We start from the raw sequence: 57,671 nt of genomic DNA, 5'->3' as shown, positions 1-57,671 counted from the left end.
GTAAAACTTGTCGATTAAAACGCTATTATCCCCTTTGAGCATGGGGTATAAAGCGTCCGCAAGCGCATCTGAGTTACACTCTTGCTGTAGAAACTCTGGCACTAAACGCTCGTCAGCCAATAAGTTTGGCAAAGAGAAATATTTGATATTGAAGGTGAAAAAGTTCTTGAAAATCCAATAGCTGAGCGGTTTAAATTTATACCCCACCACCATCGGTTTTTTATACAACATGGCTTCTAGTGTCGCCGTTCCCGACGCCAATAACACAGCATTTGCTGCAGACATCGCGGTACTGGATTGACCATCGAGCATCACGACACTCAACTCTGGCGTCGTTTGCTTTAAAATGGCTTCAAACTGCGCGCGACGCTTGGCATTTACCAACGGCACGATGATTTTCAGCGACGGCAAACGCAACTTAAGCTTTTGTGCCGCTTGTAAATATGTTTCGCTCAATAGCCCGACTTCTGAACCTCGGCTACCCGGCAGTAAAGCCAGTACTAAGTCGTTTTCACTTAGCCCAAGCGCCGCACGCGCGGCGCTGCTATCATGATCCAGCTCAATTTCATCCGCTAAAGTATGACCCACAAACCTGCAAGGCACATCATGTTTATCGTAGAATGATTTTTCAAATGGTAACAGGGACAAAACTAAATTGGTCGCTTCGGCAATGCTATAAATACGTTTTTGACGCCATGCCCAGACTGAGGGGCTCACATATTGGACGGTTTTAATTCCCGCTTTTTTAAGTGGCTTTTCAACGCGTAAATTGAAGTCAGGGGCGTCTATGCCAACATAAATATCTGGCGGATTATCAATAAAGTATTGCACAAGTTGTTTACGGATCTTAAGTAACCTAGGCAGTCGACCCAGCACTTCGACAAGCCCCATCACCGCAAGCTCTTCCATGTCAAACAAGGTACGGCATCCTGCGGCCTGCATTTTTGGGCCAGCTATCCCAACAAACTCAGCATTGGGATATATCTTTTTGAGTGCGCCGATTAAGCCCGCGCCCAATATATCACCAGATAATTCACCCGCCACGAGGCCAATAGTTAACTTTTTGTTATTTATCATCACATTAATCTATTTTATAAATAAAAACGCCATACATAAGCTTTGTATGGCGTTTATCAGCATATAGGCCTTGCTATCGCAATATTTCGTTAGCGAATAATACCGCGATCCGAGGTGTCTAAGAAGTCTATCATTTGCTGTACGGCGGCATATTCAGACGCTTCTTGGCGCATCGCTGCAACCGCTTCATCTAAACTTAACCCTTTACGATACAGAGCTTTATATGCTCGACGCACAGCCATGATCTCTTCGCTGCTAAAGCCTCGGCGTTTCATACCTTCGGTATTAATTGCTGCGGGTTTTGCTGGAGTACCTGTCGTTGTTACAAACGGAGGCACATCTTTACTCACCCCTGAATACATACCAATGAAGGCATGCGCACCAACCTTACAAAACTGGTGAACACCTGTATTGCCCGCCAAGATGGCCCAATCACCTACATGTACGTGACCTGCAACGCTGGCACCATTAGAAAAAATGACATTACTGCCAATCACAGCATCATGCGCTACATGGGTATAGGCCATAAACAAGTTATTGCTACCTATTTTAGTGATGCCTTGATCTTGAATCGTACCACGGTGGATTGTGGCACACTCACGGATGATATTATTATCACCCATAATTAATTGTGTTGGTTCATCCTTGTACTTTTTATCTTGGCAAGCTTCTCCCACAGAGGCGAACTGGTAAATATGATTACCAGAGCCAATGGTTGAAGGTCCTTTGATCACTACATGAGATTCAATGGTGCAGTTATCGCCAATCACTACATCATTCCCGATATAGCTATAAGGACCCACAGAGACGTTATCGCCTAGCTGTGCGCCTGATTCAATAATCGCAGTAGGATGGATCACTATTAAAACTCTCTTCTTGCACACATAAGATCGGCGCTACAAACAACTTTACCGTCAACTTTTGCTTCACCGTAAAACTTCCAGATATTGCGACGCTCTTTTACAAATTCAATATGCAGATGCATCACATCACCCGGAAGAACGGGCTGCTTAAAGCGTGCGTTATCAATTGCTGCAAATAAGTATAGCTCGTTCTCGCTGCGATTCTCTACCGTTTTAAAACCCAGTAGACCTGTTGCCTGCGCCATCGCTTCGAGGATCATAACCCCTGGAAAAATAGGTTGATCTGGGAAATGGCCAGTAAAAATTGGCTCGTTTACCGTTACATTCTTAACGGCGTGTAAATACTCGCCAGCTTTATAATCAATAACTTTATCAACCAACAACATTGGGTAGCGGTGTGGTAATAACTTTAAGATTTCTTGGATATCAAAACCGTTCAGTTCGTTTGCCAAAGTAGCATCCTTTTTATTCATCTATCTTTTTTAGCTGTTCTGTTAAAGACTCAAGCGCCTTCAAACGCTGCTTAAAGTCTGTCAGATTGCGTAAATGAGCCATATTGCGTCGCCACTCTTTGTTGGTACTATGAGGCATACCAGAGGAGTAAACACCCGCCGTAGTAATCGATTTGGTGATCATGGTCATACCGGTGATAATAACACCATCGCAAATTTCCATATGGCCATTAATACCCACCAGTCCCGCTATTTGGCAATGCTTACCAATTTTTGTACTGCCAGCAACGACTGATGCACCTGCGATCGCCGTACCTTCACCGATCTCTACATTATGTGCTATTTGAATAAGATTATCTAAAATTACATTATCATGAATAATAGTGTCATCCAGTGCTCCGCGGTCAATCACGGTATTTGCACCTACTTCTACACTGTTACCAATAATAACGCGTCCAACTTGAGGGATTTTTACCCACTTTCCCGCATGATTTGCATAACCAAAACCATCGCTGCCAATAACCGCACCGGATTGAAATAAGCAATTTTTACCTATTTCAACTTCGTGGTACACACTGACATTCGCCCATAGTTTAGTGTTATCACCAATTTTTGCGCTGTTACCTACAAAACATCCTGCGCCAACCTGTACGTTGTCACCCAGTTCTGCGTTTGCTTCAATGACTGCATTCGCAGCGATAGAAACATTTTCCCCTAACTTGACCGACTCATGAACCACCGCACTTGGGTGCACGCCTTGTGCTGAGCGAGGCGTGGTATCCATGAGTTGTGCAAGCTTCGCATAGGCAATATAAGGGTTGTTAACGATTAATTTATTGCCTTTGAAGTGTTCGGCATCAGACTCACAGAGTATTACTGCACCAGCATGGGTGGTCGCCAGTTGAGCACGATACTTACTGTTTGCTAAAAAGCTAATATCTTTGTCTGTTGCCTGCGCGAGTGTCGCTATCTTATCGATTTGACACTCGCCGTCGCCAACTAGCGATGCATCAATTGATGCCGCCAGTTGAGCTAAACTATAACGTTTGGTCATTACTTTTTGCTTACCGCTTCAACAACTTTGTCAGAAAGGTCCGCTACTTTATCAGGGTTGAAGTAAATTGTCGTATCTTTTACTTTAACTTCATCAAACTTACCGCTTTTAGCAACATCTTCAATAGCACCGATGATTAGCTTTTGCACTTTTGCCAACTCTTCGTTTTGACGCTGTTTGATTTCTTGCTCTAAAGGACGGCCTTTCTCAGCAAGCTCTTTTTGCATGCCTTGAATTTTGTCACGTAACGTTGTCTTTTGCTCATCGCTCATCGTCGCGCTTTCACGCTGAAATTTTTCCATTTCAAAGCGAATGTCGCCTTGTAGCTTTTCTAACGCTTGACGACGCTCAGCGAATTCACCCTGTAACTGCTGTTCGATCTTAGCTACCTGAGGAATATTTTTGTAGATCTGTTGCATGTCTACAATGCCTACTTTATGTGCCAATGCACTTGCTGATGTTCCCATCATTAACGTAGCCATCAAACCCATTGCAGTTGTTTTTATAAGTGTTTTCACAATTAACTCCTTAGAATGTATTACTGATATTAAAACTGATCGTCTTGGTTTCGTCATCATCTTCTTTCTTAAGCGGATATGCGAAACTGATCAGCATGGGGCCCATCGGCGAGATCCACTGAACCGATAAACCGGTAGAAACCCTAAAGCGGGTTGGATCCGAGTAGTCCGAAAGCCTCTTGTATTGATCTTCATGTAAGTTTGAATAGCGATCTACATCAAACTCAGTATCCCATACGTTGGCCGCATCAACAAACAGGCTGGTACGTACAGAACTTGTGTTGTCTTCATCTAAAAATGGCGTAGGCACGATAAGCTCAGCACCCAATGTCGCCTTAGCGTTACCACCGATACGACCACCAGGTACAAGTAAATCAAACTCGCTATCTCCGCCAATATTTGCAGTGGCGGTGCCATCTGGTAAAGTCGAACCAGGAATTTCTGTCATCCTACGCTGAATTGCTCGTGGCAATATGGTATTGCGTTCAAAACCACGTAGTTCGTTCTCAGAGATTCTAAAGAACTCTTGGAACGGCAATGTTTGCTCGTAGCCATTTGTTTCACCATAACCGTTTCCGTATGCAAGACCTGCTCTTGCCGAGAAAACCCATTGATGGTCATTACTGATAGGCCAGTAGAAACGCGAGTCATAATCTACTTTGAAGTAGTTAAGATCCGAGTTTGGTGATGTCGCTCTAAACGTTAAACTTTGACGAGAACCCGCTGTTGGGAACATGCCTCGGTTAACTGTCATACGGGACCAACCAGCACTTAACTCGTATTTAGTAAAGTTATATGCGCCATCAGGATCTTCAGGGTCTAAAAATGCCAGACGCAAAATACGTGTTTGCTCATAATCTGCAATGTAATCCAGCTTTTCGTCTATCCAACGTACACCAAAATTGATTCTGTTTATCGCGTTGATTGGGAAGCCAAAGTTTGTACCTATACCATACTGACGAGAGTCATAGCCGATCAAGCCCAATTTACTACCATCAAAGCTGCTGTAATAAATGCTGCTACCTTGTGATACACCGTCAGGGGTGAAGTATGGGTTGGTATACGAGATACTATAGTTGTTCTGGCTTTTAGAGGTATTGATGTTAAATGCAAGCTGGTTACCCGTGCCAAGGAAGTTAGACTCACTCACACCCACGTTAAACTGCAAGCCACCGTAAGAACCGTAAGCAACACCAGCTTGGAAGCTGCCTGCTGGTTGCTCTTTCACCGTGAAGTCAACATCTACCATATCGTCAGCGCCTGGTAGCGGTTTAACTTCAAAGTCTACCTTTTCCATATAAGGCAAGCGTTGGATCTGAAGCTTAGAACGCTCAAGGTTTTGGTTAGACAACCATGCGCCTTCAAGTTGTGTCATTTCACGGCGTACAACCTCGTCAGAGGTCACTTGGTTACCATTAACAAGAATACGACGAACATACACACGCTTACCCGGATTTACCGATAAAGTGAGCTGTACTTCTTTGTTTTCATCGTCAATTTCTGGAATGGTACGTACTTCAGCATTGGCATAACCAAAACGAGCGAGATAACCTTTGATAAATTCTTCAGAAGAAGTCACGATTGAACCGTTATAAAGCTCGCCCGCTTTGAGTGGAATAATACTTTTGACAAGCTCTTCACGACCCAACAAATCACCGATGAAATCATAGCCTTTAACGGTGTATGTATCCCCTTCAGTAATGTTTGCTGTTACATACACAGACTCTCTTTCTGGGCTAACAGATACCTGTGTAGAGTCGATGTTGAAACGCAGATAACCCCTATCTAAATAGAAGCTACGGATCTTTTCTAAATCGCCCTCAATGGTCTGCTTTTGATAGCGGTCGTTTGACATAAACTTCCACCAAGGCAAATCTTGCTGTGATTCAACCAGCGTAAGTAGTTCCTCATCTGAGAATAGCTCGTTGCCCACCAAGTTGATTTGGCGAATAGACGCGGCATCCCCTTCTTTAAATTCCAGCTTTAAACGCACACGGTTACGGGGTAAATCGATAATGCTTACCTCAATCTTGGCATTATATTTACCAATACTGTGGAAGAACTCAATCAACCCTTTTTCAATATTGTCTATCACCGTTTTATCCAACGGCTCACCAACACGAATGTTTTGCTGCTCTAAGCTTTCATTAAGCTGTTCATCTTTGATGTCTTTGTTGCCATCAAAGTCAATTCCCGCAATAGTCGGGCGCTCTTGAACCTTGAAAATGATTTGCTCACCATCACGAAAAGCTACGATATTGTCAAAATGGCCAGACTTATATAACGCTTTAATAGTCTGAGAAATCGTATACTGATCGACAGTATCACCAACATTTATTGGAATATGCGTTAATGCCGCACCAAGTGCAACACGCTGCAAGCCTTCCACTTTCAAATCTTCAACGATAAAGGAGTTTTGCCCTAATGCGGCAAAACTAGCGCCAAGTAAACTCGTTACTGCAAGATGTTTTTTTATAGGCATTTTATTATCTTTATCCTTTACAACAGTTAGCGCCCTTAGCGCTTTGATGGACGTCACTCACGCCATTCGAGCTACAGCCTCGAGACATCGTTAAGTAATGCAAAACAAGTTAAAGCTATAAGTACTAACGCACCTACCTTAAACCCTAACTCTTGTGTCTTTTCAGAGACTGGTTTTTTACGAATTAGTTCAATTATGTAATACATTAAGTGCCCACCATCCAAGACAGGTAGGGGCAATAAATTAAAAACACCAAGATTTACACTAATTAGTGCTAAAAAGCTTAAAAATGCAACAATTCCATAGCTAACGCTGTTGCCTGCACCAACGGCAATGCCAACAGGGCCACTTAGGTTTTTGACCGACACTTGCCCTGTAATAAGATTACCTATCATGTCAAAGCTCAGGCGGATCAACTCAAAAGTTTTCTCAGCGCCAAGCACCATACTATCCCATGGACCATAATGTCTAGTTTCGATATACCCGTCTGGCCATTTTTCAAGCAGTGGAATAACACCAAGAAAGCCCTGAGATGCACCATTTGGCCCAATTCGTTCCTGTGGTGTGACCGGTAAATCAACTACCCTGTCGTCTCGAGACACACTGAGCATCAGCGACGTATTTGCAGAAGCTTGAATGCGCTGTACAAACGCCTGCCAATCCTCTATTGGCTCTCCATCGAGCGCAACTAAGGTATCATTAATTTGCAACCCAGCTTGTTGTGCGGCGGAATCATCCGCAATATGTCCAAGCGTCAACGTTAGCGCGGGTCTAAACGGCACAATGCCAACGGCATTAAGCGGAGCTTCATCCTGCTTGTCTAATTTCCAGCCATTAATATCTAGCGTTCTAATTGCGATTTGCTGATGGGCATCCTGAACTTTCACTTCAAGGCGCTTCTCACCAAGGTGCCGCATTAAAGCAAAGGTGACATCTTGCCAAGAACTGACTTCTTTGCCAGCCATAGTGAGAATATGATCACCGCTTTGCATGTTAGCTTTAGCAGCGATGGAGTTAGGCTGAACGTCGCCAACAAAGGGTTTGGCATGCTGCACACCTATCATATACATGGCAGCCAATACGATAATCGCAAATAAGAAGTTAGCAATCGGCCCCGCAGATACTACAGCGATACGAGATAAAACAGGTTTATTGTTAAAAGCGAGGTGGCTTTTTTCGGCGGGGACATCATCGACACGTTCGTCCAGCATTTTTACGTAACCACCCAATGGGATCATGGCAATCACGTACTCGGTACCCTGTTTATCGTACCAGCGACAAAGCGGTTTACCAAAACCTATGGAAAACCTTTGAACTTCAACACCTGCTCGCCTTGCTACCCAAAAATGACCATACTCATGGACCGTAACAAGAATGCCTAAAGCAACAATAAATGACGTTAAGTTCCACAGAAAATCAACCATAACTTACCTTATTCGACTTACACACTCATGTGCCAGTGCTCTGGCTTGCGCATCTTGCGCCATGATTTCGTGTACCGAGTTTAAAGAATGTAGCGTGGACTTTTCAAGCACTTCGGCATTTACACGGTAGATATCACAAAAGCCGATTTGTCGGCGCAAAAATGCCTCAACAGCAATCTCATTTGCTGCGTTAACGACCGTTGTAGCTGCTTGGCCAGAGCGACATGCATCAATAGCAAGTGCCAAATTCGGGTATCGAGAAAAGTCTGGCTTGGTAAAGGTAAAGTCGGTAAGCGTAGCGAAATCGAGTGGTTTAACACCCGCGTCAATGCGCTCTGGATATGCCAACCCGTAAGCTATGGGCGTGCGCATATCAGGTTGCCCCATTTGCGCGATGATAGAGCCATCCGTGTACTGAACCATAGAATGGATCATACTTTGTGGGTGGATCACCACTTCAATGTCCTCAGCTTGGCACGCAAACAACCATTTGGCCTCAATGAATTCCAAACCTTTGTTCATCATGGTTGCAGAGTCTACTGAGATCTTTTGTCCCATAGACCAGTTTGGGTGAGCTACGGCTTGCTCAACCGTTACGTCTTTTAGCGTCTTCAAATCGCGGGTTAAAAACGGCCCGCCTGAGCCCGTTAACAAGATTTTGCTGACTCCAAACTGGCTGAGCCCTTGCTTTGCATCTTGTTGTAGCGTGTGCGGTAAACACTGATAAATGGCGTTATGTTCGCTATCAATCGGTAGTAAAGTCGCCCCATGTTGAGCAACTTTATCCATAAACAGCTGGCCTGACATAACTAGGGATTCTTTATTCGCCAATAAGACCTTCTTACCCGCCTCAACGGCTGAAAGTGTAGGTATAAGGCCAGCAGCCCCTACAATGGCAGACATAACGGTATCAACGTCGTTATGAGCGGCTATTTGCGCCATCTGTTCACTGCCGTGCAAAACTTCTGTAGATATATGCGCGAGATTTTCACGTAACTTTTTTGCCGCTTGATCACAATCCATGATGGCAAACTTTGGCTGGTGCGTAACACACAGTTGCGTCATCAGCTCAACATTACGGCCCGCAGCCAAAGCATAAATACTATAACGTTCACTGTTACGTGTGATCACATCTATGGTGGATAAACCTATTGAACCCGTTGCTCCTAAGATAACAACTTGTTCTACTCGTTGGCTCATAAGGTTACCGTCCATGCGTAAAACAGAGCAAATATTGGCGCTGCCGCAGTAAGGCTATCAATTCTGTCCAAAATACCACCGTGTCCAGGCAGGCAAGCGCCTGAATCCTTTAAACCCACTTCACGCTTGAACATGCTTTCGAGCAGATCCCCAACAGCAGAAAATAAAGCAATAAAAACAGTCATTATCGCGTATATTGGCCATAGCTTCTGTTCCACCTGCGCAAAGTGGCAAAATATCACCACAAATATAACGGCAGTGATCACGCCACCGATAAGGCCTTCAATGGTTTTATTTGGACTCACATTCGGCATTAGCTTGTTTTTACCAAAGTTTTTTCCAGCAAAATACGCTCCAATATCCGCACTCCAAACAATACCGAGCACCACCATAATCAGCGTTGACCCGTATTGATGAGCCTGTTGATATTCCGCACTGCGCAATACATTAAGCGCAAGCCATAAAGGCACCAGTGTCAACAAGCCTGCCACAGCCCGCATTACGATTCCCTCACTCCAGGCTTTTGCCATTCGGGGGTATTTTATAACCAAGAAGGTAGCGACTAGCCACCACGCAAATGCCAATGTAAAAACATAGTTGGCATCAGCTTGCAAGCGTCCGCCTTGCCACAAGGTAGTGATAGGCCAGTGCCAATGCAGCAATAGCAGCACACCAGACATTAAAATCACAAAGCCACTACGCTGCTTTATCGATGATAGGCCAATAAAAGCGGACCATTCCCAAGCGCCGAGCAGTACAATCGCACCGGCAATAAAACTAAATAACGCAAGCGGTGTATAAAACACCAAAAGCATCGCCAGTGGCGCAAGTACCACTGAGGTTAAAATTCGTTGTTTTAGCAAACTAATTTACCTTTAACTTGTTGTTTTGGACGCAGCGAGTAGTTGTTTTATTTGATCGCCGGTGCAGCCAAAGCGCCTTTCTCTAGATACATAACAGGCAATTGCCTCTGAAAACGCCTCGTCGTTAAAATCTGGCCATAAAGTATCTGTAAAATAAAGCTCAGCGTATGCTGCCTGCCAAAGCAAAAAGTTACTAATGCGGTAATCACCGCCAGTTCGTATCAGTAAATCTAGTTCGCTTTGGTTTGCCATTGTAAGATGTTTTGAAATTTCATCTTCCGTGACTTGTTCTGGTGTTAAGCTTCCTTCCGCCACCTGTGTCGCTAACTTTTGTGCAGCCTGAGTTATATCCCAACGGCCGCCATAGTTAGCAGCAACATTAAGTTGTAGTCCAGTATTCTCACTCGTCAACTGATGTGCGGTATTAATTCGTTCCTGCAAAGATGCGGGAAAACGCGCTAAATCTCCGATTACCGTCAATTTAACGTTGTTTTTATGTAGTTTCTTAACTTCTTTTGTCAGGACTAATAAAAACAGCTCCATCAGTGTACTAACTTCATCTTCTGGACGACGCCAATTCTCGCTGCTAAATGCAAATAGTGTCAAAGATTCAATGCCCAAATTTGTGCAAAACTGCACAGCGTTGCGAACTGAATCAACACCTTTCTTATGCCCATATGTACGAGGTCGATTTCTCGACTGCGCCCAGCGACCATTTCCATCCATAATGATGGCAACATGTTTTGGCAAAGATTGCTGTGAAATTGTTTCAGCGTTTAAAACCATAATCCCGATTTAGATAAAAAAAACGCCGCCTAGTATACCCCAGACGGCGTTGCAAAACTAATAAATTTACAAGGACCTGTTGCCCCTTCAAGATTGAAATTTAGCCAATCCAGAAAGATAAACGGGTCTGCTATTAGATTTCCATCAACTCAGCTTCTTTTGCGCTCAATTGTGTATCCATTTCTTTAACAAACTTATCTGTTAGCTTTTGAATTTCATCTTCTGCTTGACGTGCTTCGTCTTCAGAGATTTCTTTGTCTTTTAGTAAGGCTTTAATGTCGCCATTTGCGTCACGACGAATGTTACGAACCGCAACACGGCCGCCTTCCACTTCGCCGCGTACAATCTTAATTAAATCTTTACGACGTTCTTCCGTTAGTGGAGGAAGAGGTACACGAATAATAGTACCCGCTGACATTGGGTTTAAGCCTAAATCAGACGACATAATCGCCTTTTCAACAGCTTGTGCTAAAGACTTATCAAATACACTGATTGTTAGTGTACGTGCGTCTTCTGTAGATACATTCGCAACTTGGTTTAGCGGTGTATCCGCACCATAGTAAGAAACGGTAATTCCGTCTAAAAGAGCTGGGTGAGCACGGCCAGTACGGATTTTAGATAATTGGCTAGCAAGTGCTGCTACGCTTTTTTGCATGCGCTCCTGCGCATCTTTTTTAATATCGTTAATCACAATTCAATCCTAGTCTTAACTGATTATTCCGAGGCTGCAGAAGAGATCAAAGTACCCTCTTCTTCGCCCATGATTACGCGTTTTAAAGCGCCTGGTTTGTTCATGTTGAATACGCTCAAAGGCATATCGTGGTCACGGGCTAGCGTAAATGCCGCTAAGTCCATCACCTTTAATTCTTGATCAATCACTTCATTATACGTCAAATGACGGTAAAGTGTGGCGTCTGGGTTCTTCACAGGGTCATCACTGAACACACCATCTACCTTAGTGGCCTTAATAACCGTGTCGGCTTCAATTTCAATACCACGTAAGCATGCAGCTGAGTCAGTGGTAAAGAATGGATTACCCGTACCTGCAGAGAAAATAACCACTCGGCCAGACTTTAACAAGCTGATAGCTTCAGCCCAGTTGTAAGCATCACATACCCCGTTTAACGGAATAGCAGACATCAAACGAGCGTTAACAAAAGCACGGTGTAGCGCATCACGCATTGCTAAACCGTTCATCACAGTAGCAAGCATCCCCATGTGGTCACCCACAACTCGGTTCATACCCGCTTCTGCTAACGAGCCACCGCGTAAGAAGTTACCACCACCGATAACTAAACCCACTTCTACGTCGAGCTCTACAAGTTCTTTGATTTCTTGTGCCATGCGATCCAACACTTTTGGATCGATACCAAAGCCTTCATCTCCCATTAAAGCTTCACCGCTTAATTTAAGAAGAACGCGTCTAAAAACAGGTTTTCGATTGATAGTCATATTTTTCGGGCCATTTGTGAAAGTGAGATAAAAAATAACCGCGCTTATGATATTCATAAATGCGCGGCTATTTTAAAGAATTTTCAGCATCGAAGCAAAAGCAAATCGAGGAAACACCATCGGTATTTGCCTTTGCTACTGAACAAAATTATTCGCCTTTTGCAGCAGCGATTTGTGCAGCAACTTCTGCAGCGAAGTCTTCTTCTTTACGCTCGATACCTTCACCAACTTCTAAACGTACGAAGTTAGATACTGTAGCGCCTTTTTCTTTAAGGATTTCGCCAACAGTTTTCTTAGGTTCCATGATGAAAGCTTGACCAGTAAGAGAAACTTCACCAGTGAACTTCTTCATACGGCCAACAACCATTTTCTCAGCGATTTCAGCAGGCTTGCCTTCGTTCATCGCGATGTCGATTTGTACCGCTTTTTCTTTTTCAACTACGTCAGCTGGAACGTCTTCAGGGTTAACGTACTCAGGCTTAGAAGCAGCTACGTGCATCGCAACGTGCTTAAGTGTTTCTTCGTCAGCTTCACCTGCAACAACAACACCGATACGCTCACCGTGACGGTAAGTAGCTAGGTTAGCACCGTCGATGTACTCAACGCGACGAACGTTGATGTTTTCACCGATTTTAGCAACTAGTGCAACACGTGCGTCTTCGAACTGTGCTTGTAGTTCTGCAATCGTAGTTTTAGATGCAGCAGCAACGTCTAGTACAGAGTTAGCGAACGCTAGGAAGTTAGCGTCTTTAGCTACGAAGTCAGTCTGACAGTTAACTTCTAGTAGTGCAGCGAAACCTTCGCCTTCTTTGATAAGGATTGTACCTTCAGCAGCGATGTTACCCGCTTTTTTAGCAGCCTTTGCAGCACCGCTCTTACGCATGTTTTCAATCGCCAGCTCAATGTCACCATTGGTTTCAGTTAGCGCTTTTTTACAATCCATCATGCCAGCGCCAGTACGCTCGCGTAATTCTTTTACTAGGGCAGCAGTTACAGCCATTAGAATATCCTCAAATATGAATTCTGTTTTAGGGAAGCGGAATAACCGCTCTTCAAGAATATCAAGTCTTCACCTCAATTAGATGAAGACTTGATGACAGCTAATTACTCAGCTTCTACGAAATCGTCGCTTTCAGCTTGAGCAACGATGTTGCTTTCACGGCCTTCAGTGATAGCAGCAGCTACTGCGCCAGTGTAAAGCTGGATAGCGCGGATAGCGTCGTCGTTACCTGGGATGATGAAATCAACACCATCTGGGTTCGAGTTAGTATCAACTACAGATACTACTGGAATACCTAGGTTGTTAGCTTCGCGAATTGCGATGTGCTCGTGGTCAGCGTCGATAACGAAGATAGCGTCAGGAAGACCGCCCATATCTTTGATACCGCCAAGGCTCTTCTCAAGCTTTTCCATTTCACGAGTTAGCATTAACGCTTCTTTTTTAGTCAGCTTTTCGAAAGTACCGTCTTGGCTTTGAGTTTCAAGGTCTTTAAGACGCTTGATTGATTGACGAACTGTTTTCCAGTTAGTCAACATACCACCTAACCAACGGTGATTTACGAAGTACTGATCACTTTGAAGAGCTGCTTCTTTAACTGCTTCGCTTGCAGCGCGCTTAGTACCTACGAAAAGAATTTTACCTTTGTTAGACGCAGTGTTCTGTAAGAACTTAAGTGCATCGTTGAACATAGGAACAGTTTTTTCTAGGTTGATGATATGTACACGGTTACGAGCGCCGAAGATGAAAGGCTTCATCTTAGGGTTCCAGTAACGAGCTTGGTGACCGAAGTGAACACCAGCCTGAAGCATATCGCGCATTGAAACGTTTGCCATTTTAATTTCCTCTAATAAGTTAGGGTTAAGCCTCCACATATCCCATAGCACCAACATGCTCAGAAATTACCAAGACATGCACCCAAGTGTATGTGTCGATATGTGTGTGTGTTAATATGAATGTGTTTATCTTAAATACAAACAACCCCGTAAGATTTATTTGTAAAAAGACGGCGCGCTTTATACCATATAAAAGTGCATAACTCAACGATAAGTACAAAATTTGTGCGTTGTTGCTAACTTAAAAATACCGACTTGGAGTGTCAATGAGTGCAGTGATTAAAACCCCTGAAGAAATCGAAAAAATGCGTATTGCTGGGCGCTTAGCCGCAGAAGTACTAGAAATGATTGGGCCATATGTGAAGCCTGGGGTCACTACAGATGAGCTAAATACAATTTGTCACGATTATATTGTTAACGAACAAAATGCGATACCAGCCCCACTGAATTACCATGGCTTTCCGAAGTCAATTTGTACGTCTGTGAATCACGTTATCTGTCATGGTATTCCTAACGATAAACCGCTAAAAGAAGGCGACATTATTAATATCGATGTCACCGTAATTAAAGACGGCTACCACGGCGATACCTCAAAAATGTTCTACGTTGGTACTCCCACCATTCAAGGTAAGCGTTTAAGCGAAATCACTCAAGAGAGCCTTTATCTTGCCATTAAGATGGTTAAGCCTGGGGTGCGTTTAGGTGATATTGGTGCCGCGATTCAAAAGTATGCTGAAGGGTTTAATTACTCTATTGTGCGCGAATATTGTGGCCACGGCATTGGTAAAGAGTTTCATGAAGAGCCACAAGTTATGCACTATGGTAAGCCGGGCACCGGTGAGATGTTAAAAGCAGGCATGTGTTTAACCATCGAACCTATGGTCAATGCTGGTAAGCGCCAATGTAAGTTGCTAAAAGACGACTGGACTGTTGTAACCAAAGACCGTAGTCTATCAGCTCAGTGGGAACATACATTATTGGTCACTGAAAATGGCGTTGAGATCCTTACCCTGCGTAACGACGAGACAATTGATAGAGTGATTGAACACTAGGAGCCTTAGGTGGCACTGCCTAACAGAGTAAAAAAGCTGCTCGACAATGCCGAGCAGCTTAATGATTATAAAGATTGTTCTGCTTATTTTTATAAATGGCTACACAACGAATTTTCTAAGCAACCTGTACGAAACCTGATCAACGCTCGCGCTGAGTTTATTGACCGCCTGTTAATCAAGTTGTTCAACGACACAGGTCTTGCCCAATACCCAGAAATCGCCCTGATCGCAATTGGAGGCTATGGGCGAGGTGAGCTTCACCCTTACTCTGATATCGACTTCTTACTGTTGGTACAATCGCCACCCGATGAGCAACTTACCAATAATCTAGAGGCTTTCGTGACGTTATTGTGGGATCTCAATCTAGAGATTGGTCACAGCGTACGTACACACGAGCAAGTTCTGGAACAAAAAAAGCAAGACGTTCACTTTACTACCAGCCTACTAGAAAGCCGCCTGATCTGTGGCAATCACATTGAATTTGAGCGTTTAAAAAGTCACATCATGGAAACGCCTATTTGGCGCTCTGATGAGTTTTTTCTCGCCAAGCTCGATGAGCAAAAAGTTCGCCACCGAAAGTGTCATGGCACCGCCTACAACCTTGAGCCTAATGTCAAAGAGAACCCCGGTGGCTTGAGGGACCTACAGACTATTTTCTGGGTCGCGAAAAAGCACTTCCACGCTGAAACCCTCGAAGAGTTAATCAGCCACGGCTACCTCACCCATGAAGAGTACCAAGAACTTTTAGAATGCATTGAGAATTTGTGGAACATCCGCTTTGCGCTACATTTAGCGGCTGGTCGCAACGAAAACAGACTGCTGTTTGACCATCAACCTAATGCGGCGGAGCTACTGGGCTTTGGTGCCGAAGGTAAAGCCTCAGTAGAGCGCATGATGAAACGCCTGTTTAGGATCATGAGTCGGGTTCGCGAAATGAACCAAATGCTGTTGTCTTATTTTGAACAAAGTATCCTGCCAGATAGCGCTGAGCAGACCGCAGTACCGCTGGACAGAAACTTCGAACGAGTTGGCAATAAGATCCGCGTTAAAAACCCTTCGGTGTTTTTCAGACGTGAACAATTGTTTGTTCTATTTGAACATATTGCTGACAACCCTGAAATCATTGGCATTGACCCTAACACTATCAGAACCATGCGTCAGGTACGTCGCAGACTGCTTGGCGACTTACAAGATTATGCCGGTTGTCGAGACGCGTTTTTGCGCCTGCTAAAGCACCCCAACGGGATGGGCCGCGCATTTACACTGATGCACAAACACGGATTGATCGCTGCCTATTTGCCACAATGGCGAAATATTTTCGGTCAAATGCAATTTGACCTTTTCCATGCCTACACGGTCGATGAGCACACGCACAAACTCGTAAAAAACATTTATCAGTACTTTGATAAAACCCAGCCAAGTGACTTTCCTATTTGTAGCGAGATAGTCACGCGGATGGATAAACCAGAGTTACTGTACTTAGCGGCAATATTTCATGATATTGCTAAAGGTCGTGGTGGTGACCACTCAGAACTAGGGGCGGTGGATGCCCAAGCGTTTTGTAAAATGCATGGCTTTACCACCTCAGATTCACGTCTTGTCGCTTGGCTGGTCAAAAGTCACCTGTTGATGTCTGTCACGGCACAACGCAAAGATATCAACGATCCGGACGTCATCAATGAATTTGCCTCACAGGTTAAGAACGAGCGTCAGCTCGATTACTTATACTGTCTAACCGTTGCGGATATTCGAGCGACCAACGACAACTTGTGGAACGATTGGAAGAATACCCTGTTGCGTGAGCTGTATTTACATGCTCAGCGAGCATTGCGTCTTGGCCTTGAAAACCCCATGGACATGCGCGATCAAATCCGTGATAAAAAGCGCCAGGCTAAACAACGACTGATTAATAAGGGCTTTGAGGAAGAGTTTATTGATTTGAGCTGGTCACGCTTTAAAGCCAATTATTTTACGGCATTTAGTGAACAGCAAATCTCTTGGCATAGTGAACACTTACTTAAGTCAAAAGACTTGAGCCAAGCAAGCGTAATGGTCAGTGAAAAGCCACTACATGGCGGCACGCAAGTATTTGTATATAGCCCCTATGAGGCCACACTATTTGCCAAACTAGTCAGCGTCATTGGCTCTAAAAAAGCGCAGATCCAGCACGCTCAGGTGATGACCACCAAAGACGGTTACGTGGTATTTAGTTTTGTGATCCTAGAGGTGAACGGCAATCCGGTTGCCAGTACCCGCGCCAACTCTATCCGTAGGGGGATCGAGGCGGTATTACAAGACCCTAAAAAGAAGATACGGCTTAAGAAGAATCGCTCTCAGCGCTTTAAAGATTTTAATATTAAACCAAAAGTTATTGTGCGACCTCATGCGCGCAGTGACAGAAACCTTATTGAAATCCAAGCGATTGATATCCAAGGTTTACTAACTAAGATCGCTGAAGTATTTCAAGCCAATTCACTGCATATTCATGCCGCGCGGATTACAACCGTGGGCGAACGTGCAGAAGATTTCTTTGTGGTATCCGATGAAAATTACAAAGCGCTAAGCGAAGAACACAAAGCCGAATTACATCGTGATTTAATGAAAAAATTAAACGCAGAATCCGAATAAAAGAGGACATTATGTCAGATTTAAAATTAATCATTGAACAAGCGTGGGAGCAACGCGACAGCATTACACCAACGCAAGTATCAGAGCCTGTTAAAAGCGCAATCACCCAAGCGCTCGCACTGCTAGATTCAGGCTCAGCTCGTGTAGCTGAGAAAATCAGTGGCGAGTGGGTCGTACACCAATGGTTAAAAAAGGCGGTATTGCTGTCATTTCGTATTCGTGACAACCAGCCTATGCACGATGGCGTAAGCCAATATTTTGATAAGGTGCCTTTAAAGTTTAGCGACTATACGCCTGAGCAGTTTAAACAAGGTGGTATGCGCGTTGTGCCTAATGCGGTTGCGCGTCAGGGCAGCTATGTAGGTAAGAACGTGGTGTTGATGCCTTCTTACGTTAACATCGGTGCTTATGTGGATGAAGGCACAATGGTGGATACTTGGGCAACCGTTGGTTCATGTGCTCAGATCGGTAAAAACGTACACCTGTCAGGTGGTGTGGGCATCGGTGGCGTACTAGAGCCACTACAAGCGAACCCAACCATCATTGAGGACAACTGCTTCATCGGCGCGCGCTCAGAAATCGTCGAAGGTGTAATTGTTGAACAAGGTGCAGTGATTTCAATGGGTGTGTATATTTCTCAAAGCACACGTATCTATGACCGTGAAACTGGCGAAATTCACTATGGCCGAGTACCAGCCGGTGCTGTTGTGGTGCCGGGTTCATTACCAAGCAAAGACGGCTCACACAGCTTATATGCTGCTATCATCGTGAAAAAAGTAGATCAGCAAACACGTGAAAAAGTAGGCATTAACGCCCTACTTCGTTCAGTGGATGAATAACCACCTAACCGGTTAGTCATAAAAAAAGCGCCAAACGGCGCTTTTTTCAAACTGTTATTTATTATTACAGAGCTGCAAATACATCATCTGTTTTAGCGGCACACACAAAATCGTTTTTGTGTAGGCCCTTGATAGAGTGGCTCCACCAAGTCACAGTCACTTTGCCCCACTCAGTTAATAGCCCTGGGTGATGACCTTCTTCTTCAGCCATCGCGCCTACCATGTTGGTAAACTCAAGCGCTGCTTTGAAGTTCTTAAACTTAAATACACGCTCAAGCTGCATGATGCCATCACGTACTTCAGGAACCCAATCTGGGATCTGTTTAATCAATACCGCTAGTTCTTCATCTGACACTTTAGGCGCATCCGCACGACACGCTTCACATTTTTGTGCACTTAAATCAGACATCTAATAAATCCTTAACTTGCTAACTTTTCTTTAGGTGGAAATTTTGGCTCGAATAAGCCCAACTCTTTTGCTTCTTCAACCAATGACATGATATCCATTTGTGAAATATCAAACAAATCATGGATTGAGTTAATGGTGTAGTACACAGGTTGCATAATATCAATGCGATATGGTGTACGCAGCACGTCCAAGACATTTAAAGGTGAAATCTCTGGTGTGTCAGTGTAAACATACTGAGTTTCGCCAGGGCTTGATAAAACGCCACCACCATAAATACGTAAGCCTTTTTCGGTTTGCATTAAACCAAACTCGACTGTAAACCAGTATAAACGCGCTAAATACACTCGGTCTTTTTTCTGTGCGGCATAACCCAACTGGCCGTACTTGTGCGTAAACTCAGCAAAGTCTGGATTAGTCAGCATAGCGCAATGACCAAAGATCTCGTGGAAAATATCAGGCTCTTGTAAGTAGTCAAACTCTTCTCTGCTGCGTATAAACGTCGCAACTGGGAATTGTTTGTTTGCTAATAAACGGAAAAACTCATCAAAGTCGATAAGCGCCGGAACAGGGGCCACTTGCCAACCAGTTTCTTTACCAAGCACTTCGTTAAGCTCATGTAGCTGTGGAATGCGATCATGCGGTAGGTTGATCTTCTTCAATCCCTCCATATACTCATCGCACGCTTTGCCTTCAATACACTTTAGTTGACGAGCCACAAGCTCTGACCAAATTTTGTTCTCTTCATCACTCCAAGCAATGATGCCATTTGCATCGGGTTGCTTAGAAGTATATTTGCTCGACTTAGCCATTTTAACCTTCTTTTTACATCGGTCGATCTATGATGATCGCGCCTCAACTTGTTACTAGGATACTATGTAAAACTAACGAAAAGTGTAATAGCTGACGCTCACGACGCCATCTGAGCAAACCACAATTTTGTACACCTTAAATTACAAATTTGTATTAAAAAATAAACACCCGCCAAATAGGCGGGTTTTAAAGGTTTTTGTTGTAAACATTATTTTACATTAAAACCCCCTAAAAGCGTTCTCTAAGTCTGCAATGATATCTTCCACATCCTCTAACCCGACAGAAATACGGATCAGACCATCTGAAATACCAGCCGCTTGACGCTCTTCTGGTGTATAAGGAGAGTGTGTCATTGAAGCTGGATGTTGAATCAATGTTTCAGGGTCGCCTAGGCTAACAGCCAGTGTGCAAAGCTCAGTCGCATTGATAAATGCTTCACCATCTTGCAAGCTGCCCACTATCTCAAACGCTATCACCCCACCTGCACCTTTCATCTGTTCACCCAAAAACTTATATCCTGGGTGAGATGCAAGTCCAGGGTAGTAAACCTTACTCACTTTCGGGTGCTTTTCTAAATACTCAGCCACCTTTTGGGCACTTTCACAGTGACGAGCCATACGAACAGCCAAAGTCTTTAAACCACGATTAATGAGCCACGCGTCGTGTGGGCTGATGGTCGCGCCAATATCTTTAAGCACGGTAAGTTTAATCAGTTCGATATGTTCTTTAGTACCACACACGATACCCGCTACAACATCGCCATGCCCGTTGAGATACTTGGTGGCACTGTGAATGACAATATCAATCCCAAAATGTTTAGGCTTTTGTAACAGCGGCGTCATAAACGTATTGTCGATCACGCTTATCAATTGATGTTGTTTTGCAAAGTCGCCCAACATTTTTAAATCCAAAACTGTCATGTTCGGGTTAATCGGTGTCTCCGCGAAGATCATTTTGCTATTTGGTTTTAAAGCCGCTTTAAGCTCCGTTTCATTGGTCATATCCACAAACGTTACCTCGATACCAAACTTAGGTAACATGTGTGCAAACAACGCAAAACTACAACCGTACAACGCACTTGACGCTATTAAGTGGTCTCCTTGTTGTAGGAAACTTAGCACCGAAGCCGATACTGCCCCCATACCGGTTGCAGTGGCAGCCGCATCTTCCATCTCTTCCAGCTGTGCTAACTTTTGCTCTAATTCGCGTGTCGTTGGGTTGCCAAGACGTGTGTAAATGTAACCGGCTTCTTCTCCTGCGAAGCGTGCTGCACCTTGTGCCGCATCTTTAAACGCAAAAGTAGATGTTTGATACAACGGCGCAGTAAGCGCACCATGTGGGTCTTCGAAATGTTCTGGGCCGTGAATACATTGCGTGTTGTCGTGATACTTCTTCATAAATTAACCTGTTAACTTATTATTCTTTAATTGATTTATCTAATAAATAAGTCAGCGAGGTAAAATTCACAAGCAAGCCAGACGCTAAGATGGCTAGCTAGTCCCACTTGCTCATGGGGAGGTGTACATAATTGTTGTCACCTACTCGTTTTAGTTACAGTCTCTGTACGTTTTAATAGCGTTTTAACTAACTGATCGACCGTTGATTTCAGTAAGTTTGGTTTTTGTTCAAGGCGTGGCAATGGCCGACATAGCTCCATCGTCTTATATCCTAAACGTGCAGTAAACACGCCTGCACTTAAGCCCTGACCTGCTCTAGCTGAAAGCTTGCCTAATAATTCTGCGCCTAAGCTCGTCGCAGCGAGATCTGTGACAAGTTCCGTAGCCCCCACAAACACCATTTGCTTGAACAGCAATTTGTACAAGGTGATACGACTGCGATAGGCTAACTTAATGCCGTAATGTTTGGTGATTGCTTCTATCAAATGAATACCACGCCATAGCACCGCGAGCATATCAACCAGTGCTAATGGGCTCATCGCCACCAGCAATGCACTGGTTGTAGCGTGTTGACTGATCATTTCTTTGGCACGCTGGTCTTGTGTCTGTAACAAGCTTGATTCGTACAGTTGTAACACTTCTTTGTCTGTATGATGGGATTTAATAGCTGCTTTAAACTCTTCAACCTGTTGCTTGGGGTGATGTTCAAGCAGCGGGCTCAACCAATCCTGTGCTTCTCCGATTTGGGTGCTATTGAGCAATCTTTGGCCATCTTGGCGATGTTGCTGATGGTGTTTCAGCTTTCGTAATGCGCTTGCTTCTTTAATAATGAATAGCAACGCACTCATGACAGCTAGCCCCAATACGCTAATGTAAAGTATTGCCAATAACCAAGAGTTTTGCAGTGCTTCGACAATGCTATAGACGCTTTCAACCACCACAAGGGTGAGTAGACTAATAACAAAGTAGCCGAACAAACCTAATCTTCTTTTTGGTTTTTGAAATACCAGCTCTAGCTCCACCTCTTGTTCAGCTTCCATCCCCATGCTTTCATCTGCTGCTGTATCTATGTGCTCACCTTCTAGGCGTTTACCCGACTCTAGCCGCGGCTTACCATGATCAGGCTCAACACTGGTCGCAATACGCCTACCAGCGTGTAACTTCTTGACGTCATTCATGCTAATTTATCTCCGATAAGAAATTGTAATGCGTGGTCAAGACGAACATGGCCAAGTTCTCCCTTTGAAGCTTTTAGCGGCGAAAATGATAAGAACTCAAAACCCTGCTCAGGCCACTGCTGAGCAGATAAGCAGTGATTTGGTGGTTGTGGTGGTAAGTAAGTCGTCCAACCATCCTCTGCCAATACTTTGCCATAAACACATTCCAATGACTGGCCATTTTCTTGTACTCGTTTGACTTGCGTACTTTGTACTGAAGAAATTGCCATTGTATCCACCGCGACCCCTGCAAAGCGCAGATCATTACTGTGCGCTCCCAACATATCGTTGAGCAACAAGGCAATATCCGCCTGCTGTGATGGGCTAACATGATCGCATTTATTAGCTGCAAACAGGACCTTGTCTATTTTTGGGTAGAACAGTCGTTTTAGTAGCCCTGACTTGCCGTAATTAAACACTTGCATCACATGCCCAATCGCTTCCTTTTGCTCTGCCAATGTATCTGGCCCATCGTTGAGGGCACTCAGTGCATCAACCAGCACCAATTGCCTGTCAAACTGACAGAAGTGCTGTTTATAAAAAGGTGTAACCACTTGTTGTTTGTAAGCTTCAAAACGCGCTTTTAGCTGCTGATATTGACTGTTATCACCACCTTGAGCCTGAGCATCCACCGGAAAAAATAGTAAAATAGGCGCGCCTGCTAAATCTCCAGGAATAAGCATTCTACCTGGTTGTAGTTGAGCAAGGTGGGTATTTTTCTTCAGGGCAGTGAGTACTTGCTGATAACTCTGTGCCAATGTTTTGAGTGCCTGTTCATCGACTTGCTCGGCACTATCGAAATTCGCCAGCAATGATAAAAACTCTTCGCTGTAAGGCTTATAGGCATCCGCTTTTAGCAAGGCCAACATGGCCTCACTCCAAGTTTGGTAGTCCTGTGACATCATGGGCAGATCAGCCAACCACTCTCCTGGGTAATCAATGAGCTCAAGATATAACGTGCTAATACCAGATAGGTGCTGTTTAAGACCATGTTTTGTTTCAAACTTAATCGCCAATGTTAAGGTATTGATGCGTTCAGTGGATGGTGGCCATCTAGGCTCATCTGCAAGTAAACATGAGATAGCACTTTGATAATCAAAGGTAGGAATATCCAGCGCTCTTTGCGGAACTTGCTTAGCTGCAATAAGGCGCTGTTCACGGACCACATCAAAAAAGGGGAGATTTTGCTTATTCGCCTGACTGGTTAGGTGCTTAACTAAGGCCGTGATGAATGCGGTTTTTCCACTGCCACTAAACCCCGTCACCGCCAGTTTTACATGTCTGTCTAGGCTGCGGTTAATGGCTTTTTGGGTGTTAGATTTGATTTTTTCGAGGGCTTTTTGAGTAATAAACTTAGCTTTCATGTTTGTTCAGGTTCCCTCTTATTTGGTTTTAAGCGCTGTGGCGCACACACGCCACATTAGCTTTTCAGTCCAAGACTACAACTTGTTGATCTCTCTGCTCACTGTAAATTCGCTAGAGGTCACGTACTTTTCCATATTCTGAATACGGTCATCTAAACGAGTCAGGCGCTCTTTTAAGTCAAATAATGCACGTCTTGGCGGCTCACCCTTTTGCCAAACTTTAAATTTAACAGAGATAGGGTCTTCATTGTTTTTATCACTCTTAAGAGACTCTGAGTATGGTTTAGTATCTAAGATAAACCAACATGCAATGTAAGCTACAACAAACAAAGGCCCACCAGAGAGTAATACTGCGGTAATGACCAAAATACGTACTAACCACAACTCCATATTAAAGTAATCGCTTAGTCCCGCGCATACCCCAGCGATTTTGCCGCGTTTCGGGTCTCGATATAGCTCGCGCTTTAAACTACTCATACTTGCGTCTCCACTGTGGTGCTTCTTGATCAAGCAATGCTTCAAGTGTCTCAACACGTTCAGCCATTTTCTCGGCTTTGTTAGCAAGCTCGATAAGCTGACGATGTTCGTGTTCGCTCAACCCCTGACTTACCTGCTTTTTACTGCGATAGTGTAAAATCAACCAAAGTGGTGCAACTACCGCCATAAAAATAATAATTGGTGCTACTAAAATGTCTAAGTCCATAATTTATTACTCCACAAAAGAAGGCATAACCTTGCAGTTGGTACCTACTGAATTAGTTCAGCAGATACCACTTAAGTTCATTTGTCATTAGCTAGCTTTTTCTTTAGCTCAGCCAGTTCATCATCAATTTTTTCATTTTTCTGCAAGTCTGCAATTTCATCAGCCAGCGACTTCTTACCTAAGTCGTATGACTCAATTTGCGACTCTAAACCATCAATCTTACTTTCATAGCGTTCAAAGCGGTTAAGCGCATCTTCTACTTTTGAGCTATCAAGTGCTTTTTTAACTTCAAGACGCGACTCAGCAGAGCGTTGACGCAATACAATCGCTTTTTGTCTTGCTTTGGCATCTGCCAGCTTTTCTTGCAAAGTTGTTACTTCTTGCTGCAATTTTTCGATGTGTGTTTCAACATGTTCAAGTTCAGACTTAACACTTTGTGCCGCCTCTTCAGACTTTTGTCTTTCAAGCAATGCTGCTCGAGCTAAGTCTTCACGGTCTTTGCTCAGTGCTAACTCGGCTTTTTCCTGCCATTGGTGAGTTTGTGCATTAAGCTGCTCAACACGACGCGTCAACTCTTTCTTTTCAGCTAGTGTTTTAGCAGATGTAGAGCGAACTTCAACTAATGTATCTTCCATTTCCTGAATGATAAGGCGAACCATTTTTTCTGGATCTTCGGCTTTATCTAAAATGGCATTGATATTAGAATTAACGATGTCTGCAAAACGAGAGAAAATTCCCATAATCTTTACCTCTTTGGTTTATAAATTTGAATTGCTGACTGGTTATGTATCAAATTACTTGCCAACTTTTCGAAACCATAAAAGAACAACAATATCATAAGGTTAACTGATTTTAAAAATAACTTTAGTTCAACCCATTTTTGAAATACACTAACAGTTAGCAAAAATAACTAAGAGTTAGGCAATATGAGCCAATTTCGCCAACAGGATAATTTACTCGGCCAATCTGATAGCTTTTTAACTGTGTTGGACCAAGTGTCACAACTGGCACCACTTGAGAAACCCGTTCTCATCATTGGTGAGCGTGGTACAGGTAAAGAGCTTATCGCAGCAAGATTACATTATTTGTCTGAGCGATGGGAACAGAACTATATCAAACTTAATTGCGCCGCGCTCAATGAAAACTTACTCGAAAGTGAACTCTTTGGCCATGAAAGTGGTGCATTTACCGGTGCTAGCAAGCGTCACGAAGGTCGCTTTGAGCGCGCCAACGGTGGCACTTTATTTTTAGATGAATTAGCAAACACCTCAGCAATGGTGCAAGAAAAGCTGCTTCGCGTTATTGAATATGGCGAATTTGAACGCGTAGGTGGCAAGAGCACGGTAAAAGTTGATACTCGTTTAGTTTGTGCAACCAATGAAGATTTACCGACCTTAGCTGACAATGGTGAATTTCGTCACGATTTACTCGATAGACTGGCCTTTGACGTAATTACTTTACCCCCACTTAGAGCACGTCAGGACGACATCATGTTATTGGCCGAGCAGTTTGCCATCAACATGGCCCGTGATCTCAATTGGTCTCTGTTTAGCGGCTTTACCCGTAAGGCCACTGAGAAATTGTTAGAATATGACTGGCCCGGCAACATTCGTGAGCTCAAAAACGTCATTGAGCGTAGTTTATATCGCCACGGCAGTGAAAGTTTACCTGTACACAATATCGTTTTAGACCCGTTTGAAAGCCCCCATCGCCCTACCCAGCGCGTAAAAGCTACAGTGATGCCACAAACAAGTGCCCCCTCAACTACAACGCCAGTTCAAGCAGATACAACGCAGACTCCAGAGCCGCAAAGTGCTGCGTCAACAACAAGCTTTCCATGTGATTTAAAATCGCTTTCTAATGAATTTGAAATCGACTTATTACAAAAAGCACTTAAACATAGCCAATTTAATCAAAAGAAAACTGCACAAATGCTTGGTTTAACGTATCATCAGCTACGTGGATATTTGAAAAAATACAACTTATTAGACTCGGGTCAAAAACAAGAGGCATAAGCGTGCGTAATTTGCTGTTAGGTGTATTGTGCACCTACTTGCTAGGCTGTATAGATGCCAGCCAACAGACTATTAGAAAAACCCAAGGGTTAGTATATTGCTCTGAAGCAAATCCAGTGTCGTTCAACCCACAAGTGACGACCACAGGCTCAACCATCGACATCATAGCGAGTCAGCTGTACGACACCTTATTGAGTATTGATCCGGAAACCGCTGAGTTTCAGCCCGAAATAGCCCATTCTTGGCAGGTCAGTGACGACGGTAAGATGATCACATTTTACCTACGTAAAGATGTACAGTTTCATCATACCGACTACTTTACCCCTACTCGCTTACTCAATGCGGATGATGTGGTGTTCTCTTTTAGCCGACTGTTTGATGTGTATAATCCCTATCACTTTGTGGGCGACGCAAATTACCCCTATTTTCAAAGTGTGGGGTTAGATCAATTGATTCGTCAGGTGGTGAAAGTGGACGATTATACGGTTCGCTTTGAGCTGTTTAATGCAGAGAGTAGCTTTTTGTCTAACTTAGCCACTGACTTTGCGGTGATCCTATCGCAGGAGTATGCTGACCACCTCGCTGGCCTTGAACAAAAAGCGCTATTTGATACCTACCCGATAGGCACAGGCCCATACAAATATAAAAGCTTTTTGCGCGACAACCTGATCCGCTACCATCGTAACGAGCACTACTGGAAACACCCTGTGCCGATGCAACAGCTGGTTTTTGATATTACCACCAACGGCACCAGCCGCATCGCCAAAATGCTAACCAAAGAGTGTGACATCACAGCACACCCTAGTGCGACACAATTGAGCGTACTGGCCGCTCGTGATGATATTCGCGTGGATAAAGCACCCAACCTCAACATTGGATATTGGGCCTTCAACACTGAAAAGCCGCCTTTCGACAATCTGTTAGTGCGCAAGGCTTTAGCACATTCTGTTGATTTTGAAAAAATCATGCAGGCGGTATTTTACGGCAATGGTATCATTGCACGTTCCCATTTACCGCCATCGTCTTGGGCGTTTAAAGCGCAAGACAATATGCCAACGTATAACCCTGAGTACGCGAAACAACTGCTTATCGAAGCAGGATATGAAGATGGTTTTAGCATGACCCTGTGGGCGATGCCTGTATCGCGTATTTATAACCCCAATGCTAGAAAAATGGCCGAACTCATTCAAAGTGACCTCAAGGGAATTGGCATATCAGCACGCATTGTTGAATATGAATGGAATACATTCTTAGAGCGTATTGGTCAACATGAACACGATAGCGTGTTGTTAGGATGGGCAGCTGATACGCCCGACCCTGACAACTTTTTCAGTCCATTGTTAAGTTGTACCGCCACCTTTAGCGGAAAAAACCCAGCAAACTGGTGTAACCCAGAGTTCGACCTACTTTTAACCCAAGCTTTAGACACCACAGATGTTGAGTTACGTAAAACTTTCTATCATCAAGCACAACAAATGATTATTGAGCAGTTACCTTTAGTGCCTATTGCACATGGTATGCGCTTTCAAGCCACCAGCGCAGATGTTAAAGACATTTCTCTTCGCCCATTTGGTGGCATCTCTTTAGGCAAAGCGAGGCGAGACTGATGTTATTTGAATATTTGCTCAGACGCTTCTCTTTGCTGTTGTTCATGGTATTCACGTTAACCGTGTTTACGTTTTCTTTGAGCTATATGTTCCCAGGTGAGTTATTGACCAATGTCAGTGGCCAGGTGAATCCATCCTTCACGCAAAGCCAGCAATTGACTGAAAAGTATCACCTCAATGAGGGGGTCATTGTCCAATATTTGGCTTTCTTACAACGTATATTGCAAGGCGATTGGGGCGTATCTTTGTCATCTGGACAAAGCGTATTTGACCATGTGGTTAAGCTTTTTCCTGCCACCTTAGAGCTGTGCGTGTACGCGTTACTGGTATCAATCTTCGTTGGCATCCCTGCGGGAATTATAGCGTCGGCCTATCACAAACGTTGGCCCGAGAAGGTCATTAATTCGCTAAGTCTACTTGGGTTTTCGGTGCCTATATTCTGGTTAGCATTATTACTTATCATGGTATTTTGCCTAGGACTCGGCCTGTTCCCCATGTCAGGTAGAATTGGCCTACTTTATGAAGTGGAGCCCATTAGTAACTTTATTTTACTTGATATTGTTTTGCAGGGGTTTCCCTATCAAGGCCTCGCATTTGTGGATGCTTTGCATCATTTGGCTTTGCCTACCATCGTGCTGGCGATGTACCCAACGACTGTGCTGATCCGTTTTACCAGAGACTCTATGCTCGATGTGTTGGAGCAAAATTATATCAAAACAGCACGCGCCAAGGGCCTTAACAGACGCCAGTTGATCATGCATCACGCCCTGCGAAATGCGCTACTGCCAGTAATTAAGCAAATTGGCCTACAGTTTAGTACCTTGATCACCCTTGCCATGATCACTGAAGTGATTTTCTCTTGGCCGGGTGTGGGCCGCTGGCTCATAGATAGCATTTATCAACGCGATTACCCAGCCATTCAGGGTGGCCTGCTGGCTGTATCAATGTTTGTCATTTTAGCCAATATGCTGGCTGAGTTTAGTCATACTTTACTAGACCCATTATCGAGAAATCAGGCCCATGGCAAAGTTTAGTTTATTTAGCGAAGAGTCAAATCGCTCGCCACTGTCTCGGTTGTGGCGAAAGTTTAAATCTAATCACCCAGCACTGGTTGGGCTTTGGGTCTTTGTTGCCTTAACACTGTTGGCTATTACTGCACCATTTATCGCGCCGTATGGTATCAACCAACAACATGGCGATGCCTTACTACTACCACCATCGTGGCATGAACTTGGTGATGTGCGCTTTATACTCGGCACCGATGATCTGGGTCGTGATGTGTTATCAAGATTAATGAATGGCGCAACGTTTACATTTGGCCTGTCCATTATCGCCGCGCTTGTGACGACCTTAATCGGTGTTGTACTGGGTACCTTTGCGGGGATCAGTAAAGGGCTGCGTTCTAGCCTACTAAATCACTTGTTAGACATCACGTTATCTATCCCTTCCCTACTACTGGCTATCATCATTATTGCGGTGTTAGGTCCGGGGTTACTCAACACCGTGTGGGCGATTATTTTTGCGCTGTTACCCCAGCATGTTCACTCGGTCAGAAACCTCGTGGTAGAAGAGCTCAGTAAAGATTACATCAGTGCATTTCGTCTAGATGGCGCATCTAAGTGGCAAATCCTTATCCGTGGGGTTTTGCCAAACATTTACGAGCATATTGTGGTTATTTTTACCATGGCTTTATCTACCGCAATTTTGGATATTGCCGCACTGGGCTTTTTAAAACTGGGCGCACAACCTCCCACTACCGAATGGGGCGCAATTTTGGCTGAAAACCTCAGCCTCATTTATCTTGCACCATGGACGGTTGGCCTGCCCGGTGTGTTACTATTTATTGCAGTATTATCTACTAATCTAGTAGGTGATGGCCTTAGGCAGGTACTTAAAGGGCGAAAGGTGGATTAATGCAGTTGCTCGATATTCGAAATTTGACCATAGAATTGCAGACCGAAGAAGGTGTGATCCGCGCTGTCGATAGAATCAACCTCAGTCTAAAAGAGGGAGAAGTTCATGCCCTTGTGGGCGAATCTGGTTCTGGTAAAAGCCTAATTGCCAAAGCCATTGTGGGTGTATTAAACAAGCGTTGGACGGTCACTGCGGACAGGATGCACTGGCAGGGCGTGGATCTTATGAGATTAAGCCCTGAAAAGCGCCGTAAAATTGTGAGCCGAGATATGGCGATGATTTACCAAGAACCGAGCCGGAGTCTAGACCCAACCGCAAAAATATACGATCAGGTTGCCGAGTCGATACCTGACAGCAGCATCAAAAGTAACTTTTTCTCACGCAACAGCGAAAGAAAGAGCAAAGTTAAAGCACTGCTACACAAGGTGGGGATCAGAGATGACAAAAAAGTAGCCAGCAGCTACCCACATGAGCTCTCTGAAGGGGTCTGTCAAAAAGTCATGATAGCCATGGCCATTGCCCGTAGCCCCAAACTGTTGATTGCAGATGAACCAACTACCGCCCTTGAAAGTGTTGCTAAAGCACAGGTGTTTCGCTTACTTAAAAGCCTTAACCAGCTGAAAAACATGTCTATTTTGATGATATCTCATGAGCTTGAAGAGATCACGGACTGGTCACACGCCATGCATGTTTTATATTGTGGCCAGATGGTTGAAGCGGGGCCCACCGATAAGGTATTTTGCACCCCATTTCACCCATACACACAGGCACTGGTAAAAAGCCTGCCCGACTATGCACAAGGGCTTGCCCACAAAGAACCTTTTTATGCACTTAAAGGCACCATTCCTCCACTACAGCATTTACCCATTGGCTGCCGACTTGGACCGCGTTGCCCGCAGGCACAAAAACAATGTGTTGTTACGCCAACACAGAGCAAAGTACACAGCCATACTTACGCATGCCACTTTCCACTGATGAAGGATAAGCCGAAATGCAACCACTCCTAAAAGTGCAAGCACTGAACAAATCGTTTTGCACACGTGCGGGTGTATTTAAACGCACGCATGCTCAGGTGCTGACCAATATTTCCTTCTCGGTGGGCGTGGGTGAAACCCTCGCCATTATTGGTGAAACCGGTTCAGGTAAGAGTACCTTAGCAAGAGTATTGGCGGGTGCGGATCATGCCGACAAGGGGCAAATACTACTTGACGGTGACACCATCGAAGACGATGGCTCACGCAAAACACAATGTCGACATATTCGGTTAATTTTTCAAGACCCAACGCGTTCGTTGAACCCAGGTCTAACCATTGGCGACATGCTGGATGACTGCCTACGCCTAAATACCGAGCTGACCATACAACAACGTGATAAAAAGATTAAACATACGCTCACTCGTGTAGGCTTACTGAGTGAACATTATGACTATTACCCACACATGTTTAGTGGTGGGCAATTGCAACGTATCGCACTGGCAAGGGCACTCATTTTAGACCCAAAGGTGGTGGTATTAGACGAGGCGCTATCGTCGTTGGACCCATCGGTTAGAGCCCAGACCGTAAACTTATTGTTAGAGCTGCAACGCGAGTCAGGATTGAGTTATGTGTTGATCACCCATCACTTAAGTTTAGTAAAACATATGAGCGACCAGCTATTGGTGCTAAATAAAGGAAAAGTCGCCGAGTACGGTAATACCCAAAGCATTTTTGCTGCTCCTAAATCACGCGTGATGCAACGTCTATTGAATGTATAACGCTTAAGCTGTGCCAGTGACCGCTGGCAAAAACGCTAGCTGTGGCCACTTTTGGCTCTTTATCAGCGCTTTTTAACTCCCCACTGTCACTGTCAAACGTTAAATGAACACAAGGTTAACCTTGTTTGATTTTGTGTTAAAAAAGTGTACACTGCGACACAGGTTTAGTGACACGATTGATCTTAAAATAATTGTCGCGCTTATATCAAACATGGATAAAATTGCGCAGACTCATCAATACACAGTCACCACAATTTCACTCGTCGCTTGTTTATAAAGGGAATAATATTAATGGCGCCTGCATTAACTGCCAACAATCAGGCTAAGCTTTTCCGTCTCTTTGTCACGTATTTCCTCACCTACCACAGACGTATGAAAAATCTCATTAATAAAAATAACGATACAACTTTGTTAACAAAGATCCATTTACTCGTACAACAATAAGGAGGTATGTATGCTGATAATGAAAAACTTAGCCAAAGTATTTTACGCCGATAGGATTAAAACACAGGCGCTACATCCATTTGATTTACAGGTAGAACAAGGAGAGTTTGTCAGCATCATCGGCTCTTCAGGCTCAGGAAAAACCACATTTTTGAATATTGCAGGGCTATTGGAAGAGCACAGTGAAGGCGTCTATCTACTCGGCGGACAAGACGTGACCACCATGAAAGACAAGCAAAAGTCAGCGTTTCGAAATGAGAAAATTGGCTTTGTTTTTCAAAGTTTTAACCTCATCCCTGAGCTAAACCTGTATGACAATGTAGATATGCCACTGCGCTATAGAAAGTTCACAGCAGCAGAGCGTGACAAACGTATTATGCAGGCACTAGAGCAAGTGGGCCTAGCTGGTAGAAAGCACCATTATCCAAACCAGTTGTCAGGTGGACAACAACAGCGAGTAGCCATTGCCAGAGCCATTGCAGGCTCTCCTGCGATGATCCTTGCCGACGAACCAACCGGTAATTTAGACTCGAAAATGGCACAGGGCATTATGACATTGCTTAAAGACATTAACGCCCAAGGCACCAGTATCATTATGGTAACCCATGACAATGAACAGGCCGCTCAAGCCAACCGCATAATTCAAATTAAAGACGGCCATTTGAGTGAATTAAAAACGCTTGAAAAAGCCATTGCATGAGTAACGAGCCATGATGACCTACTATTTTAAGCTCGCCTGTTTGGGCGTACGTAAAACCCCGTTTTTGAGTTTTTTAATCGTCGCCATGATAGCCATTGGCATTGCTGCAACCATGACGACTTATACCGTCAGCTATATGATGTCAAAAGACCCCATTCCAGCAAAAAGCCAAACGCTCTTTAATGTACAGTTGGATAACTATACCAAGGAATACGCCATAGAAATGGGCGACAAGCTGGGTTACACCATTACCTATCAAGATGCGGTTAACTTACTCAAGTCAGATATTCCAGTTAACCAAGTGGCGCTTAACTCCAGCAAAGAAACGCTTTCTAACCCTTTGCGCACCGATCTAGATACACTCAATGTGATGGTACGCACCACCACGCCCGACTTTTTTAGACTGTTTGATGTGCCATTTACTTATGGTAACGGCTGGGACCAACAAGCCGAAGATGATGCTGCACAGGTGATTGTACTTACTAAAAAAATCAACAACCAACTCTTTGATGGAGAAAACTCAGTGGGCAAAACCGTTGTCTTCGCCGATAAGATATTTACCATTGCGGGCGTACTCGACCATTGGTCACCTATTCCTAAGTTTTATAGCACCGCAGTGGATACCTATAATGACCCATATGATGTATTTATTCCTTTGAATACACAGATTAAAAATGAGTTTTACTCCGCCTTGAACTCCGATACTTACTGCACGCAAGAGCCAGCCGACGGCTCTTTTTCAGGACTTCTCACATCCGAATGTACCATGATAAACATGTGGGTTGAGCTGCCAGATGAGCAAACTAAAGCACAGTATAAAGACTTTCTCACCAGTTATGCCCAACAGCAGCAAGCCTTTGGCCGCTTTGAAAATAGTACCCGCTCCAAGCTACTCAATGTAAAAGAGCGTTTGATTGATGATGATATGATCCCAAACGAAGGTAAACTGGCGGTGTGGCTTGCAGTGCTTTTTTTGATTGTGTGCTTGCTCAACTGCATGAGCCTGATGATGGCAAAGTTTTTTGGCCGTTCACGAGAGGTTGGCCTTCGCCGAGCGGTAGGTGCCAGCAAGCAAGCGATTTTTATACAGTTTTCTGTTGAATTGGCCCTATTAGGGGCGCTCGGTGGGCTACTGGGACTCGCACTCGCACAGCTTGGGCTTAACATACTCACCGGCATTTATTACTACATGCCCGCAGGCATTATGCAGATGAACCTATCTTTGGCCGTCACGACTTTGTTGTTAGCCCTGCTGTGTAGTTTGCTATTTGGGCTTTTCCCAGTATTAAAGGCGAGCCAAACTAACCCATCTAGCCAGCTTAAGAGCCTATAGGAGCAAGGTATGAAAGACTTTTTCCCAATTTTAAAATCGCTTAAAAAGCAAAAAATTGCGCCTATTTTGCTCACATTACAGGTTGCGATTACCTTTATGGTATTGGTCAATACCGCCTATATGATAGGAGAGCGCAGCAAAAAAATGCAGCGCCCAACTGGTTTAGATGAAGCCAACACATTTTATATTGTTACCAATTTCTTAAGTGAACCGCATCAAGTTATAGCGGAGCAAAACGATATTCTAAGACAAATTAGGGGGGTTGAAGGTGTAGTAGGCGCAACAGCCCTCCCTAGCTTGTCCTTGGTGGGCTGGGGGCGATACACCGATTTTTACCTAGAACCAAACGGCAACAGTGTTGGCTTTGGTGGTTATTTGAGTAGCGACGAGCACGCCTTAAAAACCCTTGACCTTGAAATGATTGCCGGAGAATGGTTTGTGCCCAGTGATATTTTAGAAACGGATAAAGAAGGCACTTTTCTTCCCTCACAAGTGGTGGTAACCCAAGCGCTTGCGCAAAAAATATATCCTGATAATTGGCGTGATATTGTTGGTACTACACTTTACTTTAACGGCGCGCCACACCACGTAAAGGGCGTAATAAAAACGCTACAAAATGCTTGGCAGTTCTGGTCAGCTGTTGATGCAACGGTACTGGCAGGGGTTAACGAGGCTCAGCCTGCATCTCCCAGCCATATTGCAGTACGCACCCAACCGGGCAGGCTGGAAGAAGTGATGAACAACACCGTTGAGACACTCCTTAAAACCCCAGGTCGTAAGATTGAGAAAATGAGCACAATGCGCGAAGTGAGACAAAAAGCCTACAAAGAAGACTTAGCCACCAGCAAAATACTCACCGCCATTGGCGTGGGGCTGGCCATTATCACGGCGCTTGGTATATTCGGTCAGGCGCGTTACAACGTGAGTCGCAGAACCCAACAAATCGGTACTCGCAGAGCGCTGGGCGCAAACAAATGGGATATTGTGCGCTTTTTTATGGTTGAAAATGCGGTTGTTTCAAGCATCGGAGTGGTGATTGGTTTGCTTGGCGCTATCATTCTCAATAACCAATTTGTTGAGCTGCTGTCAATTAACCCCGTACCGCTGAGCTATTTACTAGCAGGCACCGTGGTGATTTTTATACTCGGGCAACTGGCGGTTATCTACCCTGCCACCCGAGCCAGCAGAGTCTCCCCCGCCATCGCCACCCGTGGTGCTTAGGCTTATAACTCAAGCTCGTTAGCATGTGAATGCTAACGAGCTGCTTGCGTACTGATAAATGGATTTACACCTATAGTAAACAAAATGTTGATTTTTTAACCCTATTGAAATAATCTGTCCCTTAAAGCCCTGCACGGCTTAAACACTGTTTATTACTGGCATTACTAAAGTTACAAAACCATTTTTTGTTTTACCAGAAGCCACCATTGTTAATATTATGTATATTTAGATGCGGAAAAATCTCCCCATCGCAATAAAAAGGGAAAGGACGTGATTAATGGTGACGATCTAAGGTCGATGAGGTTAAAAGCCGGCATTTCTCAGGAGCAGATGGCTAGAAAACTGGAGTGCGACCGTAAAACAATTAGTAACTATGAATTTGGGGTAAGCGACATTCGCTCCAAAGAGCTATTCAAATGGTTTTTATATTGTAAAATCGACGTTGACTCATTGCTTAACCAAATCAAAGGCCTAAACGATGAAGTTAGCTGCTCTGAGAAATCAAAATTACAGGATGATGAATAATGAAAAGAGCCAACTTGCTAAATATTTTTAATATTGGTTTAACTAGTTTTCTCAGTCAAAGGCAAGCAACACGAGGTTGGAATTTCAGAAAGAGAACTCCCTATTTGGAACAACTGTTAAGTTGTGGGCAATGTACATTAATTAGCGCCGGAGGTGGTCCGTGGGTCCCAGATACCCCCAGTCAAGCCTCACATATACCACCCTTGCCTATCACAGAAAAACACGGCGGGTAACATTGTGAAGTTTTCTCAACTAATTACACTTATAATATTTGCGCTCACGATCTTCTATATTTTGGTAGGTAACCCAAAAATTACTTCTGAGATCTACGTCACCACGATAGCGCTAACGGCACTTTATGGCCTAATAAGGAAAGAGCCAAATGTGCTCCATATCGCTTTGATACTTATGTTTATCAATCTAGTAGAGTACATCATTTTTGCATATGGAATAATTGACCTTAGTACAGCTGGAAAGAATAGGATATTGCACGGCGTTTTGATCTTCGGCACGCACCTTTTAATCACGGTGACTTCTGTAATACTACTGATTTTTAGAGTACAAATATCAAGGGTACTCTCTCGTTCTACTAAAATTGAGTTAACTTATTTTGATGGGCTATTTCACTGGACTTTTATCTATTTAGCGTTGGTTAGCCTGCTAGGATTGGTTGAACATTTAGCACGGCATGTACTTGGATTCCACAGCATCACTATCATCTATTATAACTTTACATCTCTAGTCTATATTGGCTGGGCCGTCTCCTGTGCCCTACTGTTAACTATGGTGATTGTGACAGAGAAAAAACATAAACAGCGAAGATTTGAGCCGTCATAGCGAGGGAGTGATATGATCAGTGGCGACGACCTGAGGTCAATGCGGTTAAAGGCGGGTATTTCTCAGAAAGCTATGTCACAAAAGCTCAAATGTGACCGAAATTTCGTAAAAGATCCTGACCTTCGTCAGGATGACAACATATGTGCTTGAGCAGTGCCTTCGTCAGGATGACGACATATTTGCATGAATAGTGCTTTCATCCTAGTTTGTTTAAGCCGCGCCTTCGTCCAAATTTCGCTCGTCATTCTGAACTTGTTTCAGAATCTCGTCACTTTCAACAAAAAGGCCATAACTTGGTGTTAATGCAATTCCTTTAAAAGATCCTGACCTTCGTCAGGATGACAACATATGTGCTTGAGCAGTGCCTTCGTCAGGATGACGACATATTTGCATGAATAGTGCTTTCATCCTAGTTTGTTTAAGCCGCGCCTTCGTCCAAATTTCGCTCGTCATTCTGAACTTGTTTCAGAATCTCGTCACTTTCAACAAAAAGACCACGATTTAGTACGAGATCCTGACCTTCGTCAGGATGACGACATCTCAAACAAAAAAAGGCCACAACTTAGTGTGGCCTCTTTTAATTCAAAGCAAAACAATGGTTATTCGAAGAACAACTTATCGCGCTCTTTTTTACCTACTTCATTCATAGTTTCGGCATCAAACAAACGACCGTTGATCATGGTGTAAGCCACCTTATCTGTATTACGAATGTTTTTAAGCGGGTTGCTATCTAGTACCACTAAATCAGCAAGTTTACCGGCTTCAATAGAACCGATATGTTTGTCTAGGCCCACATACTTCGCTGAGTCTAACGTTGCTGCACGCAGTGCTTCGTGTGGCGTCATACCACCTTGAGCAAACATCCAAATTTCCCAGTGTGCTGCTAAGCCTTCACGCTGACCGTGCGCACCTAGGTTCACCAAAATGCCTAACTCTTGTAGCTCTTTGGCAACGCGCGCGTTATTTACGTGGTTATAGTGATGATCAGGTGATTTGATACGACGCATAGAACGCGGTAACAACTGGTTCTTAGGCACAAATTTACTCAATCGTGGGTGATTCCACACATCGGTTTTATCGTACCAATAGTTTTCACCCCAGATACCACCATACGCTACACCCAGTGTTGGCGTGTAACCCACTTCGGTTTGCGACCACAATTGCTTCACATCATCATAAATATTGGCAACTGGAATTGAGTGTTCAACCCCCGTGTGGCCATCTACTACCATGGTCAGGTTGTGTTGTAGCAGCGATCCTCCTTCTGGCATCACCATCATGCCCATTTCTCTTGCTGCTTCAACAACTTGTTGACGCTGCTCACGGCGAGGCTGATTGTATGACTTAACACTAAACGCCCCCACTTTTTGTAAGCGCTCAAGGTGGAACTTAGCATCATCTAGTGAGTCGATGTGTGCTGTGTAACCCGGTACATTGGCACCGTATAAAATAGTACCCGTTGAGAAGATACGCGGTGCTACAATCTTACCCGCCTTTTGCATTTCACTGGCTGCAAAGATTTCTGTAGTATCGTTTGACGGGTCATGGATAGTAGTCACACCTAGCGCTAACCCTGCTAGGTTCTTCCAGTTTTGCTCTGGAATGATCTCCTCGCTGGCTTGCGAGCCGTGAGCATGAACATCAACCAGTCCAGGCATAATAGTTTTGCCTGTTACATCAATCACTTTAGCGTCTTTAGGAATAGCAACATCACCGGCACTACCTACTGCTTTGATATGCTTACCATCGGTCAGTACCACACCGTTTTCAATCACTTTATCGCCTTGCATGGTAATGATGTTAGCACCTGTCAGCGCAATCATGCCCTCAGGCTCTGCCATGTCTTGTTTAAAGCCAATGTCAGTACCGCTTTTTACTTTGAAGTCAGCGTCTTTGTCTTGCTTGATGTCAAACATGCCATCGAGGCTTGCATGATATAGCTCAGGCCCTAAGCTCCAGTAAAGCTTGTCACCTTTGGCGCTCCAGCTAATATTCTCACCCGCACGTACAGATAACTGCTGCACGGGGAATTGCTTGTCATTTGGAGAAATTGAGATGGTTTTACCAGTTTGCACAAATGGTGTTACAAACACTTTGAAACGCTCAGCAAATGCCAGATATTTACCATCTGGTGATACACGATATTCAGTGGCATGCTCTGCATCATAAAGCGTGCGAGACTTTTTCGTTGCTAATTCAATCGCGCGCAGCTCTGGGTTTTTGCCCTGTGCCATCACGTAAATTACATCGTTGCTATCGGCAAATTGTGCTTGATAGCCCACTTCACTGATAAGTTCTACGTCACCACCATTGCTTGGAACTTGGTATAAACCAGGCTTTAATGACCATTCAGGTGCCAAGATTGAGCTGCCGCGAGACTTACGGAACACCACGGTTTTACCATCAGGGCTAAATGTCGGTTCAACGTATTTACCCGGCTCTTTGGTGATAACTTTACCACTGCCGCCACTTGCTGAGACCACACGCACACTGCCCTGCTCATTGTCATCCCAAGTGGTATAAACAATTTTCTTACCATCACGAGAGAACTGTGGGAAAAATTCAAAGTGGCTGTTTTGCTTAGTCAAACGCTTCACTTTACCCGATGCTAAATCGCGCGAGTAAATATGGCCCATGGCTTCGAAAATAGCCGTTTCACCGTTTGGAGAAACCTGCACATTACGTAACATCTTCACGTCAAACTGTGCTTGGTCGATGTCTTGTGCAAAGCGCAGTGCTTTTTGTACTTTTTTGGTGGTATTAACACTAAACTCGATGGTTTCAAACGATTTGTCATCAACCGCCACTTTATGAATTTTACCACCCGCCCAGAATACCAAGCTTTCGTTATCCGGCGTCCAAGCAATCGTTGGGTACACCCCATGAATCGCCCATGTTTCTTGCATGTCACGTTCAAGATTGCCATACAACTTGGTTTCTTTGCCCGACTCTAAGTCGTACAAATAAAGGCTTGATTGGAAATCATCACGTTTAACATACGCAAGGGTTTTACCATCTGGGGATGGTGTAGGTCGAATAGCCCCCCCCATGCCAGATAAGATAACTTTAATCTCGCCTGTTTCACGGTCAAAACGTTTGATTTTGTAGATACCCGCTACCGAGTCTTTTGAGTAATGGAACGTTTTACCCGGTGTTGCATCGTGCGAAAAGTACACGTAACGGCCGTCTGGTGAAAATGCAGGTTCACCCAAATCTTTTTGATCGTTTTCACGCTTCGTTAACTGTACGCCGCTGCCACCTGATTTGTGGTACATCCATACTTCACCCGCGCCCAAAGAACGTGATGCTGTAAAGTGCTTACGTGCCACAAGAAAGTCGCCGTCTGGGCTCCAAGCTGGGCTGTTCAACAAACGAAATGTTTCATTGGTCACAGCCCTTTGCTCTGAGCCATCTGCGTTCATTAGCCAAATGTTGTCACCGCCGCCCTGATCCGAGGTAAAAGCGATGTGTTTGCCATCAAGGCTAAAGCGTGGCTGCATTTGCCAGCCAATATCACTGGTAAGTTGCGTTGCTTCACCACCTGAAATTGGCATGCTGTAAATGTCACCCAACAGATCAAACACTAAGGTTTTACCATCTGGACTCACATCCACGTTCATCCATGTACCTTGCGTGACGGAGATCTTCGCGTCTAAGAACTCACCTTGAGGGGCGTCTACTTGCCATTCTTGCGATTTTTCTTCTGCTGCATAACTGGCTACACTGCTTGTGCCCAGTGCCAATGCGATAGAGAGCGACAGTGCGCTATAAAACTGCTTTTTCATCATTCTTATACTCTCAACTAAAATTTGCACCATCACAGCAAAAATTAGCTAAAGTTGCCAGTAAAATGCCATCAATTACAGATTTATACGGCTATTGTCTAGATTTTCTCTCAATATCGCTGCCACTGTGCTGGGTCAAACTTGAAATAGCGCATTAACAGACGGTATAACTCGGGATCGTAGTCTCTCAACTGAGCTGGCTTTTCGATGAAAGTTTCAGTAAGAACAGCAAAAAATTCCGCCTCATTGGTGGCCCCATAACTGTGCATCACATGAGGCATTTGATAGGCCACATGGCTTTTTAAATTGCTGTATGCTCGATTGAATACTCGTGCCCAATCGGCGTAATCCTGCTTAGATGGCAGTTGTGGCGTACCATTGGTTTGTCCTGTTTGTTGATCCAACTGATGAGCGAACTCGTGAAACACCAAATTATGACCATCACCCGGCAGGCGGTTACCCTCCAATACATCGTGCCAGCTCAACACCAATGTGCCGCCAGGCCAAGACTCCCCCTGACGAACAGAGGTGTGATAGTTCACTAAGCCCGCTGCATCTTGGCTGGTTTGCGGCACATAGTAGCTACTTGGATAGAGCAAGACTTCTTTAACATTTGGATACAGCGGCCAAGACTGGTTAAGCACTAACAAACACGCATCCGCCGCTACAATCAATTCCATTGCACGATTCACCCGCAGTCCATCACGGCCTAAAATACGCTTTTCCCCCAAAAACCAAGCGACATGTCTTTCCAACGCAACTCGGTCAGCATCAGTCATCGCACGATAAATTGGCATGTATTGCAACAGCACCTGCCTGTCAGGTTGGCTCAGGGTTATCTCTTTATACTTTCGCGCCCAAAGCAGGTTTTGAATGTGTTGCCAACGCCAATACAACACCACAAAAACCACCAAAGCCAACAACAAAAAAACATTTATCATATAGATTACTTAACCTTATACATGATGGTTACTTATTCACCTTTTTAAACATAGTTGGTACAAACTGCGGCTTTTTCAATACAGCTTTGATAAAATTTGCGCCTCTGTGAGCTTTATCTGTGTACCCGTTTATGTCTTTACCTATCTTCGCCATACAATCTGACTTTCTCACCACCCTCGCCAATAATCATGTGGTGGTCAGCGCAGCAACAGGCTCGGGTAAGTCAACGTGTTTGCCTTTGTGGGCCCGTGCGCAAGGACGAGTGCTGGTGATTGAACCGCGTCGCATTGCCTGCACGTCACTGGCAGAGTACCTCGCACAACAGGACAATACTGAGCTTGGCGATCAAATCGGCTATGCCATTCGCTTTGAACAACACTTTACTGAGCACACGCAAGTGGTGTTTGCCACACCGGGTGTGGCGCTACGCTGGTATTTTGAAAATCAATTAAGCGATTTTGACGTAGTTATGTTGGATGAGTTTCACGAGCGCCGTTGGGACATGGACTTATTACTCGCACTACTTAAAGTGCACAACCAGCACCGTTTAATCGTCACCTCAGCAACGCTGAACACCAAACCACTTATCCAATATTTACAGGCAGCTACACTCCATTCCGAAGGCAAAATGTTCCTGGTTGAGGAGCGCTTTATCGCCAATGACTCACGCGCCATGCCCAGCAAATATAATTTAAGTGAACGTGTGCGTGAGGCCTGTGAACAAGCGCTCGATAATACCGATGGTGATATTTTGGTTTTCTTGCCCGGCAAAGCAGAGATTCAAGCCGCTGCGGGCCAGTTATCACACCTTGATGCGCTGGTCGTACGCTTGTATGGTGGCTGTAATCCACAGCAACAACGCTTGGCGCTGAATGTGCAAAGTCAACAGCGGGTTATCTTAGCAACTAATGTGGCCGAAACGTCTTTGACCATCCCTAATGTCAGCTGTGTGATTGACTCAGGGCTTGAGCGCCGCACACATTTACGTGGTGGTAAAACCGTACTCAACCTTGAAGCCATTGCTAAAGATTCTGCCAAACAGCGCTTGGGGCGTGCAGGAAGAACCCAATCAGGCTTATGTATTCGACTCTACGGTGAACATGCGCCGCTTATTGATACCACCCCCCCAGAAATACACCGTGAAAATCTCACAGAATTGGTACTCGCGGCCGCTTGCTCTAGCAATGGCGTGGATAGCATGGAGTTTATTGAACCATTACCCCAAACCTCTAAAGCTGCAGCAATCACGATGTTGACCCAAATAAACGCCATAGATGCACAGCAACGCGCCACTGCACTTGGCAAGCAACTTTATCCACTACCGATTGATGCACAACTTGCCTACTTAATCTGTGCTATGCCCAGTAAGTCTTTACAGCAGGCCATGGTTGATGCTATCTCGGTGCTTAGCGTACCGGCTCGCGTTTATCAACTGCCAAGTTCACCCGAGCAAATCGACGCTTTGAACAAGCGCTTACCCAATCACTGTGATTTAGAATTTGTCATCGCCCTAGTGCGCGAGCAGTTAGAAGACATCAAAGTAGAACCTGATGCTCTAAAAGAAGCACAACAATTTAGTGATCAGCTACGTATTGCCTTCGATTTGCCACAGCGCAAACACGCTGCCAGTTACGACAGAAATCAACTCATTGAAGCGATTGCCAAAGCCAAACCTGATTGGCTATTCGTCAAACGCAATAATCGCCGAGGCGCGTTTGGCAATGGTAAAAGTGAAGTGATCCCTGCAAAAGAAACGCGCATTAACGACAACTGCAAAGCCATGTTAGTGCTCGATACCTATGCCCTAGCAGGCAAAGGCACTAAACAAGCCATGACATTGGCCACCTTAAATGCGCCTGTTAGTCTGAATCTGGTCACGTCGCTAGGCCTTGGTGAGCAACAGTTTATTGATGCCTGTCTGGTTGATGGCCGAGTGATGGCAAAATTCAGCTACGCGTATGCGGGGCTTGAGCTTAATGAGCAACTCGTCGAACCTGCTGGCCAGTTGCTTATCGACGCCTGTGTTGCGCTGATATTAAAAGGTGAACTACTGGCCCCCGCTGGCAAGCAGATCACACAATCATTGGCCGAGCACCAACTCTACCTCCAAGCACACGGTAGCACTGCTGAATCTGTCACTACGCAGCAGTACCTACAGACCAAGCTACAAGAGCTTGGCCTGCAAGAACAAGATGATATAGAGCTGATTGAACCACAAGATTTGTTCTATCAACAACTTGAGCCTTGGGAGCTAGAACCATTCATTGAAAAACATCCACTACATGTACAGCTCAACGATCTATTGATGCAGGTTGAGTATTCGTTCACAGCTAAACGCATTGTTTTAAACTATGTCAGTGGTAATCGAAAAGATGCCCCAAAAAAGTGGGAGCTGCCAGCTTGGCCTGGCTTTAAAGTCAGGTACAAAAAAGCCAGTAAAGTGGTAGATGTAAAATAACCGATAACATTGTAAACAGACAAAAACAAAACAATCTAATTACTCCGTTATTTGGCACAATAACTGGTAAAATTTTGCATATCTGCTTAGTTAAACAACAAATGTATTCAAAAAAGGCACTTAAAATGAACAGCTTTGCTAATTTTTTATTGCCAATTCTGCATATCTCATTGTATAATGCTCGCCCAATCGAATAGCAGCTTTTGCTGGCCTTTCATTTTTGTAATTTGTCGTATTTCGCTTATAAATTTATGCAGTCTCCCATGGATGATTGCGTTTTTGCGCGCGCGTTTTACAAACAGTTCGGCTAGTGGTTGCATTCACGGTTGGCGAGTCCCTCGCAGAAACCAAACACACACGAGATTTAAAACATTAACCGTTTCTGAGGAACAAATATGAGCACCACAGTACGCAATTTAAACCCTGTAGCAGGCGCATTGGCGTTAGCATTTGCAAGCTTAGCTTCAACATCAGTGATGGCCCAAGAGCAAGAAGCACAAGCCGAAAAGTCAAAAATGGAAGCCATAACCGTAACCGCGACAAAGCGCTCACAAGTTATCTATGAAGTACCAATTGCAATGAGTGCGTTCTCTGGTGATGATTTAGACTCACAAGGTATCTCGGATATCACTGATGTGGGTAAATTTGTTCCAAACCTAAATATCACAGGCTTCTCAGCGGGTCACAACTCTTCAGCTAACCCGTTTATCCGTGGTATCGGCTTACAAGATCACTTGATCACAACAGACCCTGGCGTAAGCGTTTATGTTGACGGTGTATACCTTGGTCGCCAAGTTGGCCAAAACTGGAACCTAGCAAATATCGAGCGTATCGAAGTATTGCGTGGTCCACAGGGTACACTGTACGGCCGTAACTCAATCGGTGGTGCTATCAACATCATTACCAAAGCGCCTGATCAAGCCGCTGTCACTAAGGTAAGTGCTGAGGTGGGTACTCGCGGTCGCCTTAAAGGTAGCATTTTTACTAACCAAGCTGTTTCAGAAGACTTAGCCTTTAATTTTAACATGGGCTTTAACCGTCGTGGCGGCATTGGTGAGTTTGTAAACTTGCCAAACGCTGAATACGATGTAGGCGAGAACCAAGAATTCCACGGCCGTGTATCTGTAAAATACAATGCCAGCGAAGATTTACGCTTAGTATTCACCGCAGATGCCAATGATGGTGAAGGCGGTACACGCCCTTACACAACGCTAATAGACGAATTGCCAAATGGTCGTTTGTATCAAAATGGTTTACGCAATGAGCAAACCACAGCAGACCCATACGACAATGCAACGAGCACCTATGAAACATCAACGGTTTCTAACAAAGCGAACGGCGTATCTTTAACCGCTGAATACGACATCAATGCAGACTTTGGTACCAAGTTTATTTTCTCTAAGCGCTCAAGTGAATACAAAGCGGGCCTAGATGATGACAGCACAGCGGTTGCACTTGACCACTACCCTGAGCGTGGTACAGCTGACCAAACGTCTGTTGAATTACAACTAACGGGTTATTTAGGCCGCGCTGATTTTGTGACAGGTGTGTACTGGTTCAATGAAGAAGGTTCAAACCGTCAGGATTCCTCAGAGGCAAGCTTTGACGGTGGCCCAACTAAGTTGGAGCTTGATCAAGAGACAACCAGCCGTGCGGTATTTGTTAACGTCGGCTATGATGCCACTGACGATTTACGCATCTCGGGCGGTGTACGTTACACAGAAGACGAAAAATCAGCTTCTACTAACGTATTCGACCCTGTTGGCACTATCTACTCAAGCCGCGAGTGGGATGAAATTTCTTGGGAATTAGCAGCCAATTACACCTTTGAAAATGGCTTAAACTGGTATGGTACCGTACAAACTGGTTATCAATCAGGTCAGTTCCCAGCTCGCCCTTACTTCTTAATCGGTCAGTTCTTCGGTGCCGGTGGTTTTGATAACCCTGAAGCGGCTGCCATCGTACGTGCTAACAACGCATTTATGGCCAGCGATAACATCAGCGCAATTAACTACGAAACAGGCTTTAAAGGTCAGTTGACTGATGATTTCAGCATGAGCGTCGCATTTTTTAACACTGAATACGATGACCTACCTTATCAGGTAAACGTAGTAACAGACGCGGGCTTTGACACCAACAACCTGATTGTTGAACAAACATCACGTGGTGTGGAGTTCGAAAGTACTTACTATGTGACCGATAGCTTTACGTTACATTCAAGCTTTGGCTTTATGGACGTTGATGTGCAAGAGCAAAACGGTGTAAAACCAGTTGCACCACTCACACCTGAGTGGACAGCATCAATCAGCCCATCATATGAATTTGGCTTAAGCAATGGTGCAACTGTCACTACGCGTTTGGACGTTTCTTACCGTGATGATATGTATGGTGAACCAAGTTCAGACCCTCGCCGTATGACACAAATCGACGCACGTACTACCACCAACTTTGATATCTCATACGCGCCAGCGAACGCTAACTGGGACATCTCGTTATATGGTCGTAATATTTTCGATGAGCGTTATGATGATGCACGCTTGAACACAGGTGACTACATCCTAGTGATCAAGAGCAACGATGCAAGCGAGTTTGGTGTACGTTACAAAGCGACATTCTAAATACTTGTTTCATACCTTGAACGCAAATTGCCAGCATCCATGCTGGCAATTTTGTTTTGGCCTTTTGCCAACGCCCAAGACGTACGCCGCACTAATTGGTTAGTTTCACTTGGCTGACTTGAGCGGGATGGTAATGGTAACAGTGACCCCGTGTGTTGGGTTGTTGACCAAACTAATACTGCCATTGTGTTGCTCAATGACGTTCCTACAAAAACTCAACCCAATCCCTTGCCCTTCCTGTTTCGTGGTAAACAAAGGCACAAATAGATTTTCTTCATTTGCGAAACCATGACCATCATCAACGACTTTAATGACAGTATTGTGATTATCTTCGCTTAACACCAAGTCCACCGTTTCTGCCCCCGCTTCCAGCGCATTTTTAACGAGGTTAATCAGTACCTGCTCCAAAATGGACCTATCAGCCCAGATCCACCCCGACTTAACGGTAACGTGCAATGCGCGCTGTTCAAACAGCCCTTTAACTTGTTGTGCCAACTGTTTAGCAAAAACCTGCTCATAGTGTAAATTCACTTCTTTGGTCAAAGAGGCATAACGATTAATGAAGTTCTGCAGTGACATACAACGCTCTGAAATCAGCGCTAAGGCGTCTTGATCGCGCTGATTAGTTGCACGTGCAGACAAGCTCTCAGCGATGCTAGAAACAGGTGTTAATGAGTTGCGTATCTCATGCCCCATAACATTCACCATCTGTCGCCAAGCTTTGTCCTGACTATTGCGGATTGTTGACTCAATATTGGTAAATATGAGCAGCTGATAAGTTCTACCCGCATCAATAAAGATGCTATGACTTATCTGCCACTGCTGATTAATTTGCTGTTTGTTTGTCAATAATTGCCATGTGTTGTCAACTTTAAGCAAGCCCAATAATTTAAGTGAAGCATTGCGATACCGCTGCCATGGCTGACCATCGTATAACAAACTAAACGCGCCATTGGCATACGACAATTGATCTTTTTGATTGATCACCATCACTGGGGTCTCGAGCTGATCTATCAATTGGTAAACCAAGAACGCATGTTGGTCATAGCGTTGCTTTTTAATCGACAGTTCTTCACTTAACTCTCTTAAGTGCTGATGAAATTTACCGACCACTCCGAGGGGAAAAGCAGGCTTAGCATATTGTTTGTAATCTTCTTGCTTAATTGATTCTATATGTAACAAAGCGCGGTGAAAGCTCAATAAAATGCGTTGGCGAAAGTACGCAATGGCATATGTATAGCAACACAGCATCACACACATCGATAACACAACTTGCCACGTTAGCCACGCAAAATACCAAGCACAAGCCAGCGTTACCGCCGAAAATAGTGCCACAAACAGCAACAACCAAAACGCAATAAATGCTTCCAGCGTTTTATCTTTGAATGTCATCATATTTTTCCAAGCGTCTGTATAGCGAAGACTTAGTAAGACCTAGCAGATTCGCCGCCTGGGTAATATTGTTGTCACTGGTTGCAAGGGCTTGTTTTATCAATTTTCGCTCAGCTTGTTCTAGTGTCATCATGGTGATGGTATCGTTAGGCTGATGATCATCATTAACTGGCGTTATCATTGACAAATCTTCAGCACAGATCTGATCCGACTGAGATAGCAATACCGCACGCTCCATTAAATGGCTAAGTTCGCGAATATTCCCCGGCCAAGCATAATTGCATAGGATATCTTGTGCTTGTTCAGTAAGCGTAATAGTGGGCCTTTGATATTTATGCGCAAAGATTTGAATGAAGTACTCCGCAAGCGGCACGATATCCAGCGTACGCTCTTGCAAAGACGGCACTCTAAATTCCAAGGTATTTAACCGATAGAACAGGTCCTCTCTAAACTGTTCATTATGGATCAACTTTTTAAGATCGGCATTAGTAGCGCTGATGATACGGGTATTCATCTGCTGTGTATGGCTTGACCCAAGCACTTCATACTGTCCAGACTCAAGTACTCGCAGCAGTTTAGCTTGCTGTGAGAGTGGGATATTCGCAATCTCATCTAAAAATAGCGTGCCATGGTTGGCAAGCTCAATGCGACCAATACGATTGCTTTTAGCATCTGTAAACGAGCCCTTTTTGTGCCCAAACATTTCACTTTCAAATAAAGTTTCAGAGATAGCACCCATATTAACGGAAATAAACGGCCCAGATTGGTATTTTGACAAGGTATGGATTTTCTCGGCTAACTGACTTTTCCCCGTCCCATTCTCCCCCGTCAGTAGGACATTCACATCCGTTGCCGCAATATTGTTTATTTGTTTCATTAACTGCAACATACAGGGAGAACGCCACGCATAGCCTTGCTGATACTCAGGCTCCAAACGCTGCTGTAGCTTTTGATTTTGCTGTTGTAAGCTTGATAACGTAAGTTGGTGCTTGATAATTTGCAACAAACGCTGGTTTTTCCAAGGCTTTTCAATAAAGTCTCCAGCACCAAGTTGCATTGCTTTTACGGCAAGTTCAACGTTAGACCATGCTGTCATGGCAACCACCGGAATACTATACTCTGACTGAGATAACCAAGATAAAAACTCAATACCTTCCTCTCCAGAGGTAATGTCCCGAGAGTAATTCATATCAAGTAATATCAAGTCAATATGGTTGTGCTTTATCGCATCACGCGCCTGCTCTGGACTGTTGGCCTCAAGTGGAGAATAACCATTATCTTCCAATACAAAGCTGGTACTTAGAAAAATATCGTGTCGATCATCGACGATCAGAATACAAGGTTTACTCAAGACGTTCCTTTCTTGCTTTTTGTTTATTATTGAGGACGTGGTACCTATAAGGCCAATAGCTGGCCACTGTGTGAGATTATGATACACAGCTGGATAATAGGGTCAAGATAAATACAGGAAGCATCAGTATCGCACCCAATGATTGAAGTGCGAGATTGATAAGCACCACGGCGTGTATTCAACAGGTTTGATACCCTACGCTATGGCGCAATATAAAAAGCATACAGGCGCGAAGCTGGACTGCTTTACGCCTTGATATAATTAAGAAGGTTAATCAGTAGTAAGTACTTCTTCACTTTCCTCAACGGTATTGTTAACGTTAGACTCTCTGTTTGTTGGTGTGGTTAGGATCTCGCCATCCAACAATTTAAACTGCTTGGTCGCCCTGTCCGCGTATCGAGACTCGTGAGTTACCATACAAATAGTAGTGCCGTTTTGATTCAGTTGTTCGAGTACATCCATAATTTGGTCACCCGTATTAGAATCTAGGTTCCCTGTCGCTTCATCAACAAACAAAATAGCAGGGTCTCCCACCAAGGCTCTAGCGATTGCTATACGTTGCTGCTGACCACCCGATAGTTGGTTAGGTTTATGTTGTGCTCGATGAGTCATGCTGACCATTTCTAGGCATTTATTCACTCGCTGTTCGATCTCTGTGGTGCTCATAGCTTCACTTCTATAGCGCAGTGGGAGTGCGACGTTATCAAACACTGATATTTGATCTATCAAGTTAAATGATTGAAAAATAAAACCAATTTTACTATTCCTAATTTCCGCAGCCTCATCTAGTGACAAGTTAGAAACGTCAACACCTTCTATCTTATATTCCCCACTTGTCGGCATATCTAGCAAACCTAATAACGAAAGCAGTGTCGACTTACCACAACCAGAAGGGCCTGATATTGATACATAATCCCCCTTATAGATAGTTAGGTTAACGTCTTTTAATGCGTGCGTCTCCATATCCTCTGTTTCAAAGACTTTGGAGATATTTTTCATTTGAATTTTAATTTCGCTCATATCTATATTCCTACTAATTTTTCCATATTCTTTAAGGAGTTATTGCCAATTCTGGTGCTGTACTTTTCAGGTTCGATAAATCTGAAATTATGAAAGCATCATCTGGCTTTGCGCCTGATATAACTTCAATGTATCGACCTGCTATTTGGCCTAGCTCTAAAGTTGTTAGTTGTGCTGTTGAGCTGCCTGAAGTTAGGCGGTATAAATTTATTTTGCTATGTTGCTTTACATTGACCGGACGCTCAATGTAAAGCACCTGTTGCAACTTATCAGCGATGATTGAAGCGTCTACATTCAGCTGAGGACGTGCACTAGCAGGTAATGTTTCAGGCAAGGCAATTTCTATTTCTACCGTATTGTCCTGAACAATAGGCTCAATACGTGAAACCTTGCCAACTATTTTGTCCCGTCGCGTATCAACAATCGCTGTTTGGCCAACAACAACCTGCTGTACTTGACTTTGTGGCACTCGAACTAAAGCGATTAGATCCGTAACGCTGCCTATCAATGCAACTTCCTGACCTTGCGTTAAGCTTTGCCCCAGTTCCACTGACAACCTTTGCAAAACACCTGAAAACCCAGCTTTTACCTCCAATGCATCTAGACGAGTTTGTCTAATCTTCACCTGACCTTGCTGTTGCTTTAGTCGCTCTTGTTGAATATTTACAGACTCTTGATGAACTAGTTTCAGTTGCTCGATACGTTTTTTAAGTATTTCAATTCTCTTCGCCAGTTGGTTTTCTTCCAGCACCGACTCTTGATAAGCCAATTGAGATACAATGCCTTGTTCTATTAGCTTTTCTTCAGCTTTGCGATTGAGCGTTGCAGACTCATAACGCGCCGTCAACTCGGCAAGATTCGCTGTTTCATTCAGTATTTCCCTCTGGTTATTTAACTTCAGTTGCCGCAAGTTAGCCATAATCTGCAATAACTCTTGCTGAGCATCCTCAACTTCCTGAATTAATTCAGGGTTTTCTAAGCGTACAATCACACTATCAGGCTCCACATGAGCACCAGGTTTCAATACAACCTCTTTAACCGTAGCTGGCGTCAATGCAGTCAGCAATTGTTGTCGATTGGAGCTCAATACCCCAAAGCCTTCAGTGACAACTTCTAGATCACCCAGCTTTACCTTCTCAACAAGTACATCTTTACGAGATACCGAGACCGTTCCAGCCGCTTTCAAAGCCCAAGCAATTAAAGCGATTACGACAAGTAATACTACCGCCACTAATTGATATTTGTTTGCCAACCATTGTTTTTTGGGCTTCTTTTTAACTACATCCATAATCCCGAACCTTTTGTTTAGCTAAAGCTTGATTACTGACTATCACGTAACGAGTGAATAGGCATAACATTAATAATTGAGCGTAGAGGCCAATAACACGCAAACCATGTCATTAAACTGATAAGCGCAAGTGTCACGAAGAACATCGCCACCGTCCCCATGTTTACGTAGCTGCTTAACGCTTGTGCAAAGCCAATGTATAGACCGAGTAAAATGATTAGGCTTGCAACAAGGCCTATCACAACTGAACCCGCATTATCTTTTATGATTAAACTAATCACATCCTTACGTGATGCACCGATTGCAAGACGAGTCCCCAGTTCAAACTTACGCATTTGTGTGGCGTAGTTAAGAATACCGTACAAGCCAATAGTGGCTAACAAAAACGTCAAGGTTGCTAAAACAGAGCTGGTGATAGCCGTAGTGTACTGAGTGAACAACATCTGACTTTTCTTTTCCTCTAATGTATCTAAATCTTTTAGATACAACTGGCTGCTCACTTCTTTGAGAATTGACGCTATCATTTCACGAGACAAGGTTTGGTTAGGTTTCATCTTTAAAATGAATTGACGCTCATCAGCAGATGTCAACATATAGGCGCGCATTGGAATGTCTGTTTCATTTGGAACTTTAACGCCTTTGACAACCCCCCCCACACTCAGTAAATCACCGCCAACTGAGATTTTTTTACCCAACGCACTGCCTTCACCTGCCAACCTTCTTGCGTACACATCGTTGATAATGATGCTGTAGTTTTGATCTTTAAAATCTGATTCACTGAAGAAGTTACCCTCGATCAGTGTTTGCCCCGTCATGTTGAAGTACCTATCGTCAATGTAGCGACTTTGAATCGTCAGGCTTTCTTGAGTTTCTTCAACTGTTTGAATACGCATCCCATTGATTTCTAGCGGTGAAATAGCCTGAGATACATCATCAACTTGCGGTAAAGCCTGAAGTCTATTTCTTAGCTCTAACATAAGTGCTTGAAGCTGCTCGCTCGACAAATTGCTAGATCCGTTAACATTGATATTAAAAGTCGTAATATCCTTTGTTTCAAAGCCCAATGGCTCTGTAATAATTTTTAAAGAGTCTTTCAAAAGACCAATATTGATAAATACCAGCGTCGTTACAATCGTCACCTGTGAAATCACCAGTATCCTTCTCACTTTTTCAGAAACTTGCACACCGGTGCCCTTACCACTTGACTGTAGAATAGAGTTCAGCGCTTTATAGTTAACGATACCAGCGCTTAAACGCGCGAAAAATAAAGCTATGATTAGCGCAATAAGCACAGCAGATACAAAGGTAAATCCGTTTAATGCCAGCTCATCGATACGTGGAAAGCTAGACGCTAAGTAATGTTGAAGTACCCAAAAACCACTATTGGCAATAACTAAAGCCAACGCCAGAGATGCAAAAACTAATAATGCCGACTCTGTAAGTAACGAATGGAATAAATGACGCTTTTTAGCACCCACAACAGCTTGGATTGCTAATTGACGCTGCTGTTCAGCCGTACGAGACATAAATAAATTAGTAATATTAGTACATGCAATCAGTACCAGTCCTGTTACACCCGCCAGTAAAAGTAGCACCGTATTAGTACTGTCTCCCAATATTGCTTCTTTAAATGACTTCAATTCCATTTGAATCGTCCACCCCTTAAAGCGTGCGATATCTGATACGTTTTCTTGCCAGTAATTATTGAAAGGTCCAGTGAGGGTTTGCTCAATCTGTGAAGGTGCCATTTGACCATCAAGTTTACCAATAAAGTGTAATCGGGTGATAAATCCACCCCAACGGTTTCTCCAATTATCACTCTGGTGGTATGAGTTAAAATCCCAAGGTAAATAGATATCAGTTTTACTGCCTGTACCAGCAAGCTGAGGTTCAACGAATGACTCAGACAACACACCCACAACCTTATAGTTGTTCCCGCTGACCGTAATGGTTTTGTCTAATATTTCGCTATCTAAGTTAAATTTTTGCTTCCATGTGTGATAGCTCAAGATGGCGACGGGATTATAGCTTTCTTTGTTTTCAGTTTGCTCAAATGCCCGACCAAGGGCCATTTGACTGCCCAATAACGTGAACCATTTAGGTGTTGCATAGATTGTCTTGACCGTTGGATGAGTCGCAAGCGAGCTTAGTACACTTTCGCTATAAAGCGCTATGGCCGATTCACTAAACACAGTTTGCGTGTCATATAGGTGAATTAAACTAGGATAGTTATACGCCCTACCAAGCACCTCTGCATTTTTATCTTTAACCACTGAGTTAAGCTGGTATAAAGCACCTTGTTCGGGGTAAGGTAGAGGTTTAACAATTACGATATACGCTAACGTCAGAATGCATAATAAAGCACCCAAACTTATCCCCAGTGTTGCAATGACAGTGGCTGAAAAGCCCTTTTTAAGGCGTAATCCAGCCCAAGCTTGCTTTAATAGATAAATACTTTGGTTCATCCTTTGCTTCCTGTTTTATACGATTTGACTCAATAAAGCCATACGATCAATTTTCAACAATAAAACTAATATTGCGAATAACATGCCACTTATAGCCACTTTTCAACGTGTGTACGGCCTGCTAAAACAAAGAATTTAAAACCATTTAAAACAACAAGTTAAACCAATCCCTCCATACAACTTCGTATTTAGCTTGTCACCCTACAACGCTTAGAAATAGCGTTTCAATTTCAATAGACCGATATCGAACACTTACAGCCCGATATCGGACGGTTAATACCAATCAATGACCACCCCAAACATGAATACAATTGTGGTTATTGAATCAATCATCAAGGCAAACGTGAGCTCCTAAAGTCACTCCTAGAGATACCAAAACACGGCGCGAAGTGAAGAGTCCAGCCACTGATATCAGTGATTTAGAGATGAAAATAAAAAGCCGCAAAGTATCGATAATACTTTGCGACTTACACTTAACAGAAACTAGAGGTCAATCAGGTTAACCTCCAACAAACATCATACAGTTTGAATACAACTAGAATACCTCCTGAATATGAGGTTGCGTCAATATCGAGAAGTGATCAGCTGCAACATCTACAATCGTAAGTGGCTGCATCAACAAGTCATTCCAACCATAATCGTCAGGTATATGTGCTCCATCAAAAGAGTGTATTGCTCGATAAAGACTTATATTCAACGTGCTTGGCAGTTTGGTTGGCAAATAAGTGAGATAACAGTTTAAATTTGCCTTATACACGCTGTAATAAGTAACAAATTGTGTTGGCGTCATATCAACACCTTGGCTTTGGAAACAACTGGATACATACTGCCCAAGCTCACTGTCTGTGAGCGACTGTAAATGTTGTATATCTAACTCTATGGCCACACCAAACTGATGTGCAAAGTTAACACAAACGCTATACAACTCTTCCATTTGTGTATTTTGCCCACCATATCGTTGTTTAAACTGTTGCTTAAATATAAGCGGTGCGTAGGCGTCAATCAGTTTTAATGAAGCAACTGACTCATTGTTTAGCAATAGCTGTTTCGCCATTTCAAAAGCCACCACACCACCATAGGAATGCCCTACTAGATGATAAGGACCACTGGGCTGAACTTCTTTTAGTGCCGCAATGTTTTCACGCGCTGTGCGTTCCACACTTTCCAATGGAGTCATAGTGCCATCTAAGCCTATTGCTTGTAGTGCATATACAGCATAAGTACCACGCAATGCTTGCGCCATTGGCTGAAGCGACAACACATTGCCTCCTGCTCCTGGCACAACAAATAAGGTCTGCGCCTCACCCTCGTTATGTAAAGGTACAGTAATGCTAAAAGACTGCTCTTTTTCTATGGTGAGCCGCTCACCTAGCTTTACTATATTTGGTGTTTTAAATAGCTCTGCTAACGATAACGTCTGTTCAAAATGCGCACTAATTTTTGCCATAAGTTTCACAGCAAGTAACGAGTGTCCGCCGAGGTCGAAGAAATTCGCCGTCGTGCTGATTTTATCCGCTTCAATACCCAACAGTTGTGAGAATATACCTACTAGAGCATGCTCTGCATCACTGCATGGTGCTACATACTTCCCTTGTAAACTCGCACAATCTGGCTGTGGCAGCGCTTTTTTATCTACTTTACCATTTGCAGTCAAAGGCCATGCATTCACTACCATAAGTACACTTGGCATCATGTGATCAGGCAGAGACTTTTCTAAGCGCTCTTTAATCTCAGTAATAAGCTGAACCTGACCCGCCTCATTTAACGTGTTACTGGCTTTGATATAACCAATCAACTGTAGCGAACCCGCCAGCTCTTTGGCCATCACCAATGCAGATTCCACTCCCTCCTGCACTGCGAGTTGCGCTTCGACTTCACCCAGTTCAATCCTAAACCCGCGGATCTTAACTTGATCATCCACTCGCCCTATAAACTCTAAATTGCCATCTGGTAAATAACGCACTAAGTCACCGGTACGATATAAGCGCTCTGAGCTATTTGGATGCGTGGCATCATAAAATGGGTTGGCGATAAAGCGCTGCGCACTCAACTGCTGACGATTCAAATAGCCACGAGCTAAGCCATCACCACCAATGTATAGTTCACCTATGCTTCCAAAGGGTACTAAGGCATTTTTGCCATTTTCGCTCAAAATATAGCACTGCACATATGCTAAAGGTCGGCCAATCGTTGCTATCTCGGTGCTGACAAGTGCCCGTGTACTGTTAACCGTGCACTCTGTTGGTCCATAGACATTGAATATCTTTGTTCCACGCTGACGATAATCCACCAGTTGCTGCCATAATTTACTTGAAATTGCTTCTCCTCCAACCATTAAGTTGGGTGGTGTAAACTCTCCCCAGCCATCAATCCAATGCTGTAACAAGGTTGGCGTACAATCTAGCAACTCAATATCATGTGATTCTATACACTGTCGCAACAGCGCAGGATCTTTTTTACACTCATCACTGAGAATAATCATTTTACGGCCACAGAAGAGGAGAATGATTCCCTTTACCGAGCCATCAAATATGTAATTTGAGCTCCAACCGATCGTATTTACCTCATCAAACCAAGATGGAATTTCGCTTGCCAAAGCTTGTACACTGCGATGCTCAATCATCACTCCCTTAGGCTGACCCGTTGAACCTGAGGTATAGATCACATACGCCAGATTCTCTGAGCTAAGCCCCAACATGGATTTTGTCAGGTCTGTCGTGCTGCAATGCTCGTACGCACTTTGCGCATCTAAGTTAATTACCTCGCCACGGAACCCAGTCAATATCGAGCGTGAAAGTACCGCTTGATGACTCACTATATTCACCAAACCAGCATCTTCAATCATGTAGTCTAAACGCGCCTGTGGGTAATTCGGGTCAAGTGGTACATACGCCCCACCCGCCTTCAAAATACCTAACATCCCCACTATCATCTCTAATGAACGCTCTACACATAATCCCACCAAGGTATCTGGGGTAACACCCTGTGTATTCACTAAGTAATGCGCCAGTTGGTTCGCCTTGCGATTCAATGCGCCATAAGTCAGCTGCTGTGACCCAAACTCCACCGCGACTTTATCTGGTGTCGCTTGCGCCTGTTGCTCAAACAACTCATGAATACAGCTGTCTTTTGGATAGTCCATCTTTGTGTTGTTGAGCCCATGTACCAAGTGGTGTTGCTCTGCCTCTGACAAGATAGGCAGTSTATGTGGGGCAACCTCTTGCTCATTCACATCACTCAGTGCACTCAACAAACGACATAAATGGTCATTTAAACGCTCTATGGCTTGTGCACTAAACAAGCTCACATCATAGGTCCAGTGAATGCCAACACCATCATCATTCATACTCAGGTCGATGTTTAAATCAAACTTCGCTGCAATCGTATCTGATGCATAAGGTGCGATATCCACGCCCGCCAAAGTGTGCTTACTTGTCTCTCCCACACCGTAATCTGTGTTCATTGTCATCATGATTTGGAACAGTGGTGTGTGACTTGTGCTTCTAGGCACCTTTAATCTATCAACCAATTGCTCAAACGGCACATCCTGATTCGCCTGTGCGTCTAAATGCACGTTCTT

45 protein-coding genes (1 of these 45 running past the window's edge) are annotated in these 57,671 nt (G+C 44.1%); 15 read left to right on the top strand and 30 right to left on the bottom strand.

Translation table 11 applies throughout. From position 1 onward, the window contains the following. The 14 genes from lpxB to rpsB all read right to left on the bottom strand — a co-directional run. Window positions 1-1,077, bottom strand: partial view of a lipid-A-disaccharide synthase gene (gene lpxB / locus BET10_RS06660; RefSeq protein ID WP_070984261.1) — the 5' portion only. It extends 78 nt beyond the left edge of the window; the window shows 1,077 of its 1,155 coding nt (coding positions 1-1,077); the start codon lies at window positions 1,075-1,077; its stop codon lies beyond the left edge, outside the window. Between the two features lie 89 nt (window positions 1,078-1,166). Further along, window positions 1,167-1,937, bottom strand: a complete 771-nt coding sequence (gene lpxA, locus BET10_RS06655; RefSeq protein WP_070984258.1) for an acyl-ACP--UDP-N-acetylglucosamine O-acyltransferase — start codon at window positions 1,935-1,937, stop codon at window positions 1,167-1,169. Between the two features lie 2 nt (window positions 1,938-1,939). After that, window positions 1,940-2,392, bottom strand: coding sequence for a 3-hydroxyacyl-ACP dehydratase FabZ (gene fabZ / locus BET10_RS06650; RefSeq protein WP_070985566.1), 453 nt, complete (start codon window positions 2,390-2,392; stop codon window positions 1,940-1,942). Between the two features lie 13 nt (window positions 2,393-2,405). Further along, on the bottom strand, window positions 2,406-3,446 hold the full coding sequence (gene lpxD / locus BET10_RS06645) for a UDP-3-O-(3-hydroxymyristoyl)glucosamine N-acyltransferase (protein WP_070984256.1): 1,041 nt from the start codon (window positions 3,444-3,446) through the stop codon (window positions 2,406-2,408). Then, window positions 3,446-3,964 carry an OmpH/Skp family outer membrane protein gene (locus BET10_RS06640; protein ID WP_070984254.1) on the bottom strand — a complete coding sequence of 173 codons (519 nt, stop codon included), beginning with the start codon at window positions 3,962-3,964 and terminating at the stop codon, window positions 3,446-3,448. The genes lpxD and BET10_RS06640 overlap by 1 nt, the downstream gene beginning before the upstream one ends. Before the next feature lie 10 nt (window positions 3,965-3,974). After that, the gene (bamA, locus tag BET10_RS06635) at window positions 3,975-6,446 is read right to left on the bottom strand and encodes an outer membrane protein assembly factor BamA (RefSeq protein WP_070984251.1); all 2,472 of its coding nucleotides are present in this window, start codon (window positions 6,444-6,446) and stop codon (window positions 3,975-3,977) included. Between the two features lie 71 nt (window positions 6,447-6,517). Then, on the bottom strand, window positions 6,518-7,870 hold the full coding sequence (gene rseP / locus BET10_RS06630; RefSeq protein WP_070984249.1) for a sigma E protease regulator RseP: 1,353 nt from the start codon (window positions 7,868-7,870) through the stop codon (window positions 6,518-6,520). A 3-nt stretch (window positions 7,871-7,873) separates the two neighbouring features. After that, on the bottom strand, window positions 7,874-9,070 hold the full coding sequence (gene ispC / locus BET10_RS06625) for a 1-deoxy-D-xylulose-5-phosphate reductoisomerase (protein ID WP_070984247.1): 1,197 nt from the start codon (window positions 9,068-9,070) through the stop codon (window positions 7,874-7,876). Beyond that, window positions 9,067-9,933, bottom strand: a complete 867-nt coding sequence (locus BET10_RS06620) for a phosphatidate cytidylyltransferase (RefSeq protein ID WP_070984244.1) — start codon at window positions 9,931-9,933, stop codon at window positions 9,067-9,069. Before BET10_RS06620 ends, ispC begins: the two co-directional genes overlap by 4 nt. Window positions 9,934-9,945: 12 nt before the next feature. Continuing rightward, window positions 9,946-10,719, bottom strand: a complete 774-nt coding sequence (locus BET10_RS06615) for an isoprenyl transferase (RefSeq protein ID WP_070984242.1) — start codon at window positions 10,717-10,719, stop codon at window positions 9,946-9,948. Window positions 10,720-10,852: 133 nt separating this feature from the next. After that, complete coding sequence (gene frr / locus BET10_RS06610; RefSeq protein ID WP_070984239.1) at window positions 10,853-11,410, bottom strand: ribosome recycling factor; 558 nt, start codon at window positions 11,408-11,410, stop codon at window positions 10,853-10,855. A gap of 23 nt (window positions 11,411-11,433) precedes the next feature. Then, window positions 11,434-12,171, bottom strand: a complete 738-nt coding sequence (pyrH, locus tag BET10_RS06605; RefSeq protein ID WP_070985565.1) for a UMP kinase — start codon at window positions 12,169-12,171, stop codon at window positions 11,434-11,436. A gap of 148 nt (window positions 12,172-12,319) precedes the next feature. Continuing rightward, window positions 12,320-13,171 (bottom strand): translation elongation factor Ts, encoded by an 852-nt coding sequence (gene tsf / locus BET10_RS06600; protein WP_070984237.1) that lies wholly within the window; start codon window positions 13,169-13,171, stop codon window positions 12,320-12,322. A 104-nt stretch (window positions 13,172-13,275) separates the two neighbouring features. Beyond that, window positions 13,276-14,004: a 30S ribosomal protein S2 gene (gene rpsB, locus BET10_RS06595; RefSeq protein WP_070984234.1), complete on the bottom strand. Its 729-nt coding sequence runs from the start codon at window positions 14,002-14,004 to the stop codon at window positions 13,276-13,278. Window positions 14,005-14,270: 266 nt separating this feature from the next. Between rpsB and map the strand changes: the two genes are divergently transcribed. From map to dapD, 3 genes are read left to right on the top strand one after another with little or no spacing between them, the layout of a single operon-like run. Next, window positions 14,271-15,056 (top strand): type I methionyl aminopeptidase, encoded by a 786-nt coding sequence (gene map / locus BET10_RS06590; protein ID WP_070984232.1) that lies wholly within the window; start codon window positions 14,271-14,273, stop codon window positions 15,054-15,056. Between the two features lie 9 nt (window positions 15,057-15,065). Then, complete coding sequence (glnD, locus tag BET10_RS06585) at window positions 15,066-17,684, top strand: [protein-PII] uridylyltransferase (RefSeq protein WP_070984229.1); 2,619 nt, start codon at window positions 15,066-15,068, stop codon at window positions 17,682-17,684. 11 nt (window positions 17,685-17,695) lie between these two features. Further along, window positions 17,696-18,523 (top strand): 2,3,4,5-tetrahydropyridine-2,6-dicarboxylate N-succinyltransferase, encoded by an 828-nt coding sequence (dapD, locus tag BET10_RS06580; RefSeq protein WP_070984227.1) that lies wholly within the window; start codon window positions 17,696-17,698, stop codon window positions 18,521-18,523. 64 nt (window positions 18,524-18,587) lie between these two features. On the opposite strand, the gene BET10_RS06575 is transcribed toward dapD, so the two are convergent. The 8 genes from BET10_RS06575 to pspA all read right to left on the bottom strand — a co-directional run bounded on the left by BET10_RS06575 (window position 18,588) and on the right by pspA (window position 25,163). Next, window positions 18,588-18,932, bottom strand: a complete 345-nt coding sequence (locus BET10_RS06575) for a 4a-hydroxytetrahydrobiopterin dehydratase (RefSeq protein WP_070984225.1) — start codon at window positions 18,930-18,932, stop codon at window positions 18,588-18,590. Between the two features lie 11 nt (window positions 18,933-18,943). Continuing rightward, entirely contained in the window at window positions 18,944-19,741 is a 798-nt protein-coding gene (phhA, locus tag BET10_RS06570; protein ID WP_070984222.1) for a phenylalanine 4-monooxygenase, read from the bottom strand. A gap of 219 nt (window positions 19,742-19,960) precedes the next feature. Then, on the bottom strand, window positions 19,961-21,139 hold the full coding sequence (gene megL / locus BET10_RS06565) for a methionine gamma-lyase (protein WP_070984219.1): 1,179 nt from the start codon (window positions 21,137-21,139) through the stop codon (window positions 19,961-19,963). A gap of 137 nt (window positions 21,140-21,276) precedes the next feature. Further along, window positions 21,277-22,317 (bottom strand): TIGR01620 family protein, encoded by a 1,041-nt coding sequence (locus tag BET10_RS06560; protein ID WP_070984217.1) that lies wholly within the window; start codon window positions 22,315-22,317, stop codon window positions 21,277-21,279. Further along, a complete protein-coding gene (locus BET10_RS06555; RefSeq protein WP_070984215.1) occupies window positions 22,314-23,720 on the bottom strand; it encodes a YcjX family GTP-binding protein in 1,407 nt (468 codons plus the stop codon). Before BET10_RS06555 ends, BET10_RS06560 begins: the two co-directional genes overlap by 4 nt. 75 nt (window positions 23,721-23,795) lie before the next feature. After that, entirely contained in the window at window positions 23,796-24,197 is a 402-nt protein-coding gene (pspC, locus tag BET10_RS06550) for an envelope stress response membrane protein PspC (protein WP_070984212.1), read from the bottom strand. After that, window positions 24,190-24,423, bottom strand: a complete 234-nt coding sequence (gene pspB / locus BET10_RS06545) for an envelope stress response membrane protein PspB (protein ID WP_420820121.1) — start codon at window positions 24,421-24,423, stop codon at window positions 24,190-24,192. The genes pspC and pspB overlap by 8 nt, the downstream gene beginning before the upstream one ends. 77 nt (window positions 24,424-24,500) lie before the next feature. After that, on the bottom strand, window positions 24,501-25,163 hold the full coding sequence (gene pspA / locus BET10_RS06540) for a phage shock protein PspA (protein WP_070984208.1): 663 nt from the start codon (window positions 25,161-25,163) through the stop codon (window positions 24,501-24,503). 186 nt (window positions 25,164-25,349) lie between these two features. Between pspA and pspF the strand changes: the two genes are divergently transcribed. From pspF to BET10_RS06490, 10 genes are all read left to right on the top strand, one after another. After that, window positions 25,350-26,438, top strand: a complete 1,089-nt coding sequence (gene pspF / locus BET10_RS06535) for a phage shock protein operon transcriptional activator (RefSeq protein WP_070984206.1) — start codon at window positions 25,350-25,352, stop codon at window positions 26,436-26,438. 2 nt (window positions 26,439-26,440) lie between these two features. After that, window positions 26,441-28,045: an ABC transporter substrate-binding protein gene (locus BET10_RS06530; RefSeq protein WP_070984204.1), complete on the top strand. Its 1,605-nt coding sequence runs from the start codon at window positions 26,441-26,443 to the stop codon at window positions 28,043-28,045. Continuing rightward, the gene (locus BET10_RS06525) at window positions 28,045-29,079 is read left to right on the top strand and encodes an ABC transporter permease (protein ID WP_070984202.1); all 1,035 of its coding nucleotides are present in this window, start codon (window positions 28,045-28,047) and stop codon (window positions 29,077-29,079) included. Before BET10_RS06530 ends, BET10_RS06525 begins: the two co-directional genes overlap by 1 nt. Further along, a complete protein-coding gene (locus tag BET10_RS06520; RefSeq protein WP_070984200.1) occupies window positions 29,066-29,959 on the top strand; it encodes an ABC transporter permease subunit in 894 nt (297 codons plus the stop codon). Before BET10_RS06525 ends, BET10_RS06520 begins: the two co-directional genes overlap by 14 nt. Next, entirely contained in the window at window positions 29,959-30,966 is a 1,008-nt protein-coding gene (locus tag BET10_RS06515) for a peptide ABC transporter ATP-binding protein (protein ID WP_070984198.1), read from the top strand. Before BET10_RS06520 ends, BET10_RS06515 begins: the two co-directional genes overlap by 1 nt. Beyond that, window positions 30,951-31,712 (top strand): ATP-binding cassette domain-containing protein, encoded by a 762-nt coding sequence (locus tag BET10_RS06510; protein ID WP_070984195.1) that lies wholly within the window; start codon window positions 30,951-30,953, stop codon window positions 31,710-31,712. Before BET10_RS06515 ends, BET10_RS06510 begins: the two co-directional genes overlap by 16 nt. A 454-nt stretch (window positions 31,713-32,166) precedes the next feature. Further along, complete coding sequence (locus tag BET10_RS06505; protein ID WP_070984193.1) at window positions 32,167-32,856, top strand: ABC transporter ATP-binding protein; 690 nt, start codon at window positions 32,167-32,169, stop codon at window positions 32,854-32,856. 10 nt (window positions 32,857-32,866) lie between these two features. After that, window positions 32,867-34,189 (top strand): ABC transporter permease, encoded by a 1,323-nt coding sequence (locus BET10_RS06500; RefSeq protein WP_070984191.1) that lies wholly within the window; start codon window positions 32,867-32,869, stop codon window positions 34,187-34,189. A gap of 9 nt (window positions 34,190-34,198) precedes the next feature. After that, a complete protein-coding gene (locus tag BET10_RS06495) occupies window positions 34,199-35,410 on the top strand; it encodes an ABC transporter permease (protein ID WP_070984189.1) in 1,212 nt (403 codons plus the stop codon). Between the two features lie 270 nt (window positions 35,411-35,680). Beyond that, on the top strand, window positions 35,681-35,935 hold the full coding sequence (locus BET10_RS06490; RefSeq protein WP_070984186.1) for a helix-turn-helix domain-containing protein: 255 nt from the start codon (window positions 35,681-35,683) through the stop codon (window positions 35,933-35,935). Between the two features lie 1,436 nt (window positions 35,936-37,371). Here the strand turns inward: BET10_RS06490 and BET10_RS06480 are convergent. Together BET10_RS06480 and BET10_RS06475 are read right to left on the bottom strand one after the other, a co-directional pair. Then, a complete protein-coding gene (locus BET10_RS06480; protein WP_070984181.1) occupies window positions 37,372-40,557 on the bottom strand; it encodes an amidohydrolase family protein in 3,186 nt (1,061 codons plus the stop codon). A 110-nt stretch (window positions 40,558-40,667) separates the two neighbouring features. Then, complete coding sequence (locus tag BET10_RS06475) at window positions 40,668-41,498, bottom strand: M90 family metallopeptidase (RefSeq protein ID WP_070984179.1); 831 nt, start codon at window positions 41,496-41,498, stop codon at window positions 40,668-40,670. A 131-nt stretch (window positions 41,499-41,629) separates the two neighbouring features. Here BET10_RS06475 and BET10_RS06470 point away from each other — a divergent pair, with 131 nt between their 5' ends. Continuing rightward, complete coding sequence (locus BET10_RS06470; protein WP_070984177.1) at window positions 41,630-43,957, top strand: DEAD/DEAH box helicase; 2,328 nt, start codon at window positions 41,630-41,632, stop codon at window positions 43,955-43,957. 395 nt (window positions 43,958-44,352) lie between these two features. Next, a complete protein-coding gene (locus BET10_RS06465) occupies window positions 44,353-46,575 on the top strand; it encodes a TonB-dependent receptor (protein WP_070984175.1) in 2,223 nt (740 codons plus the stop codon). 105 nt (window positions 46,576-46,680) lie between these two features. Here the strand turns inward: BET10_RS06465 and BET10_RS06460 are convergent, their stop codons facing one another. The 6 genes from BET10_RS06460 to BET10_RS06435 all read right to left on the bottom strand — a co-directional run. Next, complete coding sequence (locus BET10_RS06460; RefSeq protein WP_070984173.1) at window positions 46,681-47,970, bottom strand: sensor histidine kinase; 1,290 nt, start codon at window positions 47,968-47,970, stop codon at window positions 46,681-46,683. Further along, a complete protein-coding gene (locus BET10_RS06455) occupies window positions 47,951-49,318 on the bottom strand; it encodes a sigma-54-dependent transcriptional regulator (RefSeq protein WP_205987524.1) in 1,368 nt (455 codons plus the stop codon). The genes BET10_RS06460 and BET10_RS06455 overlap by 20 nt, the downstream gene beginning before the upstream one ends. Before the next feature lie 270 nt (window positions 49,319-49,588). Then, on the bottom strand, window positions 49,589-50,338 hold the full coding sequence (locus tag BET10_RS06450; protein ID WP_070984171.1) for an ABC transporter ATP-binding protein: 750 nt from the start codon (window positions 50,336-50,338) through the stop codon (window positions 49,589-49,591). Window positions 50,339-50,369: 31 nt separating this feature from the next. After that, window positions 50,370-51,626, bottom strand: coding sequence for an efflux RND transporter periplasmic adaptor subunit (locus tag BET10_RS06445; protein WP_070984169.1), 1,257 nt, complete (start codon window positions 51,624-51,626; stop codon window positions 50,370-50,372). Window positions 51,627-51,658: 32 nt separating this feature from the next. Then, entirely contained in the window at window positions 51,659-54,091 is a 2,433-nt protein-coding gene (locus tag BET10_RS06440) for an ABC transporter permease (RefSeq protein ID WP_070984167.1), read from the bottom strand. Window positions 54,092-54,626: 535 nt separating this feature from the next. After that, on the bottom strand, window positions 54,627-57,671 hold a 3,045-nt coding region (locus BET10_RS06435), incomplete at its 5' end, for a non-ribosomal peptide synthetase (protein ID WP_139158742.1).

This window comes from Pseudoalteromonas amylolytica (assembly GCF_001854605.1).
In the GTDB taxonomy this organism is placed as follows: domain Bacteria; phylum Pseudomonadota; class Gammaproteobacteria; order Enterobacterales; family Alteromonadaceae; genus Pseudoalteromonas; species Pseudoalteromonas amylolytica.
The sequence above is the reverse complement of the archived record's forward strand: the minus strand, read 5'-3'. Positions and strand labels throughout refer to the sequence as shown.

What these genes read in the sequence shown, in the direction of transcription:
- rpsB (WP_070984234.1), bottom strand. Translation starts at nt 14,004, where the DNA reads ATGGCAAACGTTTCAATGCGCGATATGCTTCAGGCTGGTGTTCACTTC.
- BET10_RS06525 (WP_070984202.1), top strand. Translation starts at nt 28,045, where the DNA reads ATGTTATTTGAATATTTGCTCAGACGCTTCTCTTTGCTGTTGTTCATG.
- BET10_RS06445 (WP_070984169.1), bottom strand. Translation starts at nt 51,626, where the DNA reads ATGGATGTAGTTAAAAAGAAGCCCAAAAAACAATGGTTGGCAAACAAA.
- pspA (WP_070984208.1), bottom strand. Translation starts at nt 25,163, where the DNA reads ATGGGAATTTTCTCTCGTTTTGCAGACATCGTTAATTCTAATATCAAT.
- BET10_RS06505 (WP_070984193.1), top strand. Translation starts at nt 32,167, where the DNA reads ATGCTGATAATGAAAAACTTAGCCAAAGTATTTTACGCCGATAGGATT.
- tsf (WP_070984237.1), bottom strand. Translation starts at nt 13,171, where the DNA reads ATGGCTGTAACTGCTGCCCTAGTAAAAGAATTACGCGAGCGTACTGGC.
- map (WP_070984232.1), top strand. Translation starts at nt 14,271, where the DNA reads ATGAGTGCAGTGATTAAAACCCCTGAAGAAATCGAAAAAATGCGTATT.
- rseP (WP_070984249.1), bottom strand. Translation starts at nt 7,870, where the DNA reads ATGGTTGATTTTCTGTGGAACTTAACGTCATTTATTGTTGCTTTAGGC.
- BET10_RS06475 (WP_070984179.1), bottom strand. Translation starts at nt 41,498, where the DNA reads ATGATAAATGTTTTTTTGTTGTTGGCTTTGGTGGTTTTTGTGGTGTTG.
- megL (WP_070984219.1), bottom strand. Translation starts at nt 21,139, where the DNA reads ATGAAGAAGTATCACGACAACACGCAATGTATTCACGGCCCAGAACAT.
- ispC (WP_070984247.1), bottom strand. Translation starts at nt 9,070, where the DNA reads ATGAGCCAACGAGTAGAACAAGTTGTTATCTTAGGAGCAACGGGTTCA.
- BET10_RS06615 (WP_070984242.1), bottom strand. Translation starts at nt 10,719, where the DNA reads ATGGTTTTAAACGCTGAAACAATTTCACAGCAATCTTTGCCAAAACAT.
- dapD (WP_070984227.1), top strand. Translation starts at nt 17,696, where the DNA reads ATGTCAGATTTAAAATTAATCATTGAACAAGCGTGGGAGCAACGCGAC.
- BET10_RS06500 (WP_070984191.1), top strand. Translation starts at nt 32,867, where the DNA reads ATGATGACCTACTATTTTAAGCTCGCCTGTTTGGGCGTACGTAAAACC.
- BET10_RS06560 (WP_070984217.1), bottom strand. Translation starts at nt 22,317, where the DNA reads ATGAATGACGTCAAGAAGTTACACGCTGGTAGGCGTATTGCGACCAGT.
- BET10_RS06465 (WP_070984175.1), top strand. Translation starts at nt 44,353, where the DNA reads ATGAGCACCACAGTACGCAATTTAAACCCTGTAGCAGGCGCATTGGCG.
- BET10_RS06470 (WP_070984177.1), top strand. Translation starts at nt 41,630, where the DNA reads ATGTCTTTACCTATCTTCGCCATACAATCTGACTTTCTCACCACCCTC.
- BET10_RS06510 (WP_070984195.1), top strand. Translation starts at nt 30,951, where the DNA reads ATGCAACCACTCCTAAAAGTGCAAGCACTGAACAAATCGTTTTGCACA.
- pspB (WP_420820121.1), bottom strand. Translation starts at nt 24,423, where the DNA reads ATGGACTTAGACATTTTAGTAGCACCAATTATTATTTTTATGGCGGTA.
- bamA (WP_070984251.1), bottom strand. Translation starts at nt 6,446, where the DNA reads ATGCCTATAAAAAAACATCTTGCAGTAACGAGTTTACTTGGCGCTAGT.
- BET10_RS06440 (WP_070984167.1), bottom strand. Translation starts at nt 54,091, where the DNA reads ATGAACCAAAGTATTTATCTATTAAAGCAAGCTTGGGCTGGATTACGC.
- BET10_RS06495 (WP_070984189.1), top strand. Translation starts at nt 34,199, where the DNA reads ATGAAAGACTTTTTCCCAATTTTAAAATCGCTTAAAAAGCAAAAAATT.
- BET10_RS06575 (WP_070984225.1), bottom strand. Translation starts at nt 18,932, where the DNA reads ATGTCTGATTTAAGTGCACAAAAATGTGAAGCGTGTCGTGCGGATGCG.
- pspF (WP_070984206.1), top strand. Translation starts at nt 25,350, where the DNA reads ATGAGCCAATTTCGCCAACAGGATAATTTACTCGGCCAATCTGATAGC.
- pspC (WP_070984212.1), bottom strand. Translation starts at nt 24,197, where the DNA reads ATGAGTAGTTTAAAGCGCGAGCTATATCGAGACCCGAAACGCGGCAAA.
- BET10_RS06515 (WP_070984198.1), top strand. Translation starts at nt 29,959, where the DNA reads ATGCAGTTGCTCGATATTCGAAATTTGACCATAGAATTGCAGACCGAA.
- BET10_RS06555 (WP_070984215.1), bottom strand. Translation starts at nt 23,720, where the DNA reads ATGAAAGCTAAGTTTATTACTCAAAAAGCCCTCGAAAAAATCAAATCT.
- lpxD (WP_070984256.1), bottom strand. Translation starts at nt 3,446, where the DNA reads ATGACCAAACGTTATAGTTTAGCTCAACTGGCGGCATCAATTGATGCA.
- BET10_RS06480 (WP_070984181.1), bottom strand. Translation starts at nt 40,557, where the DNA reads ATGAAAAAGCAGTTTTATAGCGCACTGTCGCTCTCTATCGCATTGGCA.
- BET10_RS06520 (WP_070984200.1), top strand. Translation starts at nt 29,066, where the DNA reads ATGGCAAAGTTTAGTTTATTTAGCGAAGAGTCAAATCGCTCGCCACTG.
- BET10_RS06460 (WP_070984173.1), bottom strand. Translation starts at nt 47,970, where the DNA reads ATGATGACATTCAAAGATAAAACGCTGGAAGCATTTATTGCGTTTTGG.
- pyrH (WP_070985565.1), bottom strand. Translation starts at nt 12,171, where the DNA reads ATGACTATCAATCGAAAACCTGTTTTTAGACGCGTTCTTCTTAAATTA.
- phhA (WP_070984222.1), bottom strand. Translation starts at nt 19,741, where the DNA reads ATGGCTAAGTCGAGCAAATATACTTCTAAGCAACCCGATGCAAATGGC.
- BET10_RS06450 (WP_070984171.1), bottom strand. Translation starts at nt 50,338, where the DNA reads ATGAGCGAAATTAAAATTCAAATGAAAAATATCTCCAAAGTCTTTGAA.